The sequence below is a fragment of the Paraburkholderia sp. JHI869 genome, assembly GCF_038900775.1.
Taxonomy (GTDB): Bacteria; Pseudomonadota; Gammaproteobacteria; order Burkholderiales; family Burkholderiaceae; genus Paraburkholderia.
In genome coordinates, this window is the sequence record NZ_JAYMSC010000008.1 from 171,270 (window position 1) to 228,033 (window position 56,764).

Below are 56,764 nucleotides of genomic sequence, written 5' to 3' on the forward strand. Positions count from 1 at the left end.
CCCATATGACTGTATCCATCAGACATCGCCGGCCCACAGAGACTTCCCACTCGCCGCGTACCTGCCACAACGCAACGCCGTGCGTCCGCGCGCCAGAAAGGATGTCCGCCGCGCGCATCCATACGTCGCGAGCTAGTCACGTCACCATCGAGAACGGCGGGGGCACGCCCGTGTGCCGTACAGCGCGCTTCGGTGGGCGCTGTGGACTCAGAGGTAACCTGGACTACGCCAGCATGTAGGCGGTCTTCACCGTTGTGTAGAACTCGCGTGCATATCGCCCTTGCTCGCGAGGACCATAGCTGCTGCGCTTGCGTCCGCCAAACGGCACGTGATAGTCGACTCCCGCCGTGGGTAGATTGACCATCACCATGCCGGCTTCGCTATGACGCCTGAAATGTGTGGCGTACTTGAGGCTCGTCGTCGCGATACCGGCGGCCAGTCCGAACGGCGTATCGTTGGCAAGCGAAGGCACCGACGGCGATGCAAATCCCCAGGCGTATCAAAAGCGACAGGAGCCACTCGGGAAGGAGCCGGGCGAACGGACCGACGCGACACCGATACGGGATGAAGGGGTCGCGGGTTTTGCGGCCCCTGACGGTCTGACATCAATACGGCGGACTGACAACAATGTATTGTGATCCCTGCGGTGCGTACCAGGTGCTGCCGCATTGCTGGTAGACCATGCCTCCGTAGTTCACCGGCACGCAGCCCGGTGGCGGGGCGTTGACGATCGAGCCCACGACGGCGGATGTCACGGCGACCGTTGCGCCAACCGCCGCCGCTCTGGCGACCGGATGATAGCCGTTGTCCCAGCCATTGTTGCAGCAACCGTTGTTGCCGCTCACGTTGACGTTGACGTTCCGCTGGACGTCGACGTTGTTGACGCTGGTGTTGCGGACATTGCTGGTGCGAGCGTCGGCACGGGTGTTGTTGACTTGAGCGTTCTGCCGCGCGGCGCTGGCTTGCGCACCGCCGCCACGGGCGCGTTGACCTACGGCATCGGTGTAGGGCGCAATCGCGAAAACGGCAAGTACGAGGGCTGCCAGCGCAGCCGGGAGCAGCTTTCCAAAAGAGGTCTTCATGCTGGCTCTCCTCTAGTTGGTCTTCGGCGGGACGATATCGACTTTGACCGCCCCCTTGGGCGGCACGAACATGAAGACCGTATCCTTGAACGTTGGCTGGAGGTTCCAGTCGATCAGCGCGACCGACTGCGGACGCGCTTCGTCCATGCGGCTCGTGATCGCGACCTTGCGCGGCAGCGGCTTGTCGCCGGTCGCGATCCAGATCTGCCAGTCGACCTTGCCTTGGCGGAACGCGTAATGGTCGCAAACCTCGCCGCCCACAATACTCTGGCCCGCATTCATCGCCGACTCGATGTTGTCGAGCGGCGCTGCTGGCGTTCCAAAGAGGAACAGATCCGACAGCGGCAATTGAACGCCCAACCTGGATTCGAGTTTGTCGATCAAGCCGCCAATGTTCTCGGTGAACTCGGCCATTGAGTAATACTTCTGCGCCGGTGTGTAGAGGGTCACCGTCCTGCCGTCGTAAATGATCTCACGGTCGGCCTGGGCACCGCGGATGAACGCGCGGATCCTGTTCGGCCGCTCGACGTACATCCTCGCCGACGCGGTGTGCTGCAACTTCTGGCCGTCGGCAAGTACGCGCTCGCCCGTCAGCTCGGTCGACACCTGAAAACGCGTCAACGTCTGCAGGAACGCTCCCATGTCCTTGAGCGCCTGGACCGCCGCTGGATCGACGGGATTCGCCGCCGCCTGAGTCGTGCCCGTCGGCGTCGTCTGCGCATCGACGCCCGTTACTGCCAGCGCGAGCGCCACCGCGCCGAACCTGAAAATGTTTCTTACCATGGTCGTCTCCTGATATGAGAGAACACGAGTGGGCAGCAACACGCATGACTCTCGGGAAGTCCATCTAGTTTCCGGTTGCGCGAAAGAATGGGTCAGCGTGCCTGCAGGCGGACGACAGCGTCGCTCGCCGCATTTCTGAGTGTTGATACCTCGTTGACGGCGCGTACCGCTGGGTGGAGGTCGGTGGCGCTGTACAAGAATTTGAAACATCGGTCACGCGCAGACTCACAGGCAGAATGAGCCCAATGCGCTCCGCCAATGCGGGGTAAACATTCTTATGGGAGGAAAAAGCCCGCACTTGATTCCGATGACACTTCACTATCGGATCTCTTCCGCAAATAATCAATTGGACTTTACTCTCATATCCTAGCGAGATGCGTGTGCGGCCAATGAGTCCAGTACCTCGGCGAGCGGTCACATGCGGTTACTGCCTTTGAAGGTCCGAGAAGGGTAGACTATCGCTGGCCGCATCAGGCGACAGTCGGCAACCATCGACCATTCGGAATGCTGCGGAAACGACATCCAAACTAAAGAGACAACTCAGCGGTGTTGCACCAAATGCTTTGCGCAAAAGGTCAGTTCCCTCCTTAGGAAAGGGCCATTCGCTTCCCCGCTCGGCCCATACTCTTGAAACCGCCACCAACCTGGCACGCTCGAGCCAGTCACACTCAACGCCGTTTGAACTCATCCATCTCTGCGATGTACCGGTTACAACCTGGCCAGGCTTGACGCTACGTCAGCAATCCTCGGGTGCACGCCCCACCTGACCTCCGGACAACTCACGGTTTCCCGCGGTCGTTTGCCGGCGGGTAAACTCCGGCGAGCCGCGCTATCAAAATGGCAACGAACAGCGCACCGACAATCTGTTCAACTACACAGATCCCCCGAGCCTGGCGACTTATGGGTGTAATGTCACCGAAACCGGTGCTGGTCAAAACGGTGAAACTGAAATACACGAAATCATAGAACGTCAAAGAGGTCTGATTACCAAAAATAGCAAATGATCCCTCGTAAAAGTGGGCAACAAGTGCGTACAGGAATGACCAGAAGACAGCGAGGAGCAGATAAGCAGATGCGGCGCCGAACAGCTTGTCGGCGGTCATAACCTCGTGCCGAAAGACGTAGCGCAGCAGATAGGCGATTGTTGTTGCATAGAGCAAAGCCCCAAAAACCCACGATTTTGCAACCGCGTTCGGGTCGACGCCCGATACTGCCATCCATTGAAACGCCAGCGCTGGACTGGCGAGAAGGACCGCGATCACGAAGGAGAGCGTTGAACGGCCGACTGACGCCACCGTCGCGATGATAATCAACGCATTTGCGCAGTTGATCGTGAAACGTCCAATCGGCGTTGGTTCCACGAACGGAGCGGTGCAGATAAAGACCATCAAGACCAGGAACAAATAGAAGCATCGCTGGAAGAAGATTCTCCCGAAAAATTCCCCCATTGCATTAATTAACATGTTAATACCTCAAATTCTTCACCTTAAGGTTAAGCAAATAAAAAAATCGCGAAGATGGCGACATTTCCCACAACTTCAGTGTCACCTTGCCAACCATTGCCTCCATCCTTGCTTAAATAGTGGAAATATTTCAGTCTCCCGTATTGCCCGATCTGAGCGTTTTTGTCCGATGCAATCACATAGTGATTGGCAAATAGTTCAGAAAATTTCACAACATACCTGGTCGACGCGAACGGCAAACCGCATGGTCAAACGGTTGTGATCCCCCAGACGCGCGACATCTGATCGCGTGTACCACCCGATAGTGCGTGAGCCTCATGGCAGTAACGTGCGCAAAGAGAACCGATTCGATTTCGTGACGTCGAACGGCATCGCGTGGATTGACGTGGCGAACTCGCTATTCCAGCGAATTTCCATTCTGTTCGGAAGATCGATGCTTTACCGCACCGAGCGGCAGTCGGCCGACACCGTTAAAAGTCGCTGCGCGTTTGTGTCGCGAGGCCTTAAGGGCTCGTTGCACCCTTGACCGGTGTTCGCAGGTGGTTTGCACGTCGATCTGAGATGTCGATCTTCCTGAGGTCGAATTCAAGAAAGCGCACAGCACCTTATTCAACAGCATCGGCTCGTTGAAGTCTTCCATGCTTTCGCTTCGCCGAACATTTATGTGCATCTCTCACGCAATCTCTGGACTTTCAAAGGCGTACACGAACATTCGGCGAAAAATTACCGTGGCTTGTAAGAGAATTTCTGTCCGCCGACGCTTGCCTCGTACATCAGGCCACCCTTCGCCACTGTAAACACGGCCATGCCTTTTCGATAGGATCCCGCAGTTTTTGCGTCTTTCTTGCCACCACTGACGTTAGCAGATGTACCCGTCGTGCCTGTCTTTGCGCCCGCCGCCGCAGTGATTGCGATCGCGTTGGCATCCGCGCCGAACTCGAAGTTGCCATTGGTGAATTCTTTGAGGGCTCGTTCGTCCTCGAACACGATGAGTTCACTGTACACCTGGCCGCCTAGTTGCAAACCCACAGTGAGCTGCGTCATCGTCGTATCGCCGATATGCTTCCCCTGCTCATAGACGCGGCCCTTGCCACGGGCACCACCTATACCGACCCCTCCCTTGCCAATCTTCGGAAACAAAGCGTAGGCATACGCACTCTGCAAAAGGCTTCCGCTTTCTCCCGCATTCTTGAACAGGCTGAGCGCTTCCGTATATTCGTCGGCCCGAGCAGCGGAAACAGGCAACAACAGCAAGATGGCGAGCGTCAACATCAGACGTTTGAGCATGATATGTTCTCCAGAAATTGGACGCATTCAAGCACTGCCGTGATGTATTCGCAGTGTATAACCAATTCGCCCCTCCACACCATCTTCGCTGTCTCGGACCGAGTACAGATGATCGCATCAGCGATTCATGCCGGGAAACCGGATCTCCATTTTTCACGGGTATGTCAGCAAGCACTACCGCTGACCTGATGCCAGCGATCGCCCCGCTCTATCGGACACGCTTGAATGTACATGGCGATAATCGTCTACGTCATGCTCACGATCATATTGTTCGGAAACCAAACGATATGATCGAGCCTTCGGAAGGCATGAGATGCCGCAGCCGGCCGTCGCCGAGGCACCGGATATCGTTGCGCGGCCATGTAAAGAAGCTGACTCGCGTTCCAACAACATGAGGTGGAAAGTGTGCGGTACGGCCAGCCTCACAAAGTGACTCGTCAGGACACCGCTGACCTACACTCTGTAGTGACAAGCTACAACTCCCGATTTTGAATTCGACGTGGCTGCCCAGCGTCTCGATCGTATGGGCCAGACAGTATGGCGGTGTTTGAGAACGAGAGTGACTTGAAGAAGTTCATTACTTCCTGTTGACAGCCAGGCGGACGGGCAAATCGCTGCGGCAAGGAACAGCGATACGGGAGGGTGCGTACGAGGGTGCGATTGGCATTGCGATTGCCATTGCGATGCCAATCGCAATCGACGCCTGGCTTTATCAGCTCACCGATAAAGGTCCTGCTGCCGAATGCACTGCCTGGGGCGGCCAATTGCCATGCCGACGATGGATTAAATCGACTGGATTCTGGCAGATAGCGAATGGCAAAAGGCTACGGGGATGTCCGCGTGGCATGAAACGATGTGGTGCTTTGTAAACCTGAATGAGAGGCCACTGCAATGAGACATCTGATCATTATCCCTGCACTTGTCATCGCTGGGTGCGCTGCGCCAGCGCCGGACAACATTCAATCGGTTGGTCAAAGCGCACACGCGCCAGCGGCCGTTGCGCAATGTATTGCCTTGGCCTGGGCAAACAGCTCCGGTCAGACGGTCTATATGCAGCACGTGCTCGCCAACGACCAGGCGTTCGACGTCTACGCACCAGGCCAGCAACCGCCGGGCGGCACGGCGGCTGTCATTCGCCGCGCCATGAGCGGCCCAGGGTCCTCGGTTGGCTTGCGAGGCAGCGGCGGTAATGCGGCTAGCTCCGTCAACACCTGCCTCTAGCTGAATGCTGCCGCCGTCTCCCTAGACTCGCGGGCGACATCGGGCTGGCGCGTTGCGTGGCGCCGAAATGATCATCGAGTGCTTCGGTCGAGATTTCGCAAAGAACCTCGGTCCCATCGACTATCGCAATGAAGCTGACTGTACCTGCGTAGGTGTATCCCGCAGTCGTATGAGGAAACTGAACGATCATCACCGATCTTCCCTGGACGCAACACGCGGCGGGGCGCTCGTGCTTCTGACCCAGCCCATTCACCATGCCTTGACGTCCCGACTTCCTTACATGGGCGTGAACACGACCGGGTAGCCGAGGTGGTCCTCGACGCCCTTGACGCCAGGCACGCGCTCCGCGGAGACGAGTATCGCCCTGCGTTCCTCCTCGGAGTTCACCGTGCCCCAGAAGTGGACGACCCCCTCCTTGACGACAACGTTCTCCGCCGTCATTGCCCAGCGACGCCCTTCCAGCGCATGCATCACGTTGAGATGGATGGTCTCGTCCGAAGCGAGCCCCGTCTGATCGGGCCGCGCGGCGCTCGCCAGAGCGCGTATCAGGTTCGCGCGACTGACGATACCAACAAGCTTGCCCTGATCGAGCACGGGCACACGCTTGATATGGAGGCGCTCGAGTATGTCGGCGATCTCGCTGAGCGGCGTCGAGGGCGAAACCGAAACGACATTGCCCGTCATGACGTCGTTCACTCTCACCGCGTTTTCCTTCAGGTACTCGCCTGCAAGTTTGCGCGTCGAATGGAGGAATTCGCCAAACCAGCTTCGCTGCGGCTTGCCGGTGCCCGTTTCCATGCGATGCAGCAGATCGCCTTCGCTGAGCATGCCGACAACCGCTCCGCCATCGTCAACGACCGGAATCCCGCTGATGTGATGTTCAGTGAGCAGCGTTGCTGCCTCGAAAATCGACGCATTAGGGCGCACGATGATGACGTCCGTCGTCATGATGTTTGATGCTTGCATGAGGTCCTCCGTTAAGGGCCAACGCCCCGATGTGGCCCAATTTAAAGGTTGCGAGGGAGCACGCATTGACATCAAGCACGCAGCCTCCGTGTGAACGGGGTTTCACAGCATCGCTGCGCAGCAGCGGTACATTCAGCGTCGCCACGATATGACGCGGATGGCCGCCCAGCACGTTAGTGCGGTCGATCGCCCAATCGGATATTACGTTGACACATCAACTATATGCGCTGGAAAAGCACGTTGAGTGCGTCAGGGTGTCGCCAACGCCCGCTTAATTCAGTTTGAGCGGCCATGGCCAGTAGACATGGCAAGTCTCCAGAATTTCTGATCGTGTGGCGGCAGATTGGGCCAACTGGCAGTTGCATGCGCGGAATCAGCCAATGGTGTTGCGCCAGACCATAAGGTAGCTACGCAACACGTCAGCGCGCACGGCATGCGCCACATGATTGAGGCGTGGGGCGCGCGTGCGTCGATTCTCACGCGGATTGAGGGGGCGACGCCGCGCTCACTCGTGCACTGAGATTGACTGTACGAACGGGGCTCCGAGCAACCCGGGATTGATCTGCACGTCGTACCTGTTCTCGAAAGAATCGTTGTGCCGATAGGCCAGCGAGCACGGCATCGGTAAAGTGCGGATCCGTTTGTCGTCCAGGACGACTGGCGTCGACGCGTCAAGGACGAGTGCGCAGGACGTGTGTTTTCCGTGCGTGATGTGGACAGTGCCGTCGACGGCGAGCGATAGCACCGGCACTAGCCGCGCGCCTACATAGTCATTCAGAAGAATGCAGATTGCGCTGCTGAAAAACACCGAACTGAAGACACCCCACATCAAGACGTCGAGCGCGACCGCTCCCGCAAGCGCGTGTTCTTTCAGCGTTGAGCGCTGTATCAGGAATGCCACCGCGGAAAGGAGCGCAGCACCGCTGACAATGGCAGGTAGAAGAGAAAGCGGTAACACCGAGGAGTACGAGGCCAGATGACTGAGAAAGTACACAACCGCTGCCAGGGTCGACGCCACGAGCCAAGGCCTGCGGATACGACCGAGACTGGCCTCCGAATTCGCCGCGCCGCCGGTCAGGGCTTCAAGGCGGCTCGCCGCGACCGACAGGCTATCCGGGAGAGTGTCCCGCTGATCTTTCGGGACCTTGCCGGCCATCGTCAGTTCGAGGCGGCCCTCGCCAAGAGATAGCCGATATCCTTTGGCCAACAATGTCCCGACCGCGGAGCGAAATTCAGCGTCACCCTGCAGGATGCGAAGCAGGGGTGCCCCAATGCCGTACGCGACAATGTCCTTCGCGTCGAAGGTAGCCGCAAACCTCACAGGCTCCGTCAGCTGGAACAACCGCACGAGCATCGACTCTCCGCCACCCGAACGCACGCGTCTAAGGCAAAGTGCGCCCTCTACGTCGCACTGGGTGCGCATTCGCGAGGAGCGGCTCGCGGACTGGATGTTGACTGAACGACGACCGGGTTCGACGGCCAGTTTTTGCTGGCTCTCGCTGAGCAACTCGTTCAAGACGTGTCCCCTGATTGGCTTCTGCATCTGCCATACGGCCTTATTTGCGCGCTCGCAGGCTACGAATCCGTCGTGAGCCTCCCTCATGGTCTCGCGCGTGCATCTCAGTGCCGCACCCCGCGAGCGCGCTGCCCGATCATGGCCGCAGCTGCCGTCCCCGTCAGCAGCTTTTTCCTTCTCATCTTGACCGCCCCCGCGGCCAATGTGAAATGCAGTCTAGGGGTTGTAACAAGACGTAACAAGCCCAACCAGACGAATAGCGTGGGCAAGCTCACACAGCCTGTCGCGCCCCCCATCAATCTCTGCTGGCTACCTAAAGCGCAGAAGCACTCGCACATTTCACCGCCTCGCTGCGCTTCGAAACCGACTGCGCCGACGTACACGCTGCACTCGCAGGCAGCGAAGCACCAGAGTTCATGCTGCTCGACGTTCGCGGTCCCGCGCTCTATGTGGCGGGCCATGTGCCCGGCGCCATCAACCTGCCGCACGGGAAGATCATTGCCTCGAAGCTAGCGGCCTGGCCCGCCGATACTTTGTTCGTGACGTACTGCGCCGGACCGCATTGCAATGGCGCAACGCGTGGTGCGATCCGGCTCGCGCAGTTGGGAAGACCCGTCAAGATAATGATTGGCGGCGTAACGGGATGGCTGGACGAAGGCTTCGAACTGGCCGTCGAGGCAACGGCATAAGCGCCGTTCGCGCGTGTTTGATACGATTCGCACCACCCGCCCCCAAGCGAACCCCATCATGGCGCGCGAAAATTTCAGCGATCTCCTTGCGTTCCTGGCCGTCGCGCGCGAGCGCAGCTTCACGCGCGCGGCCGCGCAGCTCGGCGTCTCGCAGTCGGCGCTGAGCCACACCATCCGCAGCCTCGAAACGCGTCTCGGCCTGCGCCTGCTCACGCGCACCACGCGCAGCGTCTCGACCACCGAAGCCGGCGAGCGGCTCTTTCAGTCGCTCTCGCCGCGCTTCGAACAGATCGACGCCGAGCTTGCGGCGCTCACCGAACTGCGCGACAAGCCCGCGGGGACCATCCGCATCACCGCGATCGATCATCCCATCGACACCGTGATCTGGCCGAAGCTGCGTCCGCTCCTCGCCGAGTATCCCGACATCAAGGTCGAGATCACCGTGGACTACGGCCTGCGCGACATCGTCGCCGATCGTTACGACATTGGCGTACGCCTCGGCGACCAGGTCGAGAAGGACATGATCGCGGTGCGCATCGGACCGGACGTGAAAATGGCAATCGTTGGTTCTCCCGATTATTTTGCCGCGCATAAAGCTCCGCGCGCGCCGCAGGATCTGCTCAAGCACGACTGCATTACGTTGCGGCTCACATCGTCGGGTGGTCTGTACGCGTGGGAACTCAAGAAGGACGAACATGAGTTGCAGGTGCGCGTGGACGGCCAGCTTACGTTCAACGCCATGCCGCAAATGCTCAATGCGGCGCTCGATGGCCACGGGCTCGCGTTCCTTCCCGAGAACGCCGCGCTGCCGTTCATCCGCGCAGGTCGCCTGAAAAGCGTGCTGAAGGACTGGTGCCCGGTGTTTCCGGGTTATCACGCGTTTTACCCGAGCCGCCGACAGTCGTCGCGCGCGCTCGCGCTCGTGATCGACGCGCTGCGCTATCGCGCGTAGCGCAGCGCGTCGAACCGAGCGTTAGATGCCGGTCTTGCGCCCTTCGACCGGGTAGCCGGGGTCGGTATAGCCCGGCGTGGACGCATGTCCCGGCGGCACGAGGCTGTCGACGAACGTCTCGTCGTCGGGGCCGAGTTGAAGGTTCAGCGCCTCGCTATAGCTGTCCCAATGCGCTTCGGTGCGCGGGCCCGCGATCGTCGAACTGACGTGTCGATTCTTGAGCACCCACGCCAGCGCGAACGCGATGGGCGTCGTGCCGCGCTGCGCGGCGTAATTCGAAATCTCGCTCGCAATTCGCAGCGACTCTGCGCGCCACTCGGTCTGGTGAATGCGCCGGTCGCCGCGTCCCGCACGGCTGTCGCCGGGCGGCGGGGCATCGACCGCGTATTTGCCGGTCAGCACGCCGCGAGCGAGCGGGCTGTATGGCACCACGCCCAGCCCGTAATGCGCGGCGGCGGGCAACTGCTCGACCTCTGCCGTGCGATCGACGATGTTGTAGAGCGGCTCGCTCGCCACGGGCCGGTCTATGCCCATCTGGTCCGCGAGGCGCACGATCTCCGCAATGCGCCAGCCACGGAAGTTCGACACGCCGAAATAGCGCACCTTGCCCTGGCGGATCAGATCGGCCACGGCGCGCACGGCTTCGTCGAGCGGCACGTCGGGCAGCGCGCGGTGAAAGTAGAGAATGTCGATGTAGTCGGTCCCAAGGCGCTTCAGGCTCGCCTCCACCGACTGGTAGATCCATTTGCGCGACTGCCCCTGCTCATTCGGCCCCTGTGCGAACGGGAAACCGAATTTCGTCGCCACGACCCAGCTATCGCGCTGCGCCGCAATCGCGCGGCCGACGATTTCCTCGGAGCGGCCCGCGTGATAGACGTCGGCCGTATCGATGAAGTTGATGCCCTGTTCGAAGGCCTTGTCGATGATGCGCTTCGACGCAGCCTCGTCGGTCTCGCCGCCGAACATCATTGCGCCGAGGCACAGCGGGGAAACCTTGAGCGCACTGCGACCCAGATTGCGATAGTCCATATCCTCTCACTTCGAGCTCGTTGCCAAAGTAGGGATTTAAATACGGAGTCGCTCTTCGATAAAGCCCTGGATCGCGCATGCTTTCATGAATGGAATTCATGAAACGCTAACGAGAGTGCGCGTAGCGCTTACTTGCAGGGAAACGAGCCTATCAGCGCCTTGTAGATGACGGCCGCCGTAGGTTCAAGAACGTGGTCGAGATTCCGCTTCATCCATGTCGTCACGGCGGCTAGCTGATCCTTGCGGCTGATATTCCCGGGCACGCAGTACCGTGGCCGCTGCTTGTCGAGGAGCGATTGCACGAGCACCCCGTTGGTATAGCCAGCGTAATACATGAGGCACGCATCGAGATTCTCGGGCTTCTGGCATACGCCGAGGAAAACATCGCCTTGATCGATCGAGGGGGCCGGAGCGGATTGAGCCGTCTGGGCGGTCTGTGCAAATGCACTGGCGGCACTCAGCGCAGAGGCGAATAGCAGTCCTGCAAGGATGAGCTTTTTCATTTCGGGTAGAACCTGTGAGTGCGAAAAATCGAGCCGCGCAACGGCGGCCACGCGGTGAGCGCGCAGCATAACGTCAGCCAGATTCGTCCAGGTTGTCCCTCGTCAGCGTTTCACTTCACGACTCCAGGCCTTCCCCCGGCGGATTCGCACTTTCGCGCAAACAATCCAGCGCCAGCGCTACCGCCGCGCGGCTCACGCTGTCGCGCCGCCAGTACATGCCCACGGCGCCCGAGCTGCCGAGCGGCATCGGCATGGCGAGCACCCGTAGCACGTTCAACCGCTCGAAGCGCACGGCCGCGCGATGCGAGGCCACACCGATCAGGCGCGTCTGGTTCAGAAGCGTCACGTTGAGCATCGAAGAATTCGACTCCACGGTGTGCCGCGGCATGCTGCGCCCCGCGGCCGCGAGCGCCGTTTCGAGCGCCGTGCGAATGGGCGTGCCGGGCGGCCAGACGATCCACGCGTATTCGAACAAATCGGGCCAGTCCAGCTTGCGGCGTTTCGCGAGCGGATGCCCGAGCCCCACCACGAAGTTCACCGGGTCGCGATAGAGCGTCTCCATTTCGAGCGTCGGGTCGACCTGCGCGTTGGCCGCGCGCCCCACTACGACATCGAGTTCGCCGTGCACGAGCGCCGGCATCATGAGGTTCATCGTGCTTTCCACGAGGCGCACCTGCGCGCGCGGCATGGCTTCGACGAGGCGCGCGACCGCGAGCGGCACCGTGTCCGCCGCCGAAACGCCCGACGTGCCGATCGAGATGAGCCCGCTGCCGCCTTCGCGCAGCGCGTCCATGTCGTCGCGCGCGCTGTCGAGATGGCCCTCGATGCGTCGTGCGTGCTCCATCAGCGCCTCGCCATAGGGCGTGGGCCGCAGGCCGCGCGCGTGGCGCTCGAACAGCGGCAAGCCGATGTCCGCCTCCAGGTCCTTGAGCCACTTGGAAAGCGCCGGCTGCGTAGTGTTGAGCGCCTCCGCCGACTGGCTCAAATTGCCGGTCTGCGCCACGGAAAGCAGCATCTGCAGGTGCCGCAGACGCAGGCGATGTGTCCAGTCCATGTGTCCCCCACCAAGCCATATCCAAAAACATATGGATAAGAAGAAATTATGATTTTACTGGATATGTCTCCGGGCTTATAAATTCATCCAACAGCAACGCTGCACCAACAAAAACCCCAGGAGACTCGCATGTCCAGCATGTCAGCCAGCACAGCCACGCCCGAACGCGAAGCCTACTACGCGCAAATCGCGCGCAGCGGCATGTCGCCGCTCTGGGAGTCGCTGCACGCCCTCGTGCCGAAGTCGCCGCGCCCGCAGGCCCTGCCCGCCATCTGGAAGTACGCGCTGCTGCGCGAACTCGTCATGCAGGCGGGTTCGGTCATCAGCGCCGAAGAGGCGATCCGGCGCGTGCTCGTGCTCGAAAACCCCGGCCTGCCCGGCAAGTCGAGCCTCACACCCAATCTGTACGGCGGCCTGCAACTGATCCTGCCCGGCGAGATCGCGCCGAGCCACCGCCATACGCAGTCGGCGCTGCGCTTCATCGTCGAAGGCAAGGGCGCGTGGACGGCCGTGAACGGCGAGCGCACCACCATGCACCCCGGCGACTTCATCATCACGCCCTCGTGGACCTGGCACGATCACGGCAACCCGTCCGTCGAGGAAGGCGGCGAGCCGGTGGTCTGGCTCGACGGTCTCGACATTCCGCTGGTCGCGCATCTCGACGCGGGCTTCGCCGAAAACTACCCCGAGGCCACGCAGCCCGTTGCGCGCCCCGAAGGCGACAGCTTCGCGCGCTTCGGCCACAACATGCTGCCGGTGCGCCATCAGGCGAGCGATCCGACCTCTCCGATTTTCAGCTACCCATATGCGCGCAGCCGCGAAGCGCTCGACACGCTCTACCGCAACGGCGAACTCGACGACTGGGACGGCGTGAAGCTGCGCTACGTGAATCCGGCTACGGGCGGCTGGCCCATGCCGACCATGGCGACGTTCATGCAGTTCCTGCCGAAGGGCTTCAAGGGCAAGACGTATCGCAGCACCGATTCGACCGTCTATTGCGTGGTCGAAGGCAGCGGCGCGGTGCGCATCGGCGAAGAACGCTTCACGTTCGACGCGCACGACGTGTTCGTCGCGCCCTCGTGGGTCCCGGTGCAACTCGAAGCCGAAAGCGACGCCGTGCTCTTCAGCTACTCCGATCGCCCGGTGCTCGCCGCGCTCAATCTGCTGCGCGAGGAACGCATCGGCTGACGCCTCGACGGCTAACGTGTATTCGACTTGATACGCGCTAGTTGATCAATTCGCAATCCATATCAATCTACTCAATTTTTCAAAGAGCAACCATCATGGCATTCGTTTTTCAGCCCGAGGCGCCCGTCGCCCTTGCCGTTGCCGGCTCGACCGATCAGTTCGCCGTGCGCCGCGTGTATTGCGTGGGCCGCAACTACGCCGCGCATGCGCGCGAAATGGGCTTCGACCCGGACCGCGAGCCGCCCTTCTTCTTTTGCAAGCCCGATAACGCCATCGTGCCCGTCGCCTATGGCGAAACGCTCGAACTGCCGTATCCGGCGCAAACGCAGAACTACCACTACGAAGCCGAACTCGTGGCGGTGATCGGCAAGGCTGGCTCGGACATCGCCGAGGAAGACGCGCTCTCGCACGTCTGGGGCTACGCCGTGGGCCTCGACATGACGCGCCGCGACCTGCAGATGAAGATGCGTGAAATGGGCCGCCCCTGGGAGATCGGCAAGGCATTCGATCTTTCCGCGCCGGTCGGCCCCGTGCACCCGGCAAGCGAGGCCGGCCACTTCGAGAACGCAGGCCTGTGGCTCACCGTGAACGGAGAAACGAAGCAAAAGAGCGATGTCTCGCACCTCATCTGGTCGGTGGCCGAAACGGTTTCGTATCTCTCGAAGTTCTTCCGCCTCGAACCGGGCGACGTGATCTTCACCGGCACGCCCGAAGGCGTGGGTCCCGTGAAGGCCGGCGACACCATGAAGGTGGGCGTCGAGCGCCTGGGCGAGCTGACCGTCAAGGTAGTTTGAGCCGCATATCGTCAACAGGAAAGTCCATCGTGCAGCTCTACAGCTTCTTCAACAGTTCGACTTCGTACCGCGTTCGTATCGCGTTGCGGCTCAAGGGCGTCGAGCATGAGCATCTCGGCGTCAATATCCGCACCGGCGAGCATCACGCGCCGCACTATGTCGAGCACATCAACGCTTCGGCTGCGGTGCCTGCGATCGTTGAGGGCGGCTTCCATCTGGGCCAGTCACTTGCCATCATCGACTGGCTCGATGCGCGCCATCCCGAGCCGCGTTTGATTCCGGCGCAGCCGCAGGCGCGTGCGCGCGTGCTCGAACTCGCGTACTTGATTGGCTGCGATATGCATCCCGTCAATAACCTGCGCGTGCTCAAGTATCTGCAGGATGTGCTGGAAGTGACGCCCGAGCAGAAGAGCACGTGGTATCGGCACTGGATCGCCGAAGGCATGGCGGGTGTCGAGCGCCTCCTTGCGCAGGCAGCGGCGACGCACGATGGACCCTGGTGCTTTGGCGCGGTTCCAACGCTCGCCGACTGCTGCCTCGTGCCGCAAATCGCCAATGCGCTGCGCATGGGCTGTGATCTGTCCGCTTACGAACGCAGCATGGCTGTCTATCGGCACGCCAGCGAGCATCCCGCTTTCGCGGCAGCCGAGCCGCAGCGTCAGCCCGACTACACCGCCTAGCAGCGCGCCGCGGGCCTCAAACAAGTCATTCAGGAGACAAGACATGCATACATCTAACGCCAGGCGCAACGCGATCGTGGTCGGCGGCGGCATCGGTGGTCTTGCTGCGGCGCTCGCGCTCGCGCGGGCCAACGTGCGCGTGCTGCTGCTCGAACAGGCCCCGCAGATCGGCGAGATCGGCGCGGGCATCCAGCTCGGCCCCAATGCGTTCACGGCGCTCGACGCGCTCGGCGCGGGCGAGGCGGCGCGCAATCGCGCGGTGTTCACGGACTCGCTCACGCTCATGGATGCGACCAACGCGAAGCCTGTTGCGCGGATCGAAACGAGCGAGCGTTTTCGCGAGCGCTTTGGCAATCCGTATGGCGTGATTCATCGCGCGGACATTCATCTTTCGATTCTCGAAGCGGTGAAGGACAACCCGCTCATCCAGTTCCGCACCGACACGCAGATCAAGTCGCTCGAACAGAACGAGCACGGCGTGACCGTGATCGACCAGCATGGCGAGCGCTACAGCGCCGACGCCGTGATCGGCTGCGACGGCGTGAAGTCCGCGGTGCGCGCGGCGCTGATCGGCGACGAGCCACGCGTGACGGGCCACGTGGTCTACCGCGCCGTGGTCGACGTGGAGAACATGCCGAAGGATCTGCAGATCAACGCGCCTGTGGTGTGGGCGGGGCCGCACTGCCACCTCGTGCATTACCCGCTGCGCGGCGGCCGGCAGTACAACCTCGTCGTGACCTTCCATAGCCGCGAGCAGGAAGTGTGGGGCGTGCGCGACGGCAGCAAGGAAGAAGTCCTTTCGTACTTCGAAGGAATTGACGCCTTGCCGCGCCAGATGCTCGACCGGCCCACGTCGTGGAAGCGCTGGGCGACTGCCGACCGTGATCCGGTCGAGCAATGGAGCTTTGGGCGTGCGACGATACTCGGCGATGCTGCGCACCCGATGACGCAGTATGTTGCGCAGGGCGCCTGCCAAGCGCTCGAAGACGCGGTCACGCTCGGTGAGGCCGTCAAGGCGGCAGATGGCGATTTCGTCGAGGCGTTCAAGCGCTACGAGGCGGTCCGCATTCCGCGCACGGCGCGCGTGCTCTACTCTGCGCGCGAAATGGGCCGCATCTATCACGCGAAGGGTGTGGATCGGCTGGTGCGCAATGCGCTTTGGGTGGGGCGTACCCAGGATCAGTTCTACGACTCGCTGCAGTGGCTCTATGGCTGGCGTGCTGAGACTTGTCTCGAAACAGGTGTGGGCTGAGTGCTCGCGCCTGAAACTGGCGGTTGAGGTTCGCCTGGATTGATGTCGTGGCTCTGGCTGCTTTGACCTTTCCTTGATTTCGCGTCGGTATGCATGCGTTGCCCCTGTGCGGGGCGGCACTTGCAGACCGACGCGAACACAAGGAAAGGTCAAACCATCCAGCAGCCGCGAAAAAAAAGCCTACCGCGCGAAGTACATATCGTGAAGCTCATCCACATTCACGTCCTTCGCGCGCGCGGAAAACGTGACCTTTCCGCCCTGCATGAGATACACCTGATCGGCAAGCCGCAGCGCCATATTAGTGTTCTGCTCCACGAGCACGATAGTCCGCCCCGCAGCCTTGAGCCGATCGAGAATCGCAAACACTTCCTGCACCATCACAGGTGCAAGCCCAAGCGAAGGCTCGTCGATCAGCATGAGCTGCGGCGACGACATGAGCCCGCGCCCCAGCGCCAGCATCTGCGCCTGGCCACCGGATAACGTGCCCGCGTGCAACGCCCGCCTCTCCTTGAGCAGCGGAAACAGCGCATAAACCTCTTCGAGCTGCGCTTTCGCCCCAGCGCGCCGCGTTTTCGCAAACGCGCCCAGCATCAGGTTCTCCTCGATCGACATATCGCGAAAGATCATGCGCCCCTCGGGCACCATCGCAATCCCGCGCTGCGCCATATCCCAGGTCGGCACGCCCGCGAGCGGAGCGCCGTCGAAGGTGATCTGGCCGCGCTCCAGCGGCACGAGCCCCATGATCGCGCGCAGCAGCGTGGTCTTGCCTGCGCCGTTCGGACCCACGATGGTCGTCACTTCCCCGCTCGCGATATTCAGCGAAACGTCCCACAACACGTTGATCGCGCCATAGCCGGCGCGGGCGCTGTTGACCTCAAGCATGGGCGGCCTCCCCCGTATAGCTGCGCACGACTTCGGGATCGCGGAACACTTCGGCGGGAGGACCATCCGCGATCAGCTTGCCGAAGTTGAGCACGCACACGCGGCGGCACAGGTTCATCACGGTTTCGATATCGTGCTCGATGATCAGGATACCTACGTTGTAGCATTCGTGCACCGCCAGCAGCGTTTGCATGAAGCGGCGCTTGGTGGCCGTCTCGAGCCCGCCCAGCACTTCGTCGAGCAACAGCAGCTTCGGCCCCGTGGCAAGCGCCTTCGCGACTTCCAGCGCCTTGAGCTCGGTGAGCGCGAGTTCCGTGGCCGCGTCGCGCTGCGCCTTGCCTTCGAGTCCCATAAACGCGAGGATTTCGTCGATGCGCGCCTCGTCCACGCGCCCGGTGCCGAAGCGTTGCGCGACGATCAGGTTCTCGCGCACCGTGAGTTCGTGCATGGGCTGCGGCACCTGGAATGTGCGGCCGATGCCCAGGCGCGCGCGCCGATAAAGCGGCGATTTCAACAAATCCACGTCGCCGAAGCGGATCGATCCGCTCGTGGGCCGCACGAGTCCCGAAATCGCGTTGAAGAGCGTGGTCTTGCCCGCGCCGTTCGGGCCGACCAGCCCCACCACGTCGCGCGTGCCGAGCGAGAGCGTTACGCCGTTGACCGCCGTGATGCCGCCAAAGCGGATCGATACGTCCTGCAAGCGCAGTTCCGCCGCCTGTTCAGCTTGCTGCATAAACACCTCGCCGGGTACGTTTGAAGCGCAGTGCGGTCAGGCCCGCGGGGCTCACGATGATCATCGCCACGAGCAAAATGCCCAGCACGATCTGGTGCCCCGTTGGCAGGAGGCTCTTGAGCACGAGCTGATCCACCAGATAAACCGTCACCGCGCCCACCAGCGGGCCAAGAATGGTGCGATAGCCGCCGCAGATCGCCGCGATGATCGGCACGACAGCCCAGCTCGCGTTGAACGCGTAATCGGGCTCGAGAAAGTTGATGTAGTGCGCGTTGAACGCGCCCACGAGCCCCGTCATGAGCGCCGAGAGCATCAGCATGGCGAGCTTGAGCATCACGCTGTTCACGCCCACCACGCGCGTGGCGTCCTCCGATTCGTGCATCGCCCGCAGCGCGAGTCCCACATGGCTGCCGCGCAGCCGCGCGTAAATCGCGGCGAACACAAGCACGAGCGTGAGCACGACAAGATAGCCGCCGCTCTTGCTGCCGAAGTCGAAACCCGCCACTTTCGGCAGCCCCGGAATGCTGGAGAGCCCGCTCGCGCCACCCGTGAGATCGGACCATTCGGTCGCGATGATGCGGAAGATCTGCGCATAGGCGAGGATAGCAAGCGCGAAGTACGGCCCCTTCAGGCGCAGCGCGGGCGCCATGGCGAGCGAGGCGATTGCCGCCCCTACGCCGCCCGCGAGCATCGCGGGAAACACAGGCCAGCCGGCTTTGAGCGTGAGGAGTGCCGAGAGATACGACCCGACGCCGAAAAACGCTGCATGCCCAAAGCTCACCATGCCGCCAAGGTTGCCGAGCAGCGCCCACGCGAGCGCCACGCCCGCGATCGTGAGGGACGCCACTGCGAGACTCATCAGATACAGGTTCTGCCCGAACACGAGCGGCACGCCCGCATAAAGCACGACCAGCACCACGGCGAGCGCAGCCAGACGCGGGCCGGACCAGGCCGTTGTGGTTTTCAATGTCGACATCGATCTCATCCCCGTCGTTTCGCCACGCCGAACAAGCCGTTCGGCAGCACGTAGAGCACGAGCAGAAACAGCAGCATGCCCGCGAGTTCCTGCAGCGCCGAACTGGCGAGCGTGACCGTGAGCGCCTCGGTAATGCCAAGCAGCATCGCGCCCGCCAGCACGCCCGGGATCGAGCCCACGCCCGCCAGCACGGTGATGATGAACGCCTTTACGGTCAGCGCTTCGCCAATGGAAGGCTGAATCGCGCTCGACGCGTAGATCGACACGCCCGCGCACGAGGCGAGCAGCCCCGCCACGACGAACGAGATCAGCTCGGTCTTGCGCGGGTCGATGCCCATCAGGCGTGCGGCGTCACGGTTGCTGGAGATCGCCCGCACGGCGCGCCCATACCACGAACGCGAGAGCCACCACCAAAGCGCGAGCATCAGCACGACGCTGATACCGAACGAGAGCACTTCGCTACGCATGGAAAGCAGGTTGCCGATCATCACGCTGTCCTGCAGCCATGCGCTGCCGGTCGAGCGCACGTCGGCGCCCCAGCCCAGCAGCACGGCGTTGGTCAGCACGATGCCGATGCCGTAGGTGAGGATCAGCGAGTTCAGCTCGCGGTCGCGCTTGATGCGGCTCACCAGATACCACGCGGCAGCCGCGGCCGCGCATACCACGGGAATCGCCACCGGAATCGCGAACACGGGATTGAGGCCGAGCTTGGTCTCGAACGTGTAGGCGATATAGGCGGCGAGCAGCACCAGCTCGCCGTGGGCAAGATTAATGATGCGCATCGAGCCGAACACCAGCGCGAGCCCCAGCGCGACGAGCGCGTAAGCGCCGCCCACCAGCACGCCCGAATACAGCGATTGCAGCAACAGGTCCGTCATCGCGACTCCTTCTTCGTTGCGCGCGCAATTACCACGGCAGCGCTGGGTAGTTCAGCTTGCCCGTGGCGCGCTCCTTCGGCCACACGAGCACGATGCGATTGCCCTGGATCTGCGCCATGTTGTTCAGGAACGCGGGGTTGTCGCCGTTCGGCGCGAAGCTCACCTTGCCGATCAGCGTGTCGTGCGGCTTCGCGCGCAGTTCGGCGGCAATGCCGTCCTGCTTGAGCGTGCCGGCGTCTGCGGCGCGCGACATGGCGTCGAACAGCAGACGCGACTGCACGTAGGCAAATTCGGCCAGGTAGTCGGGTTCCTTGTGATACGCAGCCTGATACGCTTGCACGAATGCCCGGCCGTCGGCCGTGCCGAAGTCCGCGGGGTACGGCAGCATCGCGCAGCCGATCACGTTGTTCACGAGGTCGGGATAGTCGGCGGTCATCTTCGGCGTGACGATGGACCACGCGCCCATCACGGCTTTCAGTTGCGGGCGCAGCACCTTGGCCGCGCGCAGAATGCCGATATAGTCGTTCTCGTAAGCGATCATCAGCAGAACTTCGGGTTTGTCCTGCAAGCGCACCTTGTTCACGAGCGGCTTGAAGTCCGTCATCGCCGGGTCGAACGCGTGCACGGTCACCGTCACGCCCTGCGCGCGCAGTTGCGTGGAAACTTCGTTGCTGAGGTCGGTGGTGGCCTGCTTCGTCGAGGAGACAATCGAGACCGACTTCACGCCCATGGCGTTCAACTGCCCCACCACGGCTTTCGAGTAGCCCGATGCAGGCCCAATGCGGAAAAAGTGCTTGAGGCCGCGCGAAGTCATCGCGCTATCCACGGCTCCCGAGGTGATATAGACGATACCCGCCTTGTCGGCCGCTTCCGAAGCCGGGCTCACCGAATTGGAGCCGTAGCCGCCCGTAATGGCGAGCACGCCTTGCGAAGCGAGCTTCTCCACCGCCGAAACGGCCTTGGCGGGCTGCGCCTCGTCGTCGACCACGGTGAGCGCGACCTTGTGCTTGCCGCTGCCCTTGTTGAAGAGATCGGCGGCCAGGCGAATGCCTTCGAGCTGCGCGTTGCCGGCGCGCGCCATCGAGCCGGTGAGCGGCAGCTCCACGCCAACGGGCAGCGTGTCGGCAAATGCGGCAGGCGTATGGGCGAGCAGCGCGCAGGCGCTTGCGGCGCCTGCACCGATGCGAAAGAGCGCGCGCACGAGGGCGCGCGGCTTGCTGCGAGTAGCGAAGCGGTCCATCGAACCTCCAAACCTAAGTCTCGGTGATATGAAGCGGCGCTGTTCAAACGCAGCGCTCGCCTTGTTTCGTTGTTCTATGTTTTTCTTACCACGGCACGCCCGGATACACCGGCTTCGCCGTCGCGTAGTTCGTGGGCCATACGAGCGCGAGCTTGCCGTCGTGCGCGAACTGGCCCATGTGCGCCACGTAGTTCGTGTTGTCGCCGCGTGCGTCGAACGCCACCTTGCCGAGGAACGTGTCGTCGCGCTGGGTGGCGCGCAGCGTGTCGGCGAGACCGCCCTTGTCGAGCGTGCCCGCTTTCTGCGCGTTTGCGATCGCGTCGAAGAGCAGTTGCGCGTAGACGAACGATGTCTGCGACTGGTAGTTCGAGGTGGTCTTGAAGAGCCGCTGGTACGTATCGGAGAAGTCGCGCTGATCCGCCGAGCGGTAGTCGGCCGGCGAGGACAGCACGGTCGCGCCATACACGTTCGGCACGAGGTCGGGGAACGACTGCGCCATCTTCGGGCTCGCGAACGCCCACGGCGCCGCAATCGCCTTCAGGTCGGGCTTGAGCACGCGCGAGGCGCGCAGAATGCCCACGTAGTCGTTCTCGTAGCCGAGCATCGCCATGGCGTCGGGCTTGTCCTGCAGCTTGATCTTGTTGATGAGCGGCTTGAAGTCGCTGATCGAAGGATCGTAGGCATGCAGGTAGGTCTTCACGCCTTGCGCCTTGAGCGCCGTGTCGAGCTGTTTGGCAAGGTCGCTCGTCGCGTCCTTCGTCGAGTAGACGATCGCCACCGACTTCACGCCGAGCGTGTTGAAGAGGCCCACCATGCCCTTCGTGTAGCCGGGTGTGTTGCTCACGCGAAAGAAGTTCTTCAGGCCTCGCGTGACCATGTCGTCGCTGGTGCCGCCGGAGGTCACGTAGACGAGTCCGGCCTTGCTCGCGGCCTCCGAAGCCGGGCCGGCGCAGTTCGAATTGGCCGCGCCCGCAATCGCCACCACGTGCTGCGAGGCGAGCTGCTCGACGGCGGCAACGGCTTTGGCCGGGTTCGATTCGTCGTCCACGGCCACGAGCGTGATCTTGTCCTGCGGATGGCGCCGGTTGTAGATGTCGGCCGCCACCTGAATGCCGCGATACATCTCGGTGCCCGCCTGCGCGAGCGCGCCGGTGAGCGGCAATTCCACGCCCACGCGCCATTCGGTGGCGTGCGCGAGCGACGGCGCAAGTGCGATGGCGAGCGCCGCCGCCAGCGCGCCGCGCAGGCTCGTCGGCGCGGGCCGCCCGTGTGCGGGTTTGCCGATGCTCGCGTGCTGCGCGCGGCTCTTGAGTCGCGTCATGTCTCCTCCTTTGCCCTCGGGGGCTTTTGTGTGCTTGGAGTATTGCTGCGCGGCGGCCGCTTGATTCGCCTGAGTCGCTTGAGCCCGCCACTGGACAGGTGCCAGTGTGGTTCAGGCGCGCGAGGCCAACAATTCGTTTTCGGGAAAGCGGGCGTTCGGCTGGCTGGAAGTCGGCATTTGTCCCGATGCCGGGGCGCTTGCAGCCTGAGGCCCGAGAAAGGGCAGGCGAAAAAAAACCGCTGCTCTCAGGCAGCGGTCTTTGGGGAACGGCTCGGCGCACCGCACACGCGATGCGCCATCGAGCGTGCGGTCTACGGTGCGATCACGCCGTCGCGCTTTCAGTGCTCAGCTTCGAGACCATGCCGGTCTTGGCGTCGTAGGCATAGCCCTGTTGCTCGAGATGAGCGCTGACCGCTTCGACGACGACTTGCTGCTGGGCTTCCTTGCGCAGCAGGTCGTGCTCCGGCACGACCTGGCCCAGTTCGGCGGCGAGGCGGCGGCTCAGCGAGGCTTCGCCGGCGCTGCGGGCAAGACCCACGATCGCCTTTTCGTTGGCCTGGGCCAGTTGCTGCTTCAGGCCGTTCGCGTACTCGGACCAGCGCTTGATGTTCTCGCGCGCATCGGTGATCGCGGCGGCGTGCGTGGCCGTTTCGCGGGCAAGCTGGGCCTTCAGCGCCTCGACTTCTTCCGGATCGGCGGCTGCGGGCTGAACTTCGGCTGCGCCCTCGGCGGCTTCGCTCGTCGCCGCGGGGTGGGCGTATTCGCCCAGATCGGCGATTTCGTTCGCGCGCTGCAGCGCGGCGTCCGCGCGCTCCTGCGCTTCGGTCAAACTAGCCGAGAGACGAGCGATCTCGGAAGCATCGGCCGTGCGCTCGTCGCTCAGGCTGGCGAGCTGCTGCTGGGCGTTTTGCAGTTCCGTTGCGGCGGCGTCGCGCTCGGCTTGCGCACCGGCGACCTGCTCGCGCTGGGCCGCGTGGGCTTCCTGCTCGGCTTCCAGCGCCGCACGAATCGCTTCCAGTTCGCCTTCGAGCTTCGCGACAGCTTCCGCATGTGCCGCTTCCAGTGCGGCGCGCTCCCCTTCGTTGCTTTCAGTCGAAGCAGTCGCCTCGGCCTGCTCGCTCGTCTCTGCGGCAGTGGCTTCGGCGGCGGCTGCGGCTTCTGCGGCCTGGCTAGCGTGCGCTTCGCGCTCGGCGGCCAGTTCTGCGACCGCGCGCTCCAGTTCTGCCTCGAGAGCCGAAACGCGCTCCGCCAGTTCCTTGGCACGCTTCTCCGCTGCGTCGGCGCGCTGCATCGCGCTCGCGATGTCTTCTTCCAGACCCGACCCGGCATCTTCCTTCGTCTCGAAGGCGCGCGTCATCTTGTCCAGCTGGACTTGCAGGGCGTCGAGTTCCTGAACCGTGGTTTGCAGCTCCTCGAGCGCGTTGTCGCGCTCGTTGCTGGCGTCCTCGACACGCTCGCGCATCGACTGCAGGCGGCGCGCCACCGCGCGCTCGGCCTCGTCCTGCGCCGAGTTCCACAGCTTGTCGAGCGCGTCGCGCATCGAGTCGGTCACGGTTTCCGGCAAAGCCGGGCGTTCCACGACCTGCTGCATGCGCGGCGCACGCTCTTCGCGCCATTTGCGCAGCGACGCAGCCACTGCGACCACCGAGCCGGTGTGAACTTCGGACCAGATGGCCATGGGAGAAACCTTCTGGCCCTCGTCGGCCATCCGTTCTGCGATTTCCGCAACCAGTTCGTCCGTGATCGTAATGCTGCTTGACATATCTGCCTCGAGAAAGTGCGAGCCCACCCCGCGTTTCTAGAGATTGTCGGCCAACCACCCCACGGTTAATCGATGGAAAAGCCGGGTTTATGGGGAGGTGTTCATGGAATTGCGCCCGACGGCGCGCCTCGCTTCAAACCGCCGCCGCGGCCCAGGCCCGCGCCATGCCGGGCGCAGCGCCCAGCGCGCCGTAAGCCGCGCGAGCCCCCTGAGGCCCTTGCCCCGCGCCCACGCGGAAGAACGACACCAGTTCCTTCAGGTTGGAGGCCTGCGCCGCCATGGACTGCGCGGCGGCGGCGGCTTCCTCGACGAGCGCCGCGTTCTGCTGCGTCACCTCGTCCATCTGCGTGACGGCCCGGTTCACCTGCTCGATGCCCTTGTGCCGCTCGGACGTACGAAGTCGTCGGCGGGACGGCCGACGGCGATCGCGTGAGCCTCGCCCTGGTTCGCGCCCGACATGGCGGCATCGAGCATCGCCTTGTCCGACTGCTGATAAGCCGTCCACTTCGCCTCGATCGTGCGCGCAAACTCGCCTTCCTCGGGCGAGGAAATCAGCTTCGTGTAGCGCGCATAAGCCTTTTCGTAGCCCTGCACCGCCGCGTCGTGCTGCTGCTTTTACGCCTGCATTGCAGCGGGTGAAGATTCCAGAATGACAAGCAGCGACAAACGCTGGACGTTGCTGACGGCGCCGCGCACGTCGCCCAGACCTTCGATGCTTGGCAGCCAGTTGTCGGCGAGGTCGGCCGCGCTCTGGTACACCTCGCCGATCTGCCAAAGCGAAATCCCGCCCAGCGCGCACATCAGGAAGAGGGAGAGTCCGAAGCCAGCGCGCGACGCGCGCCGATTTTCAGGTTGGTCATCATGGTGTTGCTCTTTCGAAGATGCTTCTGTGGCCTGGGTCAGGCGGCCAGCGCCTTGCGGATCGCCGCAGAAAGCTCCGCCGGCGCAAATTTGGACACGTAACCGTTCGCGCCCGCGTTGCGCGCGTGCGCCTCATTGGCGCTGCCCGAAAGCGACGAGTGAATCAGCACGGGAAGGTGCTTCAGGCGCTGGTCCGCCTTGATCTTGCGCGTGAGCATGAAGCCGTCCATCTCGGGCATTTCGAGGTCGGTGATCACGAGCGAAACCTTGTCGCGAATCGGAATGCCCTCGCTCTGCGCATCGGTGGCCATCTGCTGGAGGATCTCCCACGCGGCCTGCCCGTTGTGGGCAATCACGTGCGGCACTTCGAGCGCAGTCAGCGCCTGACCGATCAGCGCGCGGGCGAAACCCGAGTCGTCGGCGGCGAGAATGCGGCCGCCCGCGAGGCGCACGGCTTCGCCCACGGCGTCAGCGCCCACTTCGGTATGCTGCTCGGGGAAGGCGTCACGCATGATCTGCTCGACGTCGAGCAATTGCGCGAGGCGCGCGTTCTCGGTGCCCGGATTGATGCGCGCCACCCCCGTCACATAGCCCGTGGTGCCGCTCGACTCCGCGCTCAGCACCTCGCTCCACTCGAGCCGGACGATGTCCTCCACTTCCTCCACGGCGAACGCCTGTGTGCCGCGCGAAAACTCGGTCACGAGCAGAATGCCGGGCGGCTTTTCCGTTACGGAGCCGATCATCGACCCGATATCGATCACCGGAATGATCTGGCCGCGAATATCCACCGCGCCGGCCAGATGCTCTGGCGAGCCCGCAATGGGCGTGAGCTCAGGCATGGTCGCGATTTCGCGAATCTTGAAGACGTTGATGCCATAAAGGCCGCGTACCGCGCCCTTGCGCGCCGAGCCCAGGCGAAAGAGGAGCAGTTCGAGCCGGTTGTTGCTCGTCAGAGTGGTACGCTCATCCACACTATGCTGCTGCATTGATTTCAATTGGTACTCCGTAATGTTCTGTCGCGAAAAGGCATGGTGAAGCGGGAATGATGCTGGTCTTAGGCGAATGAAGGAGACAGGACGTGTTCGCGTTGTTCGCTTTGCTCGACAAGCGCCAGCACCTCGCCGAGCACGCCGCTGCGATCCACGAGCGCGGCGAGCACGTCGCCGGCGAGCGGCAAGCCCTGCCAGAACGCGCGAGCGCTGACACCGTGGGCCACGTGCAGCAACGAGAGCGACCCGGTGAGGACGGCGCGCAACGCCAGTGGCCGGTCTTCGGGCCAGATGCGCTCGACCTCGTCGCGCATCCAGTGCGCGCGCTGCAACGCCAGTTGCGCGAGCGGGTCGTCGCCCACGGGAAGCTGGTCGGAGTACATCAGCACGCCGCACCACTGGAGCAGGCGCTCGGTGCCCACGAACATGAGCGCCGCGTCGATCGACCCCAGACTGCTCTTGAATGCGAGACCCATCGCGCCACTCGAGGCGAGCCGCAGCAGTTGCGCGAGCAACGCTGGCGCGCTCAGGAGCGCGTCCGCAAGCTGACGGTACGGCGCGCTGTTCATCAGCAGTTCCATCACCGCGAGCACCGCGTTGAAGTACGGCGGCGTGGCGCGTACCGCGAACACTTCCGGACGCACGAAGTAGTAGCCCTGGAAAAGCTGGCACCCGGCCGCGCGCGATACCTCGTATTCCCTCGCATCCTCGATCTTTTCGGCGAGCACGCACAGGCCTTGCGCCGCCAGCTCGCGCGCCATGGGCGTGCGCTGCGGCGGGTCGATTTCGAGCCAGTCCAGCTTGACGATATCGACCACGGCGAGCATCTGGCGGATCATCGGCGTGAGCGCCTGCACGTCGTCGAGCGCGAGCCGGAAGCCGCGCTCGCGCAGGCGTTTGCACAACGCGTAGAGCGCCGGTCCCGGCTTGCACGTTTCGTGGATCTCGAGCACGAAGCGCTCGGGCGGAAGAAGATCAATGGCCTGCGACTGCAAAAACTCCGTGGTGCAGTTCAAGTAACAGTCCTTGCCCGACGAGATGGCGTCGAAGCCCACGCCGCCGAGCGCCCGCTCCACGACAGCAACGGTGCTGGCCACCGCGTCCTTGATCAGCGCAAACTGCGCGTCGCCGTCGCGGAACAGCAGTTCGTAGCCGGCGAGCCGGCCCTTGATATCGGTAATCGGTTGGCGCGCCACCCGTGCGGCGCGCGACGACGCCTTGTCCATCAGCAATCCGCCCATTCATTCTCCTGTGCGGCTGCTTCCGCGTGACACCTGAGCTTTCCCCTACTAACGGCCCATGCGCGACGAGCTTGAGTCGGTTTACACGTTTATCTTGTGTTTATCTGATTAACCGGAAAGTTAATTTCGAACCTTACGGATACCGTGTTTGACTGAAGGGCGGCGGAAAGAAACGTCAACGGTTGTAAGTGACAGATCGAATGGGAAAAGAAGGGAATTGCTTCGGCATCCGAAACAAATATTTGATTAGACAAATGGCTGCCTGTTGATTAGGCAGCCAGAGTGGGGTTACGCGAACCGGGTTATGCCGCCGGCTTTGAAAGCGCCAATGCACTGGGCCCCGCATACCCCAGCAGTGCCGACACTTCCGCCGCGCCGCGCGCGATCAGCGTCTTGAAGCGCTCCATGCCCGGCACGCCGCGGCTGACGGGCGTACCCATGACGAGCGCCGCGATCACCGCGCCCGACTCGTCGCGTATCGGCGCGGCGAAGCCCACCACGTCGGCGGAACTCTGCTCGACCGTAGCGGCCACGCCGGACTCGGCCACTTCCTTGAGGAGCGTCTTCAGCTCGCGTTTTTGCGTGCGCGTGGCAGGCGTGTGGGCGCGCAACTCGGCCGTGCGGAAATACTCCGTTTGCTGCGCCTCGCTCATCGCGGCCAGCAGCACGCGGCCACCCGAAGAGGAAAACAACTCGCGGCGCTCGCCTATGCCCGCAATGAAGCGGATCGCGCTGCGGCTCTCCGCCGACATCACGTAGACCATGGAAGGCCGGTCGCTCGCGAGCTGACCGATCAGGATCGTTTCGCCCGCCTCGAGCGCGAGGCGTTCCATCACCGGGCGCGCAATCTCGGGAAAGCGCCGCTGCGCGACGATGGCCGCGCCAAGCTTGAATGCTTCTACGCCGAGCGCGTACTTGCCGCCGACATGCGTGAGATAGTGCGCGTGCGTGAGCGCGCGCAGCAACGCGAGGAGGCTCGTCTTCGGCGTGGCGCTCAAGTCCGCGAGCTCGGTGAGCGTCGCGCCTTGCGGATGGTCGGCGAGAATGCGCAGCACCTGCACGATGCGCGTAGTCGCCCGCGGTCCAGGCGACGCGGTGGATTCGGTGCCAGGATCACGGTCTTCGGGGTGGTGCGCCATGGATCGATTGAGGGTTGAACGGTGCGAAAAATTATACATGTCGCTCGGCTCTCGAAAGGGAAGCGAACCGGCCGCAACGAGGCAGCCGCTTCGCACTCAAACGGTCTCTTCGTGCTCCCCTCGCGGGAGCACCTTCGCGCTTGCGCCGATCGCGCCGATCGCACACAACGCGTCGATGCGCGCGGCATCGAGCCCGACCAGACCGTCGAGCAGCGCGCGTGTATGCTCGCCGAGCAGGGGCGGCGGCACGTCGTATTGCACGGGCGTAGCCGACAACCGCAGCGGACTCGCCACGCTCGGCGACGTGCCCGCGAGCGGATGCGCAATGCGTCGCACCGTCTCACGCGCGCGCGCGTGCTCGGAGCCGAACGCCTGCGCCACGTCGTTGATCGGGCCGCACGGCACGCCGCACGCCTCGAGCGCGTCGATCCACGCATCGCGCGTGCGCGTGCGGAACGCCTTTTCGAGCACCGGCAGCAGCAGCGCGCGATTCACGCTGCGCGCGCTGTTGGTGGCGAAGCGCGGGTCCGCCGCGAGTTCGTGCAGATCCATCGCGCCGCACAGCGAGCGGAACTGGCTGTCGTTGCCGCACGCGAGAATGAGATGACCGTCGCTGGCCGCAAAGGTCTGGTACGGCACGACGTTGGGATGCGCATTGCCCAGGCGCCGCGGCACCTCGCCCGTGCAGAGATAGTTCATCGACTGGTTCGCGAGCATCGCCAGCTGGCAGTCGAGCAGCGCAATGTCGATGTGCTGACCAAGGCCGCTGCGCTGCCGCTCGATCACGGCCGCGAGCACCCCGGTTGTCGCGTACATGCCGGCCATGAGGTCCGTGACCGCCACGCCGACTTTTTGCGGACCGCCGCCGGGCGTCTCGTCGGGCTCGCCCGTCACGCTCATGAGGCCGCCCATGCCCTGAATGAGGAAGTCGTATCCGGCACGGTGCGCAAGCGGCCCGCTCTGGCCGAACCCCGTGACCGAGCAGTAGATGAGCGCGGGATTGAGCGCCGCGAGGCTTTCGTAATCAAGCCCATACTTCTTCAGGCCGCCAACCTTGAAGTTCTCCACCAGCACGTCGCACTGACGCGCAAGTTCGCGGATCAGCGCGGCGCCTTCGGGTGCGGCGATATCCACCGCCATCGAAAGCTTGCCGCGATTCGCACACTGGTAATACGCGCTCTCGACCGTGTCTCGGCCCGCTTCGTCACGCAGGTAGGGTGGCCCCCAGGAGCGCGTTTCGTCACCGGGACCCGGCCGTTCGATCTTGATCACCTGCGCGCCGAGATCGGCAAGATTCTGCGTGCACCACGGCCCTGCCAGCACGCGGGAAAGATCGAGCACCCGGATGCCTTCCAGCGGGCGGCCGCGTTTTTGTTGTGCCTGCTGTGACTGCGCTTGCGTTGACTGCGATGCCGATGCTTCTTTCGTCTGCTGCTGCATGTGGAATGACCTCTGCCTGGATTGCGGAACGACACCTTCATGCGCGGCGCGCGCGCTTTGCTCATTCGAGCGGCTTGCCCACCGTTTCGGGCATGCGCCAGTAAGCGACAAGACTCACGGCCGCGCCCGCGCACACGTAGACGAGAAACCAGCCTTCGCGCTGCTGCGATTGCAACCATGTCATGAGATACGGTGTCGTGCCGCCGAGCAACGCGACCACGAGGTTGTACGCCGCGCCAATGCCGATGCCGCGCACCGCCGTCGAAAACAGCTCGGCCATGATCGCGGGCGCGATGGCCGAATACAGCCCATAAGTCAGCAGGCCGAAGCATTCGACGAGCAGCATCGACGTGATACTCGGCCCGATCGAGCGCACCACCGGATAGAGGAACACGAGGTAGGCCGTCGCGAACACCATCAACTGCGGACGCCGCCCGAAACGATCCGACAACGCGCCGAAAAACGGCTGCGCGAGCATGAAGATGGCAATGCTCAGCGTGCTCGCAAGAAACGCGTCGGCCGGCGTGGCGCCTGCGTGGCGGATCGCATAGATCGGCATGAAGCTGATGAAGAGATAGAAGCTGAACGCACCCAACACGCTAATGCCCACGAGGCGCAGCACCGCCGTGCGATGTTGCGTCCACGTCCACCACAGCGAGCGGCGCTCGATGCGGCCCGAGCGGCGCAGTTGCTCGAACGCGTGCGTTTCGCCCACGTTGCGGCGCATCCAGAAACCCGCGAGCGAGCCGCAGCCGCCAATGAAGAAGGGAATGCGCCAGCCCCACGCCACGAGCGCTTCCTTCGACATCACGTTCGTCATCACACTGGCAAGCCCGGATGCGAGCAGCAGGCCCGCCGCGATGCTGAAGAACAGGAAGCTGCCATACAGGCCGCGACGCTTCGCGGGCGCCGATTCCGCGAGGAACGTGGTAGCCGCGCCGTACTCGCCGCCGACCGAGAGGCCCTGCACCATGCGCAGCACCGTCATGAGCACGGGCGCGAGCACGCCGATCGTCGAGTAGGTGGGCAGCACGGAAATCAGCAGTGAGGAGCCGGCCATCATCATGATGGTGAGCGTGAGCGCGGCGCGGCGCCCGAAGCGGTCGGAGAAGCCGCCGATCACCCAGCCGCCCAGCGGCCGCATGAAGAAGCCCACGGCGAACACGGCAAAGGTCGCGAGTAGCGACGCGGTGTCGTTCTCGGCGGGAAAGAACTGCTTGCCGAAGTAGATCGCGAAGGTCGTGTACACCGACCAGTCGAACCACTCCACCACGTTGCCGACGCTGCCGGCGAATATGACGCTGGCCGTGCGCCGCGGCGCCGCTTCGGCCGCCGCGCCTGCCTGCACGATCTCGGGGTTGGCGTTCATCCAGCTTGTCTCCTTGATTCCTGTTTTCCGGTTTATTCGAATCGTTCAGGCAAATCGTTCAGGCTGCTGGGCCGGCGGAGCCGGTCTCGGGTTCCGAATGTAGCACCGCATTCCGAATGTCGAACCGAGGTTGTGCCTGGCGTATACCCTCGAATGGTCGAAATATTAACGATTTCTTCTTTATAAACAATAACCTATTGGTATACCCCGGTTGGACAGTGCTGTTCCGATATTCGAACTGTGTTGCCGATATCGAAACACGATTCTAGAATCGGAACACGATACCGGCGCAGCGCGCCATCCAACACCGGAGGAAGACAGGAATGACGACACACGAGGACGCCCAACTGCTCGGACGCGGGTTCTACTGGCAGGAGTTGCAAGCGGGTCAGCGCTTTCGCACGTTCAGGCGCACGGTCACGGAAACCGACCTGGTCAATTTCATTTCGACCACCGGCATGCTGGAGGCGATCTTCATCGACGCGCATTTCGAACACGGCGCCATGAGCGGGCGCCCGGTGCCCGGCGCGCTAACGAGCGGCCTGATCGAAGGCTTGCTGTTCCAGACGATGGTGCAGGGCACGGGGCTCGCCATGCTCGAGTTCTCGATGAAGGCGCACGCGCCGGTCCTCGTCAACGACACGATCTACGGCGTGGTGGAAGTCGAGGAAGTGAAGCCCACTTCCAAACATAATCGCGCCGTGGTCACGAGCCGGGTGGAAGTGCTCAATCAGCGCGACGAACTCGTGCTTTCGTACACGGTCAAGCGCATGCTCGCCGGCCGCCCCGAATGAGCGCGCAAGCGCCTGATCACTTCGCACTGCCAGGAACTGCACTGTAAAGCGCAGCACGCTATGACCGACCCATTCTCACTCAGAACGATCCCCCCTGAAGACGAAGCCTTGCGCGCGCCGGTGCGCGCATTCCTCACTGAAGCGCTCAAAGGCGTGCCGCCCGCCGTGCGTGCGCGTTCGTGGCTCGGCTTCGACGCCACCTTCAGCCGCCAGCTCGCGGCGCAAGGCTGGCTAGGCCTCACGCTGCCGCGCGAATATGGCGGCGGCGGGCGCAGTCCGTTCGCGCGCTTCGTCCTCGTGGAAGAATTGCTTGCGGCGGGCGCCCCGGTTTCCGCCCACTGGATCGCCGACCGCCAAAGCGGCCCGCTCATCGCACGCTACGGCACCGAGGAGCAGAAGACGTTCTATTTGCCGCGCATCTGCAAGGCCGAGGCGTTCTTCTGCATCGGCATGAGCGAGCCAAACGCGGGCTCGGACCTCGCGAGCGTGCGCACGCGCGCCGAGCGCACGGCCAACGGCTGGCGCCTCTCGGGCCGCAAGATCTGGACGACCAACGCGCCACACTCGCACTTCATGATCGCGCTCGTGCGCACTTCGGGCACGCCCGAGGACCGCCATCGCGGGCTTTCGCAACTGATCGTCGACCTTTCGCTTCCAGGCGTGCATGTCGCGCCGATCCGCGACCTCACCGGCGACGCGCATTTCTCCGAAGTCACCTTCGACGACGTCGAATTGCCCGAGAACGCGCTGATCGGTAGCGAAGGCGCGGGCTGGGAACAGGTCACCGCCGAGCTGGCGTTCGAGCGCAGCGGCCCCGAGCGCATCTATTCGAGCATCGTGTTGCTCGAAGAATGGGCGCATACCTTACGCGAAGCCACGCGCGCGTCACACGCGCCGGTTGGCGAGAGCGAGCGCCGCACGCTCGGCGCGTTCGTCACCGAACTCGCCACGTTGAGGGCGATGTCCGTGGCCGTCACGGGCGCGCTCGCCGACGGCGCGAGCCCCGCCACGCAGGCCGCCCTCGTGAAGGACCTCGGCACGAGCTTCGAGCAGAGCGTACCGACGCTGATCGGCGACGCGCTCGGCGCGCATCCGCAGCAGGCCGTGGCACGCGAACTCGCGGATACGCTCGACTACGTGACGAAGATCGCGCCGTCGTACTCGCTGCGCGGCGGCACGCGCGAGATCCTGCGCGGCATGATCGCGCGCGGCCTCGGGCTGCGCTAAACGAACGACGAACATGGAGAAGAACACCATGGATGACATGCTCACCGAATCGGCGCACAACGTTCTCGCGCGTCACTGCACGCCGCAATTCGTGCGCTCCGTGGAAGCGGCGCGCGATCGCAACGCGGGTCGCGCCCTGTGGGACCAGCTCGATGCGCTCGGCTTTCTCGACGCGCTCGTGCCAGAGGAAAAAGGCGGTTCGGGTATGCGCCTCGCCGCCACGGCGGGCGCGTTGTTCGAATTCGGCGCGCATGCGCTGCCGCTGCCCGCCGCGCACACCATGATCGCGCGCGAGTTGCTCGCACGCGCGGGCGTCGAAGCCCCGCGCGGTCCCATCGCCATCGCGCTTGGCAATGCCTCGCGGCACGGCGCGGCGTTCGTGCCTTACGGACTCGTTGCCGACACGTTGATCGTCGAAACCACCGATGGCGCGAGCCTCGTCCCGCTCGTGAGCGCCGAGCTGCGCGCTCACGGCGACAGTCTCGACGCCACACTCACTTACCCCGCGCACGCGGCACGCGCGCTGCCCGCAACCGTGCGTGGCGTGGGAGAACTCGGCGCGCTCGTCACGGCCGCAACGATGGCGGGCGGCATGCAGCGCGTGTTCGACATGACGCTCGGCTACGTGAACGAGCGCCAGCAGTTCGGCCGCTCGCTCGGCAAGTTCCAGGCCGTGCAGCAGCAAATGAGCGTCATGGCCGAGCATGTGGCCGCCACGCGCGTCGCAGCGCAGTTGGGCTGCGCGGGGCACCACACGTCGGAGCAGCGCATCGCGGCGGCCATTGCGAAGGCGCGCGCAAGCCGCGCCGCGCCGCTGGTGGCGAACGGCGCACACGCGCTAGTGGGCGCAATGGGCATTACCGCCGAGTTCGATCTTCAGCTATATACGAGACGGTTGCATGCGCAACGTCTTCAATACGGATCGGAGTCGTTCTGGGACGATGTGGTCGGCACACACGCCATTGACCATTGGAGCAATGTAGCCGCGGGGGTCATCGGCATTTACGATGCGCTCGACGAGGCCGCCGCGGTCGGAACGTAGTCGCGCGCCACTGCGGGCGTCATGCCGTGCCAACACGCTCCAGAACCACATCCAGCAGCACGAGCGTGCCGTCGATGAGCTGATCGTCGTCCGTGTGCTCGCGCGGATTGTGGCTGATGCCGCCGCGGCTCGGCACGAAGATCATCGCGGCCGGCGCGATGCGCGCAATCATCTGGGCGTCATGGCCCGCGCCCGAGGTCATGCGCCGGTTCGAGAAGCCCCGGCGTTCGGCCGCGGTCTCGATGGCGCGCGCGAGCGCCGCGTCGAATACCACCGGTTCGAAACGCACGAGACGCTCCGTTTCTATCTTCACGCCTTCCTTGCGAGCGACCTCCACGAGAAATTCGGCAAGGCGGCGCTCGGCGTCCTGCAAGCGCCGCTCGTCGGGGTCGCGTAGGTCCACGGTGAAAACCGCCCTGCGGGGAATCACGTTGATGACGTTCGGCTCGATGTTGAGCATGCCGATGGTGGCGAGCGTCGTGCCGCTTTCCACCGCGAGCGAGCGCAGAAACGTCGCAACCGCCGCGGCCACCCATCCCGCGTCGTGACGCAGATGCGTGGGCGTCGTGCCCGCGTGATTGGCGTTGCCTTGTACGGTAATGCGCTGCCACGAGATGCCTTGCAGATTCTCGACCACGCCAATGCGCACGTTTTCCGCTTCGAGAATCGGGCCCTGTTCGATATGCAATTCGAAATATTCGTGCGGCACGATCGCGCCCGGTTCCATCCCGCCCGCGTAGCCGATGCGGGCCAGTTCGTCGCCGAGACGCGTTCCGTCGATGCCGCGCGCGTCGAGCGCCTTTTCTACGCCTAAGCCGCCGGCGTAAACGAGCGAGCCCATCATGTCGGGCTGATAGCGCACGCCCTCCTCGTTCGTGAACGCGCCCACGGTAATGGACCGGCCCGGCTTCACGCCCGCTTCGCGAAACGCGCGCACCACTGCGAGTCCGGCGAGCACACCATAACAGCCGTCGAGCGCGCCCGCGTTGCGTACTGTGTCGATGTGCGAGCCCATCATCAGCGGGCGTTGCGAGCCAGTGTCGTCGCCTGCGTGCAGTGTGCCGAACACATTGCCGATGCGGTCGATGCACACGTCGAGATCGAGCTCGCGCATCCACGCGACCACGCGGTCGCGGCCGGCCTTTTCGTCGTCGGTGAGCGCGATGCGCGTGCGCCCGCCCGCTTGCACGTCGGCGCCAATCTCACCGAGTTCGCGCAGTTGCCGAAGCAGCACTTCGCCGTTCAGTTTCAGCGTAGTCATCCTTTGTCGGTCCCGAGCGGCAACGCCAGGCGTGCGACTTCCGCAAAGTAGCGAGCGCCGGTCATCAGGATATCGTCGTTGAAATCGTAGCTGGCGTTGTGCAGCGGAATGCCGCCACGCTCCGGCGCGTCGCCGTTGCCGATGAAGATGAAATTGCCGGGCACGACCTGCAAAAACGCGCCGAAGTCCTCGGAGACCATCATCGGCTGTACGTTGGCGTCCACCGCGGCGTCTCCCGCCACATTGCGCGCCGCATTCGCAGCGAGTTCGACGTACTGCTCCGAATTGACCGTTGGCGCGAACTCGTGCGTGTACTCGAAGCTGCACTCGGCGCCGTGCGTTTGGCAAATGCCGACGCTGACTTCGCGCATGCGGGTTTCGAGCAGCCTTTGCACTGCCTTCGAATAGCTGCGCGTGTCGCCTTTGATGATCACGTTCGACGGAATGACATTGCGAATGCCGTCGGTGATGAACTCCGTGCAGGAGATCACGGCTTGCAGGCTCGGGTCGAGATTGCGCGAGACGATCGTTTGCAGCGCGAGCACGATTTGCGCGGCGATGACGATGGGGTCCGCGCCCATGTGAGGCCGCGCCGCATGCGTGCCACGGCCTTTGATATGGATGACGAAGTTATCCTCGCTCGCCATGATGCCGCCCGCACGCGTGGCGAACGAGCCGGCGGGCATGCCAGGCATATTGTGCGCGCCGAAGATCGCATCGACGGGGAACCGTTCGAACAAGCCGTCCGCCATCATCGCCTTGGCCCCGCGACCGTGCTCCTCGGCTGGCTGGAAGATGAAACGCACCGTGCCGTCGAAATCGCGCCGCTCGGCGAGCAGGCGCGCCGCGCCGAGGACCATCGACATATGGCCGTCGTGACCGCACGCGTGCATTTTTCCCGCGTTCAACGAGGCATGGGCGCGGCCCGGCGCCTGCTCCGCAATGTTGAGCGCGTCCATGTCGGCGCGCACGCCGATCACACGCTTGCCGTTACCCGCGGTGAGGTTCGCCACGAGCCCCGTGCCGCCTATGCCGCGATGCACTTCGAGGCCCAGTGTCGTCAGAATATTCGCCACGTAGTCCGAAGTGACGATCTCCTCGAAGCCAGTTTCGGGACGTTGATGCAAATGCTGTCGCCAGCTCTTGAGTTGGCCTTGCAGTGTGCTTTCCATGAGGTTGTCCTCGTTCTGGTTATTGCGTGACCTGGCTCAGCCAGGCGTCGCGATGCGCCGCCACGGTTTGTGCCGACCTGCCGACAAGCTCCGTATACACGCCGGGCGCTGTGGCGCCCTCGGTGCTGATCAGCAGCACGCGGGAGCCAGCGTCGAGCCCCGCTGCGCGCGCGAGATCGGGATCGCGCATGAGTTTCACGAGGCCGGCGAGACCCGCCGCGCCCGACTCGCCCGATACGATGGGCACGTCGCCATCCGCGCCGGTGGCGAGGCTGCGCATCGCCGCTACGGCGTCCGCGTCGTCGATCAGCATGAAATCGTCTACGCACTGTTCAAGTATCTTCCACGCGAGCGGCGACGTCTCCCCGCACGCAAGGCCCGCCATCACGGAGTCGACCGACCCGGTGGCTTTCGCTGCGCGGCCAGCAATGGCGCTTTGATACAGGCAGTCGGCCTGACGCGGTTCGACCACGATAAAGCGCGGACGCGCAGCGCCGTGATGCTCCCACAGGTAGCTCGCCACGCCGGCTGCAAGACCACCCACGCCGCCCTGAAGAACCACATGCGTCCACGCATCGCCGGACTGTTCGATCACTTCCGCCGCGATGGTGCCGTAGCCTTGCATGACGTCGCGCGGGATCGCTTCGTAGCCGTCGTAAGAGGTATCGGAGACGACGTGCCAGCCGTTCGTCTTCGCAAGCTGCGCCGCATGCTCGACCGACTCGTCATAGTTTCCAGCGATTCGAACGATGCGCGCACCGTACTCCGCAATCGCCGCTTCGCGTTCCGCGCTGACGTTCGCATGCAGAACGATCACGCAGTGGCAGCCAATCGAGCGCGCTGCCGCGGCGAGCGCTTTGCCGTGATTGCCATCGGTCGCGCTGATGACCGTGAGGTTCGTGACCATCTCGCCGTAGCGGCCCTCGATCAGCTTGCGAGGGTCGATGTCTTGCAGGGGCCACAGGCGCATGATGAGGCGCATCAGCGCGATGGGTGCGCCCAGCGCCTTGAAGCTTCCAAGAGGAGAACGAAACGATTCGTCCTTGAGGCCGATGCGGGCTACGCCCAACTGCGCGGCCGCTCCGCCCAGGTCCCACAACGGCGTGGGCTCCGGGCTGATCAGTTCCCAACCGGCGAGCCAGGCCCGGCTTTCGTCGCCCGACTTCACGTTCAGGATGGTCCCGAGCGTTTCCGGGTAGGCATGGCGCGTGGCGCGGGGGTTGGCGATCAGCATGGGTTGGGCTCCGGTGAACTTGCGATGTCGAAATGATATTGCGCAGCCGCCGCGAAAAAGTCTCATAATGCGCCCACATCACGCAAAAAAATCTCGACTTTCAGGATCCGCGTATATGGCGACACATCTCGACTCCTTCGACCGCAAGCTCCTGAACGAGGTCCAGCGCGACGCCCAGATTCCTCAGAACGAACTCGGCGCTCGCGTGAACCTCTCTACGGCGGCGGTGAACCGGCGTCTGCGCCGTCTCGCCGACGAAGGCGTGATCGACCATTACGCGGCAATCGTCTCGCCCGAGAAGGTCGATCATCCCATCACGATCGTCGCGACGGTCGAAGTCGAAAGCGAGCAGATCGATCTGCTCGACACCATGAAGCGCACGTTTGCGCGCTGCCCGCAAATTCAGCAGTGCTACTACGTGGCGGGCGAGTGGGATTTCGTGCTCATACTCGCGGTGCGCAATATGGACCAGTACACGGAACTCACGCGCGAGCTGTTCTTCTCGAACAACAACGTGAAGCGGTTCAAGACGCTGGTGAGCATGAGCCGCGTGAAGGTGGGGCTAGAAGTGCCGCTCGCGCTGGACGGCGAATGAGGAACGCGGGTTGCGGCGCGAAAAACAATCGGCAAGCTGGGGCTTTCCAATAATTTTTATCGCGCGCGTATGGCACCATGCCTTGCAACGCGGACGTTTGGAAAAAGGAGCCACGACACATGAGCAACGCAGTGCTTCATGCTGGAACCATTGAAGGCGACGAGTTCTTCCACCAGCCGGAAATCGCGACGCTGCGAGCCGACCTCGCGCTCGCGCTGCGCGCCGCCGCGCATTTCGGGCTGGGCGAAGGCGTGTGCAATCACTTCAGCGTCGCGCTTCCCGGCGAAGACGGCCTCTTTCTGCTGAACCCGCGCGGCCTGATGTGGAGCGAGGTCATGGCGGACGATATCGTGATTGTCGACGCCCAGGGGCACGTGATGGCCGGCCGCCATGCCGTGGAGCCGACCGCGATGTTCATTCACGCCGCCATTCACGCGATCGCAAAGAAGGCTTGTGTGCTGCATACCCACATGCCGTACGCCACCGCCCTCACCCTCACGGAAGACTGCGGGCTCGATACGACCTTGTCGCAGAACGCCATGCGCTACCACGGCCGCGTTGCGCTGGACCGCGAGTACAACGGCCTCGCGCTCGGCCCTGAGGAAGGCGAGCGCATTGCGCATGCGCTCGCCGGCAGGGATATCGGCTTCCTCGGCAACCACGGCGTGGTGGTGTGCGGCGAACGTATCGACTACGCGTTCGACGACCTCTATTACCTGGAGCGCGCCTGCGCCGCGCAGGTACTCGCGGGCTCGACCGGCCGCGCGCTGCGGCCCGTGGCGGCCGATCTCGCGCAGCGGGTGGCCGACCAGATTCAGGGCGAGCGATTGCAGTCGGAGCTGTTCTTCGCGGCGCTGCGAAGAACGCTCACGCACGCCTGACGAAAGGGCCGCCTATTTCCCCTGCCAAACCGCCTTGCGCTTCTCCGCAAACGCCGCTGCGCCCTCGCGCGCGTCGGCGGAAGCGAACACTGGGTCTGTGATCTCGCGCTGACGCGCGAACATCTCCGCACTGGGCCAATCGCGCGACTCACGCATCACGCGCTTGCTCGCGGCCACCGCGAGCGGCCCGTTCGCCACGATCTTCTGCGCGAGTTCGAGCGCGCCAGCCAGCGCTTCGCCCGGCGCGGCGAGCCGGTTCACGAGGCCGAACTCGTACGCCCGCTGCGCACCGAACATGTCGCCGATCAGCACGAGTTCCATTGCGATGCGTTCCGGCAACTGCTGTTGCAGACGCAACAATCCGCCAGCCGCCGCGCACAGGCCGCGCTTCACTTCGGGCAGTCCGAATTGCGCGTTGTTTGCGGCTACGACAAGGTCGCTCGCCAGCACGACTTCGAAACCGCCCGCCAGCGCATAGCCTTCCACCGCGGCAATGAGCGGCTTGCGCGGAGGCGCTTGCGTGATCCCCGCAAAGCCTCGGCCCGGCAGGCTCGGCCGTTCGCCCTTGAGAAAGCCCTTGAGGTCCATGCCCGCGCAAAACGTGCCGCCCGCGCCTGTGACGATGGCAAGCCGCAGGTCGTCGCGCTGTTCCAGTTCGTCGAGCGCGGCGGCTATCGCTTCGGCCACCGCCTTCGTGCAGGCATTGCGCGCCTCGGGACGGTTGATCGTGAGGATCTGGATGCCGTCGCGGTACTCGATCAGCAATTCGTCGCTCATGGTCGGCCTCACTCAGCGCGGCTGCATGCGAATCGCGCCGTCAAGGCGAATGGTCTCGCCGTTGAGCATCGGATTCTCGAGAATGTGCAGCGCGAGCGCGGCGAATTCGTCAGACTCACCCAGGCGCGGCGGGAACGGCACCATGCGGCCAAGCGAATCGCGAATCTCTTCGGGCAGGCGCGCGAGCAGCGGCGTATCGAACAGGCCCGGCGCGATCGTGCACACGCGTATGCCTTTGCTCGCCAAGTCGCGCGCGGCCACGAGCGTCATACCCACAACGCCCGCCTTCGACGACGCATACGGCACCTGCCCGATCTGCCCTTCGTACGCCGCCACCGAAGCCGTGAGCACGCACGCGCCGCGCTCGCCGCCGGCGTCGGGTTCATTGCGCGCCATTGCCGCCGCCGCGAGGCGCAGCGCGTTGAAGGTGCCGAAGAGATTCACGCGCACCACGTTTTCATAGGCTTCGAGCGAGCCCGGCGAACCGTCCTTTTCGATCAGGCGCACCGCACCGCCACGCCCCGCGCAATGCACGAGCGAGCGCAGCGTGCCGCGCTTCGTCGCGGCTTCGAACACGGCGGTCATGTCGTCTGCGCTCGTCACGTCGGCGGGCACGAAGCTCGCGTTTGCGCCGAGTTCATCGGCCACGGCCGCGCCACGCGAGCTGGCGAGGTCGGCGATCACGACCTGCGCGCCTTTTGCCAGCAAGCGCTTCGCGCTCGCGAGACCCAGCCCCGATGCGCCGCCCGTCACCACTGCCACCGTACCCGCGAATTTGTTCTGCTCGTCCATGCGTCGTTTCTCCTTCGTTGTTCGTCGTTGCGCTTTAGAGGCGTTCAATGAGGGTCGCGTTGGCCATGCCGCCGGCCTCGCACATCGTCTGCAAGCCGTAGCGGCCGCCGCTCAGTTCGAGCGCGTTGAGCATCGTGGTCATGAGGCGCGCACCCGAGGCGCCGAGCGGATGCCCCAGCGCAATCGCGCCGCCCGCCGGGTTCAGCCGCGCCGCGTCCGCACCCAGCGCCTTCTGCCAGGCGAGCGGCACGGCGGCGAATGCCTCATTCACTTCGAAGTGCGAAATATTGTCGACGGTGAGGCCGCATTTCTTCAACAGACGCTGCGTGGCGGGAATCGGGGCGGTCAGCATCATGAGCGGATCGTCGCCGCAAACGTCGAAGGCCACGATGCGCGCGCGCGGCTTCAGCCCCAGCTTCGCCGCCTTCTGCTCGCTCATGATGAGCAGTGCCGAGGCGCCGTCCGAGATTTGCGAGGCGTTGCCCGCCGTCACGTTCCAGCGGATGCCCGGAAAGCGCTCCGCGAGTTCGGCGCTCTCGAACGAGGGCGCGAGGCCCGCGAGCCGTTCGACCGTGGTGCCGGCGCGGATCGTTTCGTCGAGGTCCACGCGGCGCACGCCTTCGGGGCCCGGCACATCGATCGACACGATCTCGCGCGCGAACTGACCCGCGGCGCGCGCGGCGTCGGCGCGGCGGTGCGACTCCGCCGAATACGCGTCGAGCGCCTCGCGCGTGAGCGCCCACTTCTGCGCCACGAGGTCGGCGCTCACGCCCTGGCCAACCATGCCTTCGGGATAGCGCGCATGGTAGCGCGCGCCATACGGATCGCGGCCGATGCGCGACGACCCCATCGGCACGCGGCTCATCGACTCCACGCCGCCGGCCACGACGATCTCGTTCACGCCCGCCATGATCGCCTGCGCGGCGAAATGGACGGCCTGCTGGCTCGAACCGCACTTGCGCTCGATGGTGGTGGAAGGCACGTGCTGCGGGAAACCCGCCGCGAGCCACGCAAGGCGGCCAGGCGTCGAGGCCTGCTCGCCCACCTGGCTTACGCAACCGATCATCACGTCGTCCACGCTGCCGGGGTCGAGGTCGTTGCGCTCGATTAATTGCTGGAGGACCTGCGAGAGCAGATCTACAGGATGAAGGTCGACGAAAGCGCCGCCTGCCTTGGTCCGGCCCATTGGGCTGCGCACTGCGTCGACGATTACCGCGCGGTTGGTCATGGTTCTCTCAACGGTTGGAGTGTCAGGAAAAATGAATCTCTCGACTCAAAATACACCTCCATGACTCACTATTTCAATAGTGGTAAACATATTTCGGTACTTTAGGATCATTTTTATTGATTTCTCGTTCATGATCCGCAACACTATTTGCACAGCTTGACCCCGAGAGATCAAAAAAGGAGACATCAACGCGCGGCTACGAGCGGCGCGGCATCGCGAAGGCGAAAAAATGAGCCAGGCGTCTTAAAAAATTGTTCCGGTGGGCAGCGCGAAGCTAGAATCCGGGGTTTGCCGCGAGCCGAGCCACACTGGCACGACGCGCCGCGCCCTTACCCCGACGAAGGACCCGACATGAACGATCAGGCCAACTCCCGCACCGACGACGTCGCCGACGCGCAGCTCGTGAGCGCGCTCGCGCGCGGCATCCGGATCCTGCAGTGCTTCTCGATGGGAGACGCCGAGCTTTCGGCGCGCGATCTGGTCGAGCGCACGGGGCTGCCCAAACCCACGGCGCTGCGGCTCATCAACACGCTCGCGGAGTTCGGCCTGCTGCGCTATTCGGAGCGCATTTCGAAGTATGTGCTCGGCACGGAGATGCTGAGCCTCGCCGCCCCGGCGCTCGGCCGCATGACGATCCGCCAGATCGCGCGGCCGATGATGCAGGAGCTGGCCGACTACTGCCACGGCCAGGTGACGCTTGCAGTGGGCTACCGCCTGAACATGGCGTATGCCGAAGTGATTCAGGGCGAAGGCAGCGCGGTATATCGCTCGGAAACGGGCACGCGGCTCTCGCTTTCGCGCACGGCTTCGGGCCGCGCGTATCTGTGGACCGTACCCGGCGAGGAGCGCGAGCAGTACCTGCAGGAAACGCTGGCGCGCGACCCGGCGAAGGGCGAGTTGCTTGCGCAGCGTCTTGCACAAGCGCAGCAGGAATTGCGCGCGCACGGCTGCACGGTCTCGCATGGCGACATGCAGCGCGAGATTCATTCGGTGGCGATTCCGTTGTCCGCCCCGATCGACGACGAGTATTGGGTTTTTAGCTGTTCGATTGCAGTTTTCAACATCAGCGGCAACCAGCTGACCGACGACATCGCCCCACGGCTGATGTCGCTCGTCAGGCGCGTGGAGGCAGCGCTCGGCAGCATGACTGGGGCCGCGCATGACATGGAGACGAGACCGTGGAGCGTGTCCGCGAACTAGCTGTTGCAGCACCCACGCGGGAAGCCCTGTGCTTCCCCGCACTCAACGAAGTCATCACCTACTCGGAGCTGAACGAACGCGCGGACCGCATCGCGCATTGGCTCCTCGGCTTAGGCCTTCAACCCGGCGACGGCATTGCGCTGCTGTTCGAGAATCACCCGGCGCTCGCGGTTATCGCCATCGGCGCCGAGCGCGCCGGCCTCTACTACACCCCCATCAGCATCCAGTTGAAAACACGCGAGGCCGCGCACGTCCTGACGGACTGCGGCGCGCGCGTGCTGATCGCTTCGCAGGCCATGCACGAACTCGCTGCGACGCTCGTGGCCGAGGGCGCGGCGCAGGGCGTTGCCTGCTTCGTTACAGGCGCTTCTGAAACGCTGCCCGGCTTCGCCTCGCTCGAAGCGTCGCTCGCCAATGTCGATGCGAGCGCGCCGTTGCCGCCCTTGCCGCGCGGACGCGACTTCCTCTATTCGTCGGGCACGACCGGCCTGCCCAAAGGCATTCGCAAACCGCTCGTGCCGTTCGACGAGCGCGATGGCGACGACACCGAAACGGCGGCCTGGCGCAAGACCTTCGGCTTCGACGCCGACTCCGTCTACCTGAGCACGGCGCCGCTCTACCACGCCGCACCGCTGCGCTACCTCATGCGCATGCTGCACACGGGCGGCCGCGCCGTCGTGCTGCAAAAGTTCGACGCCGAAGCGGCGCTCGACGCCATCGCGCGCTACCGCGTCACCCACAGCCAGTGGGTGCCGACGATGTTCATCCGCCTGCTGAACCTGCCCGGGACTACGCGCGCGCAATACGACGTGAGCAGCCTGCGCGTGGCGATTCACGCCGCAGCGCCCTGCCCGCCGCATATCAAGGAGCAGATGATCGCGTGGTTCGGCCCGGTGATCTACGAGTACTACGCGGGCTCCGAAAGCGTAGGCCTCACGGCGATCAACTCGGACGAATGGCTCGCGCATCGCGGCTCGGTGGGACGTTCGAAATATGGACAGATCCATATCATCGATGATGAGGATCACGAACTGCCTGTGGGCGAGATTGGCCGCGTGTTCTTCGAAGGCGGTCCCTCGTTCGAATACCACAACGATCCGGTGAAGACGCGCAGCGTCTACAACCGCCACGGCTGGGCGACCTACGGCGACATCGGCCATGTCGATGCAGACGGCTATTTGTATCTGAGCGACCGGCGCGTCGACCTCATCATCAGCGGCGGCGTGAACGTGTATCCGCAGGAGATCGAGAACGTGCTCGCCGAGCATCCCGCCGTGGCCGATGCCGCCGTGATCGGCGTACCGCATCCCGAATTCGGCGAAGCCGTGAAAGCGGTCGTGCAACCGCGCGAGCGCGACACCGCGAGCCCGCAGCTCGCCGAGGAGCTGATTGCGTTCTGCCGCGAGCGCCTTTCGCATATCAAGGTGCCGCGCTCTATCGAATTCGAGGAGGCCCTGCCGCGACACGACAACGGCAAGCTGCTGCGTCGCATTCTCAAGGAGCGCTACCGCCAGTCGGCAGCCTGATACGGATAACGAAGTAACCAAAGACACTGGAGACACCGGATATGCGCACTGTATTCCGTGACGATCACGAGATTTTCCGCGAGCAGGCCAAGCGCTTTATCGAGCGCGAAATCGTGCCGTTTCATCACCAATGGGAAAACGACGGCATCGTGCCGAAGTCAGTCTGGCAGCGAGCCGGCGAGGAAGGCCTGCTGTGCTGCACGATTCCCGAAGAGTACGGCGGCGGCGGCGGCGACTTCGGTCACGCGGCCATCATGATCGAGGAGCTGGCGCGCGTGAATGCAAGCGGGATCGGCTTTCCGCTGCATTCGGACATCGTCGCGCCTTATATCTTCGCGTACGGCACCGAAGCGCAAAAACGCGAATGGCTGCCCAAGCTCGCACGCGGCGAGCATATCGGCGCCATCGCCATGACCGAGCCGGGCACCGGCAGCGATCTCAAGTCGGTGCGCACCACCGCGCGCAAAGACGGTGACCACTACGTCATCAACGGCCAGAAGACCTTCATCACGAACGGACAGAACGCGAGCCTCGTGGTCGTGGCGTGCAAGACCGCGCCCGAACTGGGCGGCAAGGGCGTTTCGCTGATCGTGGTGGAGGAAGGCACGCCCGGTTTCAGCAAGGGGCGCAAGCTCGACAAGATCGGCCTGCGCGCGCAGGACACGTCCGAGCTGTTCTTCGAGGACGTGCGCGTTCCCGTCACGCAGCGGCTGGGTGAGGAGAACCAGGGTTTCTCGTACCTCATGCGCGAACTGGCGCAGGAGCGGCTCGTTATCGCGGTGCGCGCGGCCGCCTCGATCGAGGGCATGCTCGAGCGCACGATCCGCTATACGCGCGATCGCAAGGTGTTCGGCCAGGCCATCTTCGACTTCCAGAACGCGCGCTTCAAGCTCGCGCATGCGCGTGCGAAGGCAGAGATGGTGCGCACCTATGTCGATCACTGCATTGCGCGGCATCTGCGCCGCGAGCTTTCGCCGGTGGACGCCGCCATGGCGAAGCTCAACGCCACCGAACTGCAGAACCAGTTGCTCGACGAATTCCTGCAGCTGCACGGCGGCTATGGCTACATGTCCGAGTATGTGGTGGGCACCGCGTGGGTGGATGCGCGCGTGATGCGCATTTACGGCGGCACCGACGAGATCATGAAGGAAATCATCGCGCGCACGCTGTGAAGGCGCGTTAATCGACACACGCAGAATCAGGCAGAAAGACTCACATGATCAAGCCACTGGAAGGCGTCACCGTCGTGGAATTCGCGGGGCTCGGTCCCGCGCCGTTCTGCGGCATGCTGCTCGCGCAAATGGGCGCGCGCGTGATCTGCATCGGCCGCGAGGGCGCGAGCGCGCCATCGGGACCGCTTGCGCGGGGGCGCGAATCCATCGCGCTCGACCTCAAAAGCCGCGACGACATCGCGCGCGCACTCGATCTGATCGCGAGCGCCGATGCGTTGATCGAGGGCTTCCGGCCCGGCGTGATGGAGCGGCTGGGGCTCGGCCCGCAAGTGTGCCGCGAGCGGCGCGCCTCGCTCGTCTACGGACGCATGACTGGCTGGGGGCAAACCGGGCCGCTTGCGCACACGGCGGGCCACGACATCAACTACATCGCAATCTCGGGGGCGCTGCATGCGGTGGGCCTCGCGGGCGGCGAGCCCGTGGTGCCGCTGAACCTGGTCGGCGACTTCGGCGGCGGCGGCATGCTGCTCGCGTTCGGTGTCGTGGCCGCGATTCTGCGCGCGCGATCGACAGGCGTTGGCTGCGTGGTCGACGCCGCGATGACCGACGGCGCGGCCATGCTCATGAGCATGATGTACGGCTTTTACGCGGCGGGGCACTGGCAGGACGAGCGCGGCACGAATCTGCTCGACGGCGGCGCGCCTTTCTATCGCACGTATCGTTGCGCTGACAACCGTTACATTGCCGTGGGCTGCATCGAGCCGCAGTTTTATGCGGCGTTCATGAAGGGAATCGGCGCAGAAGAGCTGCTCGAACTGCCGCAGCGCGACCGGACGCATTGGCCGCAGGTGCAGGAACGCATCGCGCAGACGATTGCCACGCGTACGCGCGACGAATGGGTCGCCGTGTTCGAAGGCAGCGATGCGTGCGTCACGCCCGTGCTGAGCCTCGCGGAAGCGCCGCTCGATGCGCACAACACCGCGCGCGGCGCGTTCGCGCAGAGCGGCGGCGCATGGCAGCCGCAATGCGCGCCGCGCTTCGTGGACTACGGTGGCGAAGGCGTCTAACCGCGCTCGGCCCCCACAGCTTCATCGTCGGCGAGCAGCGAAAGCTGGCCGCTCGCCACGATCTGGCTGAGCGGCGCCGGGCGGCCGAGCAGGAAGCCCTGCACTTCGTCGCAGCCTTCGTCGGCGAGCAGCGTGAGCTGCGCCTCGGTCTCGATGCCTTCTGCCAGCACCGGAATGCCGAGGCTCTTGCCGAGCGCGAGCACCGCACGGATGATCGCGGTGGCCTGGCGGCTCGACTCAGCCTCGCTTATGAAAGACTGATCGAGCTTGATCTTGTCGAACGGGAACGAGCGCAGCGTGTCGAGCGACGAATAGCCGGTGCCGAAGTCGTCCAGCGCGATGTTCACGCCGATCGCCTTGATTCGCTGCAACACGTCGAGCGAGCGCTCGCGGTCCGCGAAAATGGTCGTCTCGGTGAGTTCGAGTTCCAGCCGCTCGGGCGCGAGGCCGGTTTCGACCAGCACGGTTTCGACGAGCTTCGGCAGATCCGCGTGCGAGAACTGCACAGGCGAAAGGTTCACGGCCACCTTGTAAGGCGGCGACCAGGAAACGGCGCGCGTGCACGCCTCGCGCAGCACCCACGCGCCGATGCCGAGAATGAGTCCATTCTCTTCCGCGAGCGGAATGAATTCGGCGGGCGAGATGAAGCCAAGCCGCGGATGCTCCCAGCGCAGCAGCGCTTCATAGCCGCAAACATCGCCCGTCGCGATCGAGGTTTGCACCTGGTAGTGCACGCTCAGTTGCCCGCGCGCGAGCGCTTCGCGCAAGTCGTGCGTGAGCGAGCGGCGCGCCCGCGCGATCTCATCCATCGCCGGCTCGTAGAAGCACACCGAATGCGCGAGGTCCGCCTTCGCGCGATACATGGCGAGGTCGGCGTTGTTGATGAGCACCGTCTTGGTGGTGGCGTCGTCGGGGTAGATGGCGACGCCAAGGCTCGCGCCCGAGAGCACTTCGGCGTCGTCGTAACGCACCGGCCGGTACAGCGCGGTTTCGAGGCGCGAGAGCAGATCGCCGAGTTCTTCGCGCGAAGCGAAGCGCGTGAGCGCCACGAACTCGTCGCCGCCCACGCGCGCGACGAACTCGCCTTCACGCATCAAGCTCGATAGTCGCCGCGCGAGAATGCGCAGCACCTCGTCGCCGGCGTGATGGCCGTGCAGGTCGTTGATTTCCTTGAAGCGGTTCAGGTCGATGCCGATGAGCGCGAGCTTGCGCGTGTCCTGCGTGCGCGCCAGTTCGGCGTCGATGCGCGCGTTGAAGCTCGCGCGATTGGGCAAGCCGGTGAGCATGTCGCTCATCGCCATCGTGCGCAGATGCTCGACCGATTCGGCGCGCACGCTGTCATCGAGCAGAAAGCTCACGCAGCCGGCGCCTGCGATCACGAGCGCCATGCAGGCGACGGCGAGCGCCAGCGCCTGCAACGCGGCAGGATTCGAGAAATGCCCGTCGATCGGCATCGGCAAGACCTGGAACGCGGACATGCCGGTGAAGTGCAGCGCGGCGATGGCGAGTGCGAGCACGCCCGCCACCACGCGGGCGCCGGCGTCGATGCTTGCCCGCGCGCTGGCCGCGTTGTCCTGCGCTCGCCTCGCGGCCACGCCGGCGAGATGCAGCGCAAGCGCGCTGATCCCGACCGCGAACGCAATCGACAGGGCGATCCCAACACGATTCCAGATCACGATGCCTTGCACGCGATACGCGAGCATGCCCGCGTAATGCATGAGCGCGACCGCCAGCCCGACGATCGCGCCGCCCAGCGCGGGCGCCGCACGCGTGAGGCGGTTCGCGGCCCGGCTCGTGGCGAGCAAAAATCCCGCGAAACTGCCCACGAGCGCGATGAGCAGCGAGGTGATGGTCAGCACGGGATCGAAGGCGATCGGCACGCCCGGCTCGAAGCCGAGCATGGCGACGAAGTGCGTGCACCAGATATCGGCGGCGGCGACCACGGCCGCGATGAACGACCAGCCAAGCCGCTGCAGCGAATGCGTGGCGAACGCGCGCAGGACGAGCCGTGCGGTGACCCACGAGCCCGCGGCGCAAATGAGCAGCGCGACGACGACGAGCCACAGGTTGTGCTTGTAGACGATGCAGCCCACCACGCTCATCATGGGAAGGTCTCCTTGTTCACTACGCGTTCACCCGGCACGTCGCGCCACATTATCACGACAATGCGACGAGGCCGAGCACCTCTCGCAGCTTCGCACTCGTCGCGTGCAGCGATGACGACGCCGCGGCCGCTTCGTTCACCAGTGCGGCGTTGCGGCGCGTGGTGTCGTCCATCTGCGCGACCATGGCGTTGACCTGCTCGATGCCCTGCGCCTGCTCGTGGCTCGACGCCGTGATCTCGCCCATGATGTCGGCCGCACGGCCAATGCTGCTCACCACGCTTTCCATCGCGGCGCGCGCCTCGCCGGCGAGCTGCGTGCCCGCGCCGACCTCGTTCGCCGAATTCTCCACGAGTTGCTGGATCTCGCGCGCGGCGGCCGAGGCGCGCTGCGCGAGGCTGCGCACTTCGCCGGCGACCACGGCGAAGCCGCGTCCCTGTTCGCCCGCGCGCGCGGCTTCCACGGCCGCGTTGAGCGCGAGAATGTTGGTCTGGAACGCAATGCCCTCGATCACATCGACGATCTCGAAGATGCGTTTGGCGGAGGCTTCGATGGCGCCCATCGTCGCGGTCATGCGCGCAACGACGTCGTCGCCTGCCTGCGCAACCGTCGACGCTTCGCGGGCGAACGTGCTCGCCTCGCGGGCGTGCTCCGCGCTCGCCTTGACGGTGCGCGTGAAGACGTCCATCGAGGCGACGGTCTCTTCCAGGCTGCCCGCCTGGTGTTCCGTGCGCGCGCTCAGGTTCGCATTGCCTTCGGCGATTTCGAGCGCGGCCTGCTCCACGTGCGCCGTGCTCGTGCTCACCTCCTGCATGGCGCGCGCCATCTGGGCGATCGCCCCCTTGAGCGCGATCGCCGTGGGGGCGCTTGCCGGAATGCCTTCCACCGCGAGGCACACCTCGCGCTCGCGCACCACGCTGCGCACGATGTCCGACAGCTCCGCCGCCTCGATGGCCGCCACGCGCAGACGATGCGCGAGCACGATTTCGACGGCCGTTTGCGCGACCACGTAGGCGGCGTGCAGCAGCACGCGCGGCAAGTTCGCCTCGCGCGTGCAGTACACGCCGAAGTTGAGCGCCTGCAGTCGGTCGAACGCGAGGTGATGCACCGCGAAGAATCCGGCCGCGAGCACGATCGGCCGCCAGTCGCGATAGACGAGCAGCAGGCCGAGCAGCACGAACACGCCGAAATGGAATTCGGTCACGCCATGCGCCGCCTGGATATGCAGCGCGACGAGCGCGGCATTGCCAAGCGTGAGCACGACGCGCGAAAGCGCCGTGCCGCGCGCGCAGAAAAACGCGAAGCTGCCAGCGCCGAGGAACAGCGCGGCGCCCACAAGCGCGAGTTGCGGCTCGTAATAGACGAAACCAATCAGCACCGCCGCGATAGCGGAGAGCACGAGCGTTGCGTACATCACCGCGTCGGCGGCGCGCGCGACGTCATCGAGCGCGCGAATGGCCACGCGCTGTTGCGAGCCGGACGGTCGAAGCGACTGCGCGCGACCCGGCGTATCTGCCAGCATGAACGACACTTGGATGAGAATAAAAAGTTGCAGGTGGGCGTTAATGCGGCGGCGGCTGGTGGACCTTGATGCGCCTGATTGAATTCGGCTGCAAAAAGAGCCGCCGTAATGGCGTCGGCGCGACTCGTTGGCGGGTCCGGGAAGAAAAGCGGGACCCGCGCACGAGTTTACGGCAGCGAATAAGGAAACTTCAGGAAACCCTTTGTGGGACAAGTATTTGCAAACGTTTGCAGCGTTTTGGTCCTATTTTTTATTGTTACACGCGCTACGAGCCCCATTTATTCACGCGTGCAATCGCGGATATAAACCGTGACGACGCCATGGATGACTGCGTTCGCCCATTGGGTAGAGCGGGCCAAACCGGAGAAATTACCAATAGCACGATCGTTCTATTTTAGGTAGGCTTCCCGACTTCTCCCTCCACGATGCGAGACCGTGCCGCCATGTCGCTGATCCTTTCCCGCCGCGATCTGAACTTCCTGCTCTACGAATGGCTCGATGTCGAAAGCCTCACGCGCATCGGGCGCTACGCCGACCACACGCGCGAAACGTTCGACGCCGCGCTCGACACCTGCGAGAAGATCGCCACCGACCTCTTCGCGCCGCACAACAAAAAGAACGATCAGCACGAGCCGCACTTCGACGGCGAAACGGTCACGATCATCCCCGAGGTGAAGACGGCGTTGAAGGCTTTCAGCGACGCGGGCCTGATGGCCGCGGGTCAGGACTACGAATACGGCGGCATGCAGTTGCCGCTCGTGGTCGAGAAGGCGGGCTTCGCGTGGTTCAAGGGTGCGAACGTGGGCACGAGCGCCTATCCGTTCCTCACCATCGGCAACGCGAACCTGCTGCTCGCGCACGGCAGCGCAAAGCAGATCGACACCTTCGTGCGCCCCGAACTGGAAGGCCGTTATTTCGGCACGATGTGCCTGTCCGAGCCGCAGGCGGGTTCTTCGCTTTCGGATGTCGCCACGCGTGCGGACTTCGAATGCGACTCGCCGCTCGGCGCGCAATATCGTCTGCGTGGCAACAAGATGTGGATCTCGGGCGGCGAGCACGAGCTTGCCGACAACATCGTGCACCTCGTGCTCGCCAAGATTCCCGGCCCCGACGGCAAGCTTATTGCCGGCGTGAAAGGCATTTCGCTTTTCGTCGTGCCCAAATATCTCGTGAACGTGGACGGCTCGCGCGGCGAGCACAACGACGTCGTGCTCGCGGGCCTCAATCACAAGATGGGCTATCGCGGCACAACGAACTGCCTGCTCAATTTTGGCGAAGGCACGAAACACACGCCGGGCGGCCGCGCAGGCGCGATCGGCTATCTGGTGGGCGAAGCGCACCACGGGCTCGCATACATGTTCCACATGATGAACGAGGCGCGCATTGGCGTGGGACTCGGCGCGACGATGCTCGGCTATACCGGCTATCTGCATGCGCTCGATTACGCGCGCAACCGTCCACAAGGGCGTCCCGTGGGCGCGGCGGGCAAGGACCCGGCTTCGCCGCAAGTCAGGCTGGTCGAACACGCCGACGTGCGCCGCATGCTGCTCGCGCAAAAGAGCTACGTGGAAGGGGCGCTTGCACTGAACCTCTGGTGCGCCAAACTGGTGGACGAAGCGAACGCCGCCAGCGGCGCCGAGCGCGAGACGCTCTCGCTGCTGCTGGACCTGCTCACGCCCATCGCGAAGAGTTGGCCTTCGCAATGGTGTCTCGCCGCCAACGATCTCGCCATTCAGGTGCACGGCGGCTACGGCTACACGCGCGAGTACAACGTCGAGCAGTTCTATCGCGACAACCGGCTCAATCCGATTCACGAAGGCACGCACGGCATACAGGGGCTCGACCTGCTCGGCCGCAAGGTCGTCATCAAGGACGGTGCGGCGCTCAAGATCTTCGTAGCGCGCGTGCAAGCCACGCTCGAACGCGCACACGCTTCGGGCGCGGAAGACGACACGACCCACGCAAACGCACTCGCAGCCGCACTCGGGCGGCTCACGGAAGTCACGCAGCAACTGTGGGCAGCAGGCGACCCGGCGGTCACGCTCGCCAATGCTTCGGTGTACCTGGAAGCGTTCGGCCACGTGGTCATGGCGTGGGTGTGGCTGGAACAGGCGCTCGTGGCACGCGCAGCGCTAGCCTCACATGCGGCGGCGAGCAAAGAGGAAGCTGACTTCTATCGCGGCAAGCTTGCGGCGGCCGCTTACTTCTTCGCGTGGGAGTTGCCGAAAACAGGCCCGCAGTTCGATCTGCTCGCCTCGCTCGATCGCACCACGCTCGACATGCAGGACGCGTGGTTCTGAAGCGGCGGCCACGACGCGCCGGTCCAGCGACTCACGCGGTTCCAGCGCAGGCAAAATCGCCCTGAAACCGCTGGATGGCGAGGTCCACGAAGCTTCGGACCTTCGCCGACACATGCAGTCTTCCGGGATAGACGAGCGCCAGTTCCTTGGCGCCTTCCCTGATCTCGTAGTCGCACAGCACGGGCACGAGCGAGCGGTTCTCGATGTCCTCCCTGACATACGCCTCGGGCAGGATCGCGAGGCCCATATTCACTAGCGCCAGCTGGCGCAGCATGATCATGTCGTTGACCGTGCAACGCGGATCGACGCTGATCGCCTCCTCTTCCCCCTGCGCGTTGACGAAGTACCAATCGCGCCCATGGATTTCGCGCGAAGGCGCAAGCACGCCGCGCGTGCACAGGTGAGCCGGCGTCTGCGGTTCGCCGCAGGCTGCGAGATACTCTGGCGACGCGACCACGATCTGGCGCAACGCCGCGAGCGGGCGGCGCACCAGCGTACCGCTGCTCACCTGACGCGACGTGAGAATGCCGACGTCGAAACCGTCCTCGACGAGATCGACATTGCGGTGCAGCAGCGTCAGGTCCACCTTGACCTGCGGAAATTGCTGACAGTAGTCCATCATGAGCTGCGGCAGCCCGACGAGCGCAAACGACGCGGACGCCACGAGTTTGAGCGTGCCGCTCGGCTCGGACGTCCCGCGCCCGACCGACGACTCGATCGAGTCCATCAGTTCGAGCATCTGACGACACCCTTGCACGAAGGCCTGGCCGTCCTCGGTCAGCGAAAGGCTGCGAGTGGTCCGGTTGATGAGGCGCGTTTTGAGATGCGCCTCCAGGAGCGCCACATAGCGCGTGACGGCCGCGTTCGAGAGATCGAGGTTCGTTGCCGCACGGCTGAAGGAATTGTTCTCTGCGACCTTAAGAAAAACACGCATCGCCTGTAGTTGATTCAACATGATTCTTCAAAAAAGTTACACGGATACCGAAAGATTTTAATCATCGCGCCTTTCATATTCCCGATATCAGCATCAAATTTTACAAATCTATATTTTATCTTTCGCGAACTGCGTGTTGCCTTCAGGCAACATGAATTTCGATACAAGCGGGGGCAAACGAGAAATCCGGAACCGTCTGCGGCCCGAGGCCTCGGCAGCGCCTTGAATCGTCACGAGTTTTTCAACTTACGTGAAATAAGAATTCCGTTTGTTTTGTAGTAAAAATCCCATCCGGGCTCTATATTCCGTCTCCACATGCGATATGGTCGATTCCACATCAAAAGTAGGACTAAATAACGCGTGTTGTAGCAATAATCCGATCCGATCATCTGTCAGATTTTATAGAGCAATCAACCATGAAAAAGAAAACCTTGGCGTTCGCGGCGGCTACCGCTGCCCTGGCAGGCACGGCGCACGCCCAGAGCAGCGTGACGCTCTATGGCCTCATCGACGCGGGCCTGACCTACGTGAGCAACGAAGCGAAGCCTTCGGACCTCACGCCCACCGGCCTGACCGGCGGCAAGTCGATGTTCGGCCTGACCGGCGGCAACGTCCAGCAAAGCCGCTGGGGCCTGCGCGGCGCAGAAGACCTTGGCGGCGGCATGAAGGTCGTGTTCAACCTGGAAAGCGGCTTCAACGTGACCAATGGCAAGCTGGTCGACAACTCGCTCTTCAATCGCAAGGCCGTGGTCGGTCTGTCGAGCAACGACTACGGTACGGTCACGTTGGGTCGCCAGTACGATTCCGTGGTCGACTACCTCGCGCCGATCTCCGCAACGGGTTCGTGGGGCGGCACCTACTTCGCGCACTGGGGCGACGCCGACAACCTGAACAGCACGATCAGCACCAACAACTCGATCAAGTATCAAAGCCCGAACTACGCCGGCTTCTCGATGAGCGGCATGTATGGCTTCTCGAATCAGGCGGGCGGTTTCGCCAACAATCGCTCGTATAGCGTAGGCGCGGGCTACCAGTACGCCGGCCTGCAGGTAGCGGCGGCCTATCTGCAGATGCAAGGTCTGAACGGGGGCAACACCAACGGCGCAGTGCAAGGCAACGATGCCGCCCTCGCGCAGTTCCTCCAGGTGCAGAACCAGCGTGTCTGGGGTCTCGGCGCGAACTACACGTTCGGTCCCGCAGTGGTCGGCACCGTGTTCACGCAGACTCGTCTCCAGGACAAGATTGCGGACAGTTCCTTCCGCTACAACAACTACGAAGTCAACGCGCGCTATAACTTCACGCCTGCCTTCTTCCTGGGTGCGTCGTACACGTACACGCAGGGCCTGCGCAACACGCCGGTCAGCGGCGACACGAACAACCGCTCCTCGCACTGGAACCAGTTCGGCCTGATGGCCGACTACTCGCTCTCGAAGCGCACCGACCTCTACGCGCAAAGCGTCGCGCAGATCGGCGCCAACAATTCCGTCGGCGCGAACGCAGTGCAGATCAACGGCACCGATGCCCCGTCGGCTAGCAAGAGCCAGTTTGTCGTGAGCGCGGGCGTCCGCCACCGCTTCTAAGCACCTTCGCCGCACCCGCCGCCTTGCCGGCCGCCTTTCCCGATAAGGCGTTCTCGACAAGGCGGCATTTTTATGGGTTATTCATACTGGAGTGAATCACGAGTCATTCGCATTCGATCTCATCATTTCAGATTTTCGAATATCCACCTTTTAATATTTTCTCTTCCTCAAGAAGAACTGACGCAAATCCTACAAAACTTCGTATTTGTTTTGGCAGGACCGGCCTTTCTCAAACCTTTCGCCGTCAGAACATCCGAGTCACCTATGACGCGGCTCAATCATCGCGAGGTCATTTGATTTCGAGATGTAGCAATCATCTTCCTCTTTTCGCCCTCCTTCTTTCGATCTCCGCCACCCATTCTCCATCTCCATTTTTTATCGAATGGAGATAAACCCACGCGTGGCGCTTTCGCCTATGAGAAAAATCCAATGACCCGACCTATCCAATACGCTTTGGCCAGCGTGACGCTCGGACTCTGTTTCGGCATCAGTGCATGCCATAAGGCGAAAGCGCCCGAAGCCGCGCTGCACACCGCCAGCGTCGATACCATCGCGATCACGCCCGGCGACGTGCCCGTGTCTTTCGAGTATGTCGGCCAGACCGAAAGCTCCCAGCAGGTCGAGATCCGCTCGCGCGTGAACGGGTTTCTCGAAAAACGCGTGTACGAGGAAGGCACGCTGGTCCATCAGGGTGACGTGATGTTCGTGATGGACCGCAAGCCCTTCCAGGCCGCGCTAGACGCCGCGCAGGCCGAGTATGCGCAGCAGAAGGCGCGGCTCGCAACCGCGCAGGCGAACCTCAACCGTGTGCGTCCGCTCGCCGCGAAGAACGCGTTGAGCCAGAAGGACCTCGACGACTCGATCGGCCAGCAACAAGCCGCCGCCGCCGCGCTCGAACAGGCCGGCGCGAACGTCACGAGCGCGAAACTCAATCTCGGCTACGCCACCATCACGGCGCCCGTCACCGGCCTGTCGAGCTTCGCGAAGAAGCAGGACGGCTCGTATATCGACGCGTCGAACAGCCTGCTCACTTACGTGGCCAAGCTCGATCCCATGTGGATCAACTTC

At 63.8% G+C, this 56,764-nt stretch carries 51 protein-coding genes and 3 pseudogenes (1 of these 54 running past the window's edge); 19 read left to right on the forward strand and 35 right to left on the reverse strand.

The features are described from left to right. Positions 1–223: 223 nt before the first annotated feature. The 5 genes and pseudogenes from VSR72_RS16400 to VSR72_RS16420 all read right to left on the reverse strand — a co-directional run. Positions 224–466: pseudogene (locus tag VSR72_RS16400) on the reverse strand (aldehyde dehydrogenase family protein); the annotation flags it as partial. Positions 467–605: 139 nt separating this feature from the next. Next, a complete protein-coding gene (locus VSR72_RS16405) occupies positions 606–1,082 on the reverse strand; it encodes a hypothetical protein (protein ID WP_342953383.1) in 477 nt (158 codons plus the stop codon). A gap of 12 nt (positions 1,083–1,094) precedes the next feature. Beyond that, a complete protein-coding gene (locus tag VSR72_RS16410) occupies positions 1,095–1,835 on the reverse strand; it encodes a DUF2092 domain-containing protein (protein WP_342953384.1) in 741 nt (246 codons plus the stop codon). Between the two features lie 809 nt (positions 1,836–2,644). Continuing rightward, positions 2,645–3,328 (reverse strand): ion channel, encoded by a 684-nt coding sequence (locus VSR72_RS16415; protein WP_342953385.1) that lies wholly within the window; start codon positions 3,326–3,328, stop codon positions 2,645–2,647. Positions 3,329–4,051: 723 nt separating this feature from the next. Continuing rightward, entirely contained in the window at positions 4,052–4,615 is a 564-nt protein-coding gene (locus VSR72_RS16420; RefSeq protein ID WP_342953386.1) for a YSC84-related protein, read from the reverse strand. Positions 4,616–5,629: 1,014 nt separating this feature from the next. Between VSR72_RS16420 and VSR72_RS16425 the strand changes: the two genes are divergently transcribed. After that, complete coding sequence (locus VSR72_RS16425) at positions 5,630–5,836, forward strand: hypothetical protein (protein ID WP_342953387.1); 207 nt, start codon at positions 5,630–5,632, stop codon at positions 5,834–5,836. Between the two features lie 40 nt (positions 5,837–5,876). On the opposite strand, the pseudogene VSR72_RS16430 reads toward VSR72_RS16425, so the two are convergent. From VSR72_RS16430 to VSR72_RS16440, 3 genes and pseudogenes are all read right to left on the reverse strand, one after another. Continuing rightward, positions 5,877–6,026, reverse strand: a pseudogene (locus VSR72_RS16430) (DUF1488 family protein); the annotation flags it as partial. Positions 6,027–6,112: 86 nt separating this feature from the next. Further along, positions 6,113–6,802 (reverse strand): CBS domain-containing protein, encoded by a 690-nt coding sequence (locus tag VSR72_RS16435; protein WP_342953388.1) that lies wholly within the window; start codon positions 6,800–6,802, stop codon positions 6,113–6,115. Positions 6,803–7,307: 505 nt separating this feature from the next. Continuing rightward, on the reverse strand, positions 7,308–8,318 hold the full coding sequence (locus VSR72_RS16440) for a hypothetical protein (protein WP_342953389.1): 1,011 nt from the start codon (positions 8,316–8,318) through the stop codon (positions 7,308–7,310). Between the two features lie 302 nt (positions 8,319–8,620). Between VSR72_RS16440 and VSR72_RS16445 the strand changes: the two are divergent. Together VSR72_RS16445 and VSR72_RS16450 are read left to right on the forward strand one after the other, a co-directional pair. Then, a pseudogene (locus tag VSR72_RS16445) lies at positions 8,621–9,007 on the forward strand (rhodanese-like domain-containing protein). 58 nt (positions 9,008–9,065) lie between these two features. Further along, positions 9,066–9,959, forward strand: a complete 894-nt coding sequence (locus VSR72_RS16450) for a LysR family transcriptional regulator (RefSeq protein WP_342953390.1) — start codon at positions 9,066–9,068, stop codon at positions 9,957–9,959. Between the two features lie 21 nt (positions 9,960–9,980). Here VSR72_RS16450 and VSR72_RS16455 read toward each other — a convergent pair whose 3' ends face one another. The 3 genes from VSR72_RS16455 to VSR72_RS16465 all read right to left on the reverse strand — a co-directional run bounded on the left by VSR72_RS16455 (position 9,981) and on the right by VSR72_RS16465 (position 12,545). Next, positions 9,981–10,988 (reverse strand): aldo/keto reductase, encoded by a 1,008-nt coding sequence (locus tag VSR72_RS16455; RefSeq protein WP_342953391.1) that lies wholly within the window; start codon positions 10,986–10,988, stop codon positions 9,981–9,983. A gap of 128 nt (positions 10,989–11,116) precedes the next feature. Beyond that, positions 11,117–11,491, reverse strand: a complete 375-nt coding sequence (locus tag VSR72_RS16460; RefSeq protein WP_342953392.1) for a Rap1a/Tai family immunity protein — start codon at positions 11,489–11,491, stop codon at positions 11,117–11,119. Positions 11,492–11,606: 115 nt separating this feature from the next. Further along, positions 11,607–12,545: a LysR substrate-binding domain-containing protein gene (locus VSR72_RS16465; protein WP_342953393.1), complete on the reverse strand. Its 939-nt coding sequence runs from the start codon at positions 12,543–12,545 to the stop codon at positions 11,607–11,609. Positions 12,546–12,683: 138 nt separating this feature from the next. On the opposite strand from VSR72_RS16465, the gene gtdA reads away from it, so the two are divergent. The 4 genes from gtdA to VSR72_RS16485 all read left to right on the forward strand — a co-directional run bounded on the left by gtdA (position 12,684) and on the right by VSR72_RS16485 (position 16,459). Next, entirely contained in the window at positions 12,684–13,733 is a 1,050-nt protein-coding gene (gene gtdA, locus VSR72_RS16470; protein WP_342953491.1) for a gentisate 1,2-dioxygenase, read from the forward strand. A 95-nt stretch (positions 13,734–13,828) separates the two neighbouring features. Continuing rightward, on the forward strand, positions 13,829–14,527 hold the full coding sequence (locus VSR72_RS16475; RefSeq protein WP_254341871.1) for a fumarylacetoacetate hydrolase family protein: 699 nt from the start codon (positions 13,829–13,831) through the stop codon (positions 14,525–14,527). Between the two features lie 29 nt (positions 14,528–14,556). Further along, a complete protein-coding gene (gene maiA / locus VSR72_RS16480; RefSeq protein WP_342953394.1) occupies positions 14,557–15,207 on the forward strand; it encodes a maleylacetoacetate isomerase in 651 nt (216 codons plus the stop codon). Between the two features lie 43 nt (positions 15,208–15,250). Further along, positions 15,251–16,459, forward strand: coding sequence for a 3-hydroxybenzoate 6-monooxygenase (locus VSR72_RS16485; protein WP_342953395.1), 1,209 nt, complete (start codon positions 15,251–15,253; stop codon positions 16,457–16,459). A gap of 180 nt (positions 16,460–16,639) precedes the next feature. Here the strand turns inward: VSR72_RS16485 and VSR72_RS16490 are convergent, their stop codons facing one another. From VSR72_RS16490 to VSR72_RS16560, 15 genes are all read right to left on the reverse strand, one after another. Then, entirely contained in the window at positions 16,640–17,341 is a 702-nt protein-coding gene (locus tag VSR72_RS16490) for an ABC transporter ATP-binding protein (protein ID WP_342953396.1), read from the reverse strand. Then, positions 17,334–18,074, reverse strand: a complete 741-nt coding sequence (locus VSR72_RS16495; protein ID WP_342953397.1) for an ABC transporter ATP-binding protein — start codon at positions 18,072–18,074, stop codon at positions 17,334–17,336. Before VSR72_RS16495 ends, VSR72_RS16490 begins: the two co-directional genes overlap by 8 nt. Beyond that, complete coding sequence (locus tag VSR72_RS16500) at positions 18,061–19,050, reverse strand: branched-chain amino acid ABC transporter permease (protein WP_342953398.1); 990 nt, start codon at positions 19,048–19,050, stop codon at positions 18,061–18,063. The genes VSR72_RS16495 and VSR72_RS16500 overlap by 14 nt, the downstream gene beginning before the upstream one ends. Positions 19,051–19,055: 5 nt before the next feature. Next, positions 19,056–19,928: a branched-chain amino acid ABC transporter permease gene (locus tag VSR72_RS16505; protein ID WP_342953399.1), complete on the reverse strand. Its 873-nt coding sequence runs from the start codon at positions 19,926–19,928 to the stop codon at positions 19,056–19,058. 28 nt (positions 19,929–19,956) lie between these two features. After that, positions 19,957–21,168, reverse strand: coding sequence for an ABC transporter substrate-binding protein (locus VSR72_RS16510; RefSeq protein WP_342953400.1), 1,212 nt, complete (start codon positions 21,166–21,168; stop codon positions 19,957–19,959). 85 nt (positions 21,169–21,253) lie between these two features. Further along, on the reverse strand, positions 21,254–22,489 hold the full coding sequence (locus tag VSR72_RS16515) for an ABC transporter substrate-binding protein (RefSeq protein ID WP_342953401.1): 1,236 nt from the start codon (positions 22,487–22,489) through the stop codon (positions 21,254–21,256). Between the two features lie 322 nt (positions 22,490–22,811). Continuing rightward, complete coding sequence (locus tag VSR72_RS16520; protein ID WP_342953402.1) at positions 22,812–24,251, reverse strand: DNA-binding protein; 1,440 nt, start codon at positions 24,249–24,251, stop codon at positions 22,812–22,814. Between the two features lie 133 nt (positions 24,252–24,384). Further along, entirely contained in the window at positions 24,385–24,615 is a 231-nt protein-coding gene (locus VSR72_RS16525) for a hypothetical protein (RefSeq protein ID WP_342953403.1), read from the reverse strand. Beyond that, a complete protein-coding gene (locus tag VSR72_RS16530) occupies positions 24,612–24,845 on the reverse strand; it encodes a hypothetical protein (protein ID WP_342953404.1) in 234 nt (77 codons plus the stop codon). Before VSR72_RS16530 ends, VSR72_RS16525 begins: the two co-directional genes overlap by 4 nt. Positions 24,846–24,866: 21 nt before the next feature. After that, a complete protein-coding gene (locus VSR72_RS16535; protein ID WP_342953405.1) occupies positions 24,867–25,052 on the reverse strand; it encodes a hypothetical protein in 186 nt (61 codons plus the stop codon). A gap of 98 nt (positions 25,053–25,150) precedes the next feature. Beyond that, entirely contained in the window at positions 25,151–26,098 is a 948-nt protein-coding gene (locus VSR72_RS16540; RefSeq protein ID WP_342953492.1) for a chemotaxis protein, read from the reverse strand. A 68-nt stretch (positions 26,099–26,166) separates the two neighbouring features. Next, the gene (locus VSR72_RS16545) at positions 26,167–27,342 is read right to left on the reverse strand and encodes an EAL domain-containing protein (protein ID WP_342953406.1); all 1,176 of its coding nucleotides are present in this window, start codon (positions 27,340–27,342) and stop codon (positions 26,167–26,169) included. Positions 27,343–27,644: 302 nt separating this feature from the next. Then, on the reverse strand, positions 27,645–28,481 hold the full coding sequence (locus tag VSR72_RS16550) for an IclR family transcriptional regulator (RefSeq protein ID WP_342953407.1): 837 nt from the start codon (positions 28,479–28,481) through the stop codon (positions 27,645–27,647). A gap of 96 nt (positions 28,482–28,577) precedes the next feature. Then, a complete protein-coding gene (locus tag VSR72_RS16555) occupies positions 28,578–29,921 on the reverse strand; it encodes a CaiB/BaiF CoA-transferase family protein (RefSeq protein WP_342953408.1) in 1,344 nt (447 codons plus the stop codon). A gap of 61 nt (positions 29,922–29,982) precedes the next feature. Continuing rightward, complete coding sequence (locus VSR72_RS16560) at positions 29,983–31,290, reverse strand: MFS transporter (RefSeq protein ID WP_342953409.1); 1,308 nt, start codon at positions 31,288–31,290, stop codon at positions 29,983–29,985. A gap of 323 nt (positions 31,291–31,613) precedes the next feature. Here VSR72_RS16560 and VSR72_RS16565 point away from each other — a divergent pair, with 323 nt between their 5' ends. From VSR72_RS16565 to VSR72_RS16575, 3 genes are read left to right on the forward strand one after another with little or no spacing between them, the layout of a single operon-like run. Beyond that, positions 31,614–32,084: a MaoC family dehydratase gene (locus VSR72_RS16565; protein ID WP_342953410.1), complete on the forward strand. Its 471-nt coding sequence runs from the start codon at positions 31,614–31,616 to the stop codon at positions 32,082–32,084. A 60-nt stretch (positions 32,085–32,144) separates the two neighbouring features. Continuing rightward, on the forward strand, positions 32,145–33,311 hold the full coding sequence (locus tag VSR72_RS16570; RefSeq protein WP_342953411.1) for an acyl-CoA dehydrogenase family protein: 1,167 nt from the start codon (positions 32,145–32,147) through the stop codon (positions 33,309–33,311). A gap of 13 nt (positions 33,312–33,324) precedes the next feature. Beyond that, positions 33,325–34,353, forward strand: coding sequence for an acyl-CoA dehydrogenase family protein (locus VSR72_RS16575; protein WP_342953412.1), 1,029 nt, complete (start codon positions 33,325–33,327; stop codon positions 34,351–34,353). A gap of 19 nt (positions 34,354–34,372) precedes the next feature. Here the strand turns inward: VSR72_RS16575 and VSR72_RS16580 are convergent, their stop codons facing one another. From VSR72_RS16580 to VSR72_RS16590, 3 genes are read right to left on the reverse strand one after another with little or no spacing between them, the layout of a single operon-like run. Next, positions 34,373–35,614 carry a Zn-dependent hydrolase gene (locus VSR72_RS16580; protein WP_342953413.1) on the reverse strand — a complete coding sequence of 414 codons (1,242 nt, stop codon included), beginning with the start codon at positions 35,612–35,614 and terminating at the stop codon, positions 34,373–34,375. Continuing rightward, complete coding sequence (locus tag VSR72_RS16585) at positions 35,611–36,786, reverse strand: M20 aminoacylase family protein (RefSeq protein WP_342953414.1); 1,176 nt, start codon at positions 36,784–36,786, stop codon at positions 35,611–35,613. The genes VSR72_RS16580 and VSR72_RS16585 overlap by 4 nt, the downstream gene beginning before the upstream one ends. 19 nt (positions 36,787–36,805) lie before the next feature. Beyond that, positions 36,806–38,020 carry a diaminopropionate ammonia-lyase gene (locus VSR72_RS16590; protein WP_342953415.1) on the reverse strand — a complete coding sequence of 405 codons (1,215 nt, stop codon included), beginning with the start codon at positions 38,018–38,020 and terminating at the stop codon, positions 36,806–36,808. A gap of 115 nt (positions 38,021–38,135) precedes the next feature. Between VSR72_RS16590 and VSR72_RS16595 the strand changes: the two genes are divergently transcribed. Together VSR72_RS16595 and VSR72_RS16600 are read left to right on the forward strand one after the other, a co-directional pair. Continuing rightward, positions 38,136–38,615, forward strand: a complete 480-nt coding sequence (locus VSR72_RS16595) for an Lrp/AsnC family transcriptional regulator (protein ID WP_342953416.1) — start codon at positions 38,136–38,138, stop codon at positions 38,613–38,615. Positions 38,616–38,734: 119 nt separating this feature from the next. Beyond that, positions 38,735–39,496, forward strand: a complete 762-nt coding sequence (locus VSR72_RS16600) for an aldolase (protein ID WP_342953417.1) — start codon at positions 38,735–38,737, stop codon at positions 39,494–39,496. Positions 39,497–39,508: 12 nt separating this feature from the next. Here the strand turns inward: VSR72_RS16600 and VSR72_RS16605 are convergent, their stop codons facing one another. Genes VSR72_RS16605 through VSR72_RS16615 form a run of 3 tightly spaced genes read right to left on the reverse strand, consistent with a single transcriptional unit; the run spans position 39,509 to position 42,293 of the window. Further along, positions 39,509–40,273, reverse strand: a complete 765-nt coding sequence (locus VSR72_RS16605) for a crotonase/enoyl-CoA hydratase family protein (protein ID WP_342953418.1) — start codon at positions 40,271–40,273, stop codon at positions 39,509–39,511. A 12-nt stretch (positions 40,274–40,285) separates the two neighbouring features. Then, entirely contained in the window at positions 40,286–41,065 is a 780-nt protein-coding gene (locus tag VSR72_RS16610) for an SDR family NAD(P)-dependent oxidoreductase (protein ID WP_342953419.1), read from the reverse strand. Between the two features lie 34 nt (positions 41,066–41,099). Continuing rightward, entirely contained in the window at positions 41,100–42,293 is a 1,194-nt protein-coding gene (locus VSR72_RS16615) for a thiolase family protein (RefSeq protein WP_342953420.1), read from the reverse strand. Between the two features lie 351 nt (positions 42,294–42,644). Here VSR72_RS16615 and VSR72_RS16620 point away from each other — a divergent pair, with 351 nt between their 5' ends. The 4 genes from VSR72_RS16620 to VSR72_RS16635 are packed head-to-tail and all read left to right on the forward strand — an operon-like array spanning position 42,645 to position 47,258. Continuing rightward, on the forward strand, positions 42,645–43,493 hold the full coding sequence (locus VSR72_RS16620; protein ID WP_342953421.1) for an IclR family transcriptional regulator: 849 nt from the start codon (positions 42,645–42,647) through the stop codon (positions 43,491–43,493). Then, entirely contained in the window at positions 43,472–45,019 is a 1,548-nt protein-coding gene (locus VSR72_RS16625; protein ID WP_342953422.1) for an acyl-CoA synthetase, read from the forward strand. The genes VSR72_RS16620 and VSR72_RS16625 overlap by 22 nt, the downstream gene beginning before the upstream one ends. Before the next feature lie 41 nt (positions 45,020–45,060). Continuing rightward, positions 45,061–46,191, forward strand: a complete 1,131-nt coding sequence (locus tag VSR72_RS16630; protein WP_342953423.1) for an acyl-CoA dehydrogenase family protein — start codon at positions 45,061–45,063, stop codon at positions 46,189–46,191. A 44-nt stretch (positions 46,192–46,235) separates the two neighbouring features. Next, entirely contained in the window at positions 46,236–47,258 is a 1,023-nt protein-coding gene (locus VSR72_RS16635) for a CaiB/BaiF CoA-transferase family protein (RefSeq protein WP_342953424.1), read from the forward strand. Here VSR72_RS16635 and VSR72_RS16640 read toward each other — a convergent pair. Further along, entirely contained in the window at positions 47,255–49,363 is a 2,109-nt protein-coding gene (locus VSR72_RS16640; RefSeq protein WP_342953425.1) for an EAL domain-containing protein, read from the reverse strand. The two genes, VSR72_RS16635 and VSR72_RS16640, sit on opposite strands and share 4 nt — an antisense overlap. A gap of 52 nt (positions 49,364–49,415) precedes the next feature. Continuing rightward, positions 49,416–50,882, reverse strand: a complete 1,467-nt coding sequence (locus VSR72_RS16645; RefSeq protein WP_342953426.1) for a methyl-accepting chemotaxis protein — start codon at positions 50,880–50,882, stop codon at positions 49,416–49,418. Positions 50,883–51,325: 443 nt separating this feature from the next. Here VSR72_RS16645 and VSR72_RS16650 point away from each other — a divergent pair, with 443 nt between their 5' ends. Then, positions 51,326–53,182, forward strand: a complete 1,857-nt coding sequence (locus VSR72_RS16650; protein WP_342953427.1) for an acyl-CoA dehydrogenase — start codon at positions 51,326–51,328, stop codon at positions 53,180–53,182. 31 nt (positions 53,183–53,213) lie between these two features. Here VSR72_RS16650 and VSR72_RS16655 read toward each other — a convergent pair whose 3' ends face one another. After that, on the reverse strand, positions 53,214–54,137 hold the full coding sequence (locus tag VSR72_RS16655) for a LysR family transcriptional regulator (protein ID WP_342953428.1): 924 nt from the start codon (positions 54,135–54,137) through the stop codon (positions 53,214–53,216). 395 nt (positions 54,138–54,532) lie between these two features. Between VSR72_RS16655 and VSR72_RS16660 the strand changes: the two genes are divergently transcribed. Together VSR72_RS16660 and VSR72_RS16665 are read left to right on the forward strand one after the other, a co-directional pair. Continuing rightward, a complete protein-coding gene (locus tag VSR72_RS16660) occupies positions 54,533–55,696 on the forward strand; it encodes a porin (RefSeq protein WP_342953429.1) in 1,164 nt (387 codons plus the stop codon). A gap of 429 nt (positions 55,697–56,125) precedes the next feature. Continuing rightward, positions 56,126–56,764, forward strand: partial view of an efflux RND transporter periplasmic adaptor subunit gene (locus tag VSR72_RS16665; RefSeq protein WP_342953430.1) — the 5' portion only. 546 nt of this gene lie beyond the right edge of the window; 639 of the gene's 1,185 nt are visible here — the first part of the coding sequence; it begins with the start codon at positions 56,126–56,128; the stop codon falls past the right edge of the window.

Excerpts from the sequence above, each read along its gene's own strand:
- VSR72_RS16405 (WP_342953383.1), bottom strand. The coding sequence starts at position 1,082 with ATGAAGACCTCTTTTGGAAAGCTGCTCCCGGCTGCGCTGGCAGCCCTC.
- VSR72_RS16415 (WP_342953385.1), bottom strand. The coding sequence starts at position 3,328 with ATGTTAATTAATGCAATGGGGGAATTTTTCGGGAGAATCTTCTTCCAG.
- VSR72_RS16420 (WP_342953386.1), bottom strand. The coding sequence starts at position 4,615 with ATGCTCAAACGTCTGATGTTGACGCTCGCCATCTTGCTGTTGTTGCCT.
- VSR72_RS16435 (WP_342953388.1), bottom strand. The coding sequence starts at position 6,802 with ATGCAAGCATCAAACATCATGACGACGGACGTCATCATCGTGCGCCCT.
- VSR72_RS16450 (WP_342953390.1), top strand. The coding sequence starts at position 9,066 with ATGGCGCGCGAAAATTTCAGCGATCTCCTTGCGTTCCTGGCCGTCGCG.
- VSR72_RS16455 (WP_342953391.1), bottom strand. The coding sequence starts at position 10,988 with ATGGACTATCGCAATCTGGGTCGCAGTGCGCTCAAGGTTTCCCCGCTG.
- VSR72_RS16460 (WP_342953392.1), bottom strand. The coding sequence starts at position 11,491 with ATGAAAAAGCTCATCCTTGCAGGACTGCTATTCGCCTCTGCGCTGAGT.
- VSR72_RS16465 (WP_342953393.1), bottom strand. The coding sequence starts at position 12,545 with ATGGACTGGACACATCGCCTGCGTCTGCGGCACCTGCAGATGCTGCTT.
- gtdA (WP_342953491.1), top strand. The coding sequence starts at position 12,684 with ATGTCAGCCAGCACAGCCACGCCCGAACGCGAAGCCTACTACGCGCAA.
- VSR72_RS16475 (WP_254341871.1), top strand. The coding sequence starts at position 13,829 with ATGGCATTCGTTTTTCAGCCCGAGGCGCCCGTCGCCCTTGCCGTTGCC.
- VSR72_RS16485 (WP_342953395.1), top strand. The coding sequence starts at position 15,251 with ATGCATACATCTAACGCCAGGCGCAACGCGATCGTGGTCGGCGGCGGC.
- VSR72_RS16490 (WP_342953396.1), bottom strand. The coding sequence starts at position 17,341 with ATGCTTGAGGTCAACAGCGCCCGCGCCGGCTATGGCGCGATCAACGTG.
- VSR72_RS16495 (WP_342953397.1), bottom strand. The coding sequence starts at position 18,074 with ATGCAGCAAGCTGAACAGGCGGCGGAACTGCGCTTGCAGGACGTATCG.
- VSR72_RS16500 (WP_342953398.1), bottom strand. The coding sequence starts at position 19,050 with ATGTCGACATTGAAAACCACAACGGCCTGGTCCGGCCCGCGTCTGGCT.
- VSR72_RS16505 (WP_342953399.1), bottom strand. The coding sequence starts at position 19,928 with ATGACGGACCTGTTGCTGCAATCGCTGTATTCGGGCGTGCTGGTGGGC.
- VSR72_RS16510 (WP_342953400.1), bottom strand. The coding sequence starts at position 21,168 with ATGGACCGCTTCGCTACTCGCAGCAAGCCGCGCGCCCTCGTGCGCGCG.
- VSR72_RS16515 (WP_342953401.1), bottom strand. The coding sequence starts at position 22,489 with ATGACGCGACTCAAGAGCCGCGCGCAGCACGCGAGCATCGGCAAACCC.
- VSR72_RS16520 (WP_342953402.1), bottom strand. The coding sequence starts at position 24,251 with ATGTCAAGCAGCATTACGATCACGGACGAACTGGTTGCGGAAATCGCA.
- VSR72_RS16535 (WP_342953405.1), bottom strand. The coding sequence starts at position 25,052 with ATGTGCGCGCTGGGCGGGATTTCGCTTTGGCAGATCGGCGAGGTGTAC.
- VSR72_RS16540 (WP_342953492.1), bottom strand. The coding sequence starts at position 26,098 with ATGCAGCAGCATAGTGTGGATGAGCGTACCACTCTGACGAGCAACAAC.
- VSR72_RS16545 (WP_342953406.1), bottom strand. The coding sequence starts at position 27,342 with ATGGGCGGATTGCTGATGGACAAGGCGTCGTCGCGCGCCGCACGGGTG.
- VSR72_RS16550 (WP_342953407.1), bottom strand. The coding sequence starts at position 28,481 with ATGGCGCACCACCCCGAAGACCGTGATCCTGGCACCGAATCCACCGCG.
- VSR72_RS16555 (WP_342953408.1), bottom strand. The coding sequence starts at position 29,921 with ATGCAGCAGCAGACGAAAGAAGCATCGGCATCGCAGTCAACGCAAGCG.
- VSR72_RS16560 (WP_342953409.1), bottom strand. The coding sequence starts at position 31,290 with ATGAACGCCAACCCCGAGATCGTGCAGGCAGGCGCGGCGGCCGAAGCG.
- VSR72_RS16565 (WP_342953410.1), top strand. The coding sequence starts at position 31,614 with ATGACGACACACGAGGACGCCCAACTGCTCGGACGCGGGTTCTACTGG.
- VSR72_RS16570 (WP_342953411.1), top strand. The coding sequence starts at position 32,145 with ATGACCGACCCATTCTCACTCAGAACGATCCCCCCTGAAGACGAAGCC.
- VSR72_RS16575 (WP_342953412.1), top strand. The coding sequence starts at position 33,325 with ATGGAGAAGAACACCATGGATGACATGCTCACCGAATCGGCGCACAAC.
- VSR72_RS16580 (WP_342953413.1), bottom strand. The coding sequence starts at position 35,614 with ATGACTACGCTGAAACTGAACGGCGAAGTGCTGCTTCGGCAACTGCGC.
- VSR72_RS16585 (WP_342953414.1), bottom strand. The coding sequence starts at position 36,786 with ATGGAAAGCACACTGCAAGGCCAACTCAAGAGCTGGCGACAGCATTTG.
- VSR72_RS16590 (WP_342953415.1), bottom strand. The coding sequence starts at position 38,020 with ATGCTGATCGCCAACCCCCGCGCCACGCGCCATGCCTACCCGGAAACG.
- VSR72_RS16595 (WP_342953416.1), top strand. The coding sequence starts at position 38,136 with ATGGCGACACATCTCGACTCCTTCGACCGCAAGCTCCTGAACGAGGTC.
- VSR72_RS16600 (WP_342953417.1), top strand. The coding sequence starts at position 38,735 with ATGAGCAACGCAGTGCTTCATGCTGGAACCATTGAAGGCGACGAGTTC.
- VSR72_RS16605 (WP_342953418.1), bottom strand. The coding sequence starts at position 40,273 with ATGAGCGACGAATTGCTGATCGAGTACCGCGACGGCATCCAGATCCTC.
- VSR72_RS16610 (WP_342953419.1), bottom strand. The coding sequence starts at position 41,065 with ATGGACGAGCAGAACAAATTCGCGGGTACGGTGGCAGTGGTGACGGGC.
- VSR72_RS16615 (WP_342953420.1), bottom strand. The coding sequence starts at position 42,293 with ATGACCAACCGCGCGGTAATCGTCGACGCAGTGCGCAGCCCAATGGGC.
- VSR72_RS16620 (WP_342953421.1), top strand. The coding sequence starts at position 42,645 with ATGAACGATCAGGCCAACTCCCGCACCGACGACGTCGCCGACGCGCAG.
- VSR72_RS16630 (WP_342953423.1), top strand. The coding sequence starts at position 45,061 with ATGCGCACTGTATTCCGTGACGATCACGAGATTTTCCGCGAGCAGGCC.
- VSR72_RS16635 (WP_342953424.1), top strand. The coding sequence starts at position 46,236 with ATGATCAAGCCACTGGAAGGCGTCACCGTCGTGGAATTCGCGGGGCTC.
- VSR72_RS16640 (WP_342953425.1), bottom strand. The coding sequence starts at position 49,363 with ATGATGAGCGTGGTGGGCTGCATCGTCTACAAGCACAACCTGTGGCTC.
- VSR72_RS16645 (WP_342953426.1), bottom strand. The coding sequence starts at position 50,882 with ATGCTGGCAGATACGCCGGGTCGCGCGCAGTCGCTTCGACCGTCCGGC.
- VSR72_RS16650 (WP_342953427.1), top strand. The coding sequence starts at position 51,326 with ATGTCGCTGATCCTTTCCCGCCGCGATCTGAACTTCCTGCTCTACGAA.
- VSR72_RS16655 (WP_342953428.1), bottom strand. The coding sequence starts at position 54,137 with ATGTTGAATCAACTACAGGCGATGCGTGTTTTTCTTAAGGTCGCAGAG.
- VSR72_RS16660 (WP_342953429.1), top strand. The coding sequence starts at position 54,533 with ATGAAAAAGAAAACCTTGGCGTTCGCGGCGGCTACCGCTGCCCTGGCA.